The organism is Moorena sp. SIO3E8 (genome assembly GCF_010692445.1).
Classification (GTDB): Bacteria; Cyanobacteriota; Cyanobacteriia; order Cyanobacteriales; family Coleofasciculaceae; genus Moorena; species Moorena bouillonii.
The window spans coordinates 57,672-110,772 of record NZ_JAAHHM010000015.1; the positions used below are offsets into that span (position 1 = coordinate 57,672).

The 53,101-nt window shown below is 43.2% G+C and carries 46 protein-coding genes and 2 pseudogenes (1 of these 48 running past the window's edge); 24 read left to right on the forward strand and 24 right to left on the reverse strand.

Translation table 11 applies throughout. From position 1 onward, the window contains the following. From F6K46_RS08810 to F6K46_RS08830, 5 genes are all read left to right on the forward strand, one after another. Positions 1–1,638, forward strand: the 3' portion of a protein-coding gene (locus F6K46_RS08810) for a tetratricopeptide repeat protein (RefSeq protein ID WP_293051354.1). Its footprint begins 4,170 nt before the window's first position; 1,638 of the gene's 5,808 nt are visible here — the last part of the coding sequence; its start codon lies off the left edge, out of view; its stop codon occupies positions 1,636–1,638. 307 nt (positions 1,639–1,945) lie between these two features. After that, complete coding sequence (locus tag F6K46_RS08815; RefSeq protein ID WP_293051357.1) at positions 1,946–2,740, forward strand: sulfotransferase domain-containing protein; 795 nt, start codon at positions 1,946–1,948, stop codon at positions 2,738–2,740. A 766-nt stretch (positions 2,741–3,506) separates the two neighbouring features. Further along, positions 3,507–4,922, forward strand: coding sequence for a zinc ribbon domain-containing protein (locus F6K46_RS08820; RefSeq protein WP_293051360.1), 1,416 nt, complete (start codon positions 3,507–3,509; stop codon positions 4,920–4,922). 320 nt (positions 4,923–5,242) lie between these two features. After that, positions 5,243–5,581 (forward strand): DUF6209 family protein, encoded by a 339-nt coding sequence (locus F6K46_RS40095; protein WP_366664689.1) that lies wholly within the window; start codon positions 5,243–5,245, stop codon positions 5,579–5,581. A gap of 90 nt (positions 5,582–5,671) precedes the next feature. Next, positions 5,672–5,833, forward strand: coding sequence for a hypothetical protein (locus F6K46_RS08830; protein WP_293051366.1), 162 nt, complete (start codon positions 5,672–5,674; stop codon positions 5,831–5,833). Here F6K46_RS08830 and F6K46_RS08835 read toward each other — a convergent pair. Continuing rightward, a complete protein-coding gene (locus F6K46_RS08835) occupies positions 5,803–7,509 on the reverse strand; it encodes a glycosyltransferase family 2 protein (protein WP_293051369.1) in 1,707 nt (568 codons plus the stop codon). The two genes, F6K46_RS08830 and F6K46_RS08835, sit on opposite strands and share 31 nt — an antisense overlap. 368 nt (positions 7,510–7,877) lie before the next feature. Between F6K46_RS08835 and F6K46_RS08840 the strand changes: the two genes are divergently transcribed. Next, positions 7,878–9,935 (forward strand): tetratricopeptide repeat protein, encoded by a 2,058-nt coding sequence (locus F6K46_RS08840; RefSeq protein WP_293051372.1) that lies wholly within the window; start codon positions 7,878–7,880, stop codon positions 9,933–9,935. Positions 9,936–10,198: 263 nt separating this feature from the next. After that, the gene (locus tag F6K46_RS08845) at positions 10,199–11,041 is read left to right on the forward strand and encodes a class I SAM-dependent methyltransferase (protein WP_293051375.1); all 843 of its coding nucleotides are present in this window, start codon (positions 10,199–10,201) and stop codon (positions 11,039–11,041) included. 3 nt (positions 11,042–11,044) lie between these two features. On the opposite strand, the gene F6K46_RS08850 is transcribed toward F6K46_RS08845, so the two are convergent. Beyond that, the gene (locus F6K46_RS08850; RefSeq protein ID WP_293051378.1) at positions 11,045–11,173 is read right to left on the reverse strand and encodes a hypothetical protein; all 129 of its coding nucleotides are present in this window, start codon (positions 11,171–11,173) and stop codon (positions 11,045–11,047) included. Positions 11,174–11,185: 12 nt separating this feature from the next. On the opposite strand from F6K46_RS08850, the gene F6K46_RS08855 reads away from it, so the two are divergent. Then, the gene (locus F6K46_RS08855; protein WP_293051381.1) at positions 11,186–11,368 is read left to right on the forward strand and encodes a hypothetical protein; all 183 of its coding nucleotides are present in this window, start codon (positions 11,186–11,188) and stop codon (positions 11,366–11,368) included. Between the two features lie 2 nt (positions 11,369–11,370). After that, a complete protein-coding gene (locus F6K46_RS08860; protein WP_293051384.1) occupies positions 11,371–13,167 on the forward strand; it encodes an FkbM family methyltransferase in 1,797 nt (598 codons plus the stop codon). Positions 13,168–13,461: 294 nt separating this feature from the next. Here F6K46_RS08860 and F6K46_RS08865 read toward each other — a convergent pair whose 3' ends face one another. From F6K46_RS08865 to F6K46_RS08885, 5 genes are all read right to left on the reverse strand, one after another. Then, positions 13,462–14,805: a tetratricopeptide repeat protein gene (locus F6K46_RS08865; protein WP_293051387.1), complete on the reverse strand. Its 1,344-nt coding sequence runs from the start codon at positions 14,803–14,805 to the stop codon at positions 13,462–13,464. 530 nt (positions 14,806–15,335) lie between these two features. Next, a complete protein-coding gene (locus F6K46_RS08870; protein ID WP_293051390.1) occupies positions 15,336–15,977 on the reverse strand; it encodes a sulfotransferase family 2 domain-containing protein in 642 nt (213 codons plus the stop codon). Positions 15,978–16,537: 560 nt separating this feature from the next. Then, positions 16,538–17,209 (reverse strand): sulfotransferase family 2 domain-containing protein, encoded by a 672-nt coding sequence (locus tag F6K46_RS08875; protein ID WP_293051393.1) that lies wholly within the window; start codon positions 17,207–17,209, stop codon positions 16,538–16,540. Continuing rightward, entirely contained in the window at positions 17,206–20,097 is a 2,892-nt protein-coding gene (locus F6K46_RS08880) for a glycosyltransferase (RefSeq protein ID WP_293051395.1), read from the reverse strand. The genes F6K46_RS08875 and F6K46_RS08880 overlap by 4 nt, the downstream gene beginning before the upstream one ends. Next, positions 20,087–20,365 carry a hypothetical protein gene (locus F6K46_RS08885; protein ID WP_293051397.1) on the reverse strand — a complete coding sequence of 93 codons (279 nt, stop codon included), beginning with the start codon at positions 20,363–20,365 and terminating at the stop codon, positions 20,087–20,089. The genes F6K46_RS08880 and F6K46_RS08885 overlap by 11 nt, the downstream gene beginning before the upstream one ends. A 112-nt stretch (positions 20,366–20,477) precedes the next feature. Between F6K46_RS08885 and F6K46_RS08890 the strand changes: the two genes are divergently transcribed. After that, a complete protein-coding gene (locus tag F6K46_RS08890; protein ID WP_293051400.1) occupies positions 20,478–20,627 on the forward strand; it encodes a hypothetical protein in 150 nt (49 codons plus the stop codon). A gap of 75 nt (positions 20,628–20,702) precedes the next feature. Here the strand turns inward: F6K46_RS08890 and psbA are convergent, their stop codons facing one another. Both psbA and F6K46_RS08900 read right to left on the reverse strand, forming a co-directional pair. Continuing rightward, complete coding sequence (psbA, locus tag F6K46_RS08895) at positions 20,703–21,782, reverse strand: photosystem II q(b) protein (RefSeq protein ID WP_070393396.1); 1,080 nt, start codon at positions 21,780–21,782, stop codon at positions 20,703–20,705. A gap of 347 nt (positions 21,783–22,129) precedes the next feature. Then, on the reverse strand, positions 22,130–23,518 hold the full coding sequence (locus F6K46_RS08900) for a GH1 family beta-glucosidase (protein WP_293051404.1): 1,389 nt from the start codon (positions 23,516–23,518) through the stop codon (positions 22,130–22,132). A 487-nt stretch (positions 23,519–24,005) separates the two neighbouring features. Between F6K46_RS08900 and F6K46_RS08905 the strand changes: the two genes are divergently transcribed. Then, on the forward strand, positions 24,006–24,242 hold the full coding sequence (locus tag F6K46_RS08905) for a hypothetical protein (protein WP_293051407.1): 237 nt from the start codon (positions 24,006–24,008) through the stop codon (positions 24,240–24,242). A gap of 590 nt (positions 24,243–24,832) precedes the next feature. Here F6K46_RS08905 and F6K46_RS08910 read toward each other — a convergent pair. Then, a complete protein-coding gene (locus tag F6K46_RS08910; protein WP_293051410.1) occupies positions 24,833–26,488 on the reverse strand; it encodes a Ppx/GppA phosphatase family protein in 1,656 nt (551 codons plus the stop codon). Between the two features lie 177 nt (positions 26,489–26,665). On the opposite strand from F6K46_RS08910, the gene F6K46_RS08915 reads away from it, so the two are divergent. Together F6K46_RS08915 and F6K46_RS08920 are read left to right on the forward strand one after the other, a co-directional pair. Continuing rightward, positions 26,666–27,547, forward strand: coding sequence for a 4-hydroxybenzoate solanesyltransferase (locus F6K46_RS08915; protein WP_293051413.1), 882 nt, complete (start codon positions 26,666–26,668; stop codon positions 27,545–27,547). A 476-nt stretch (positions 27,548–28,023) separates the two neighbouring features. Beyond that, complete coding sequence (locus tag F6K46_RS08920; RefSeq protein WP_293051416.1) at positions 28,024–28,455, forward strand: hypothetical protein; 432 nt, start codon at positions 28,024–28,026, stop codon at positions 28,453–28,455. A gap of 801 nt (positions 28,456–29,256) precedes the next feature. On the opposite strand, the gene F6K46_RS08925 is transcribed toward F6K46_RS08920, so the two are convergent. After that, the gene (locus F6K46_RS08925) at positions 29,257–29,448 is read right to left on the reverse strand and encodes a hypothetical protein (protein ID WP_293051419.1); all 192 of its coding nucleotides are present in this window, start codon (positions 29,446–29,448) and stop codon (positions 29,257–29,259) included. A gap of 387 nt (positions 29,449–29,835) precedes the next feature. Between F6K46_RS08925 and F6K46_RS08930 the strand changes: the two genes are divergently transcribed. Both F6K46_RS08930 and F6K46_RS08935 read left to right on the forward strand, forming a co-directional pair. Next, positions 29,836–30,399: a DUF6232 family protein gene (locus F6K46_RS08930; RefSeq protein ID WP_293051422.1), complete on the forward strand. Its 564-nt coding sequence runs from the start codon at positions 29,836–29,838 to the stop codon at positions 30,397–30,399. Between the two features lie 55 nt (positions 30,400–30,454). Beyond that, positions 30,455–30,847: a hypothetical protein gene (locus tag F6K46_RS08935; protein ID WP_293051424.1), complete on the forward strand. Its 393-nt coding sequence runs from the start codon at positions 30,455–30,457 to the stop codon at positions 30,845–30,847. A 334-nt stretch (positions 30,848–31,181) separates the two neighbouring features. On the opposite strand, the gene F6K46_RS08940 is transcribed toward F6K46_RS08935, so the two are convergent. The 3 genes from F6K46_RS08940 to F6K46_RS08950 form a co-directional block, all read right to left on the reverse strand. Beyond that, on the reverse strand, positions 31,182–31,532 hold the full coding sequence (locus F6K46_RS08940) for a ribulose bisphosphate carboxylase small subunit (protein WP_293051426.1): 351 nt from the start codon (positions 31,530–31,532) through the stop codon (positions 31,182–31,184). Positions 31,533–31,616: 84 nt separating this feature from the next. Further along, positions 31,617–32,006 (reverse strand): chaperonin family protein RbcX, encoded by a 390-nt coding sequence (locus tag F6K46_RS08945; RefSeq protein ID WP_293051483.1) that lies wholly within the window; start codon positions 32,004–32,006, stop codon positions 31,617–31,619. An 81-nt stretch (positions 32,007–32,087) separates the two neighbouring features. Beyond that, positions 32,088–33,518, reverse strand: a complete 1,431-nt coding sequence (locus tag F6K46_RS08950) for a form I ribulose bisphosphate carboxylase large subunit (RefSeq protein ID WP_075902873.1) — start codon at positions 33,516–33,518, stop codon at positions 32,088–32,090. Between the two features lie 480 nt (positions 33,519–33,998). On the opposite strand from F6K46_RS08950, the gene F6K46_RS08955 reads away from it, so the two are divergent. Next, a complete protein-coding gene (locus F6K46_RS08955) occupies positions 33,999–35,144 on the forward strand; it encodes a two-component regulator propeller domain-containing protein (protein WP_293116950.1) in 1,146 nt (381 codons plus the stop codon). On the opposite strand, the gene F6K46_RS08960 is transcribed toward F6K46_RS08955, so the two are convergent. Together F6K46_RS08960 and F6K46_RS08965 are read right to left on the reverse strand one after the other, a co-directional pair. After that, positions 35,134–35,295, reverse strand: coding sequence for a hypothetical protein (locus tag F6K46_RS08960; RefSeq protein WP_158069761.1), 162 nt, complete (start codon positions 35,293–35,295; stop codon positions 35,134–35,136). The two genes, F6K46_RS08955 and F6K46_RS08960, sit on opposite strands and share 11 nt — an antisense overlap. Before the next feature lie 12 nt (positions 35,296–35,307). Next, the gene (locus F6K46_RS08965; protein ID WP_293051430.1) at positions 35,308–36,033 is read right to left on the reverse strand and encodes a hypothetical protein; all 726 of its coding nucleotides are present in this window, start codon (positions 36,031–36,033) and stop codon (positions 35,308–35,310) included. 110 nt (positions 36,034–36,143) lie between these two features. On the opposite strand from F6K46_RS08965, the gene cobU reads away from it, so the two are divergent. Continuing rightward, positions 36,144–36,749: a bifunctional adenosylcobinamide kinase/adenosylcobinamide-phosphate guanylyltransferase gene (gene cobU / locus F6K46_RS08970; protein WP_293051433.1), complete on the forward strand. Its 606-nt coding sequence runs from the start codon at positions 36,144–36,146 to the stop codon at positions 36,747–36,749. 113 nt (positions 36,750–36,862) lie between these two features. After that, complete coding sequence (locus tag F6K46_RS08975; RefSeq protein ID WP_293051436.1) at positions 36,863–37,285, forward strand: hypothetical protein; 423 nt, start codon at positions 36,863–36,865, stop codon at positions 37,283–37,285. 205 nt (positions 37,286–37,490) lie between these two features. Here F6K46_RS08975 and F6K46_RS08980 read toward each other — a convergent pair whose 3' ends face one another. The 4 genes from F6K46_RS08980 to F6K46_RS08995 form a co-directional block, all read right to left on the reverse strand. Then, complete coding sequence (locus tag F6K46_RS08980) at positions 37,491–38,933, reverse strand: c-type cytochrome (protein ID WP_293116953.1); 1,443 nt, start codon at positions 38,931–38,933, stop codon at positions 37,491–37,493. An 81-nt stretch (positions 38,934–39,014) separates the two neighbouring features. Further along, positions 39,015–39,443: a hypothetical protein gene (locus F6K46_RS08985; RefSeq protein ID WP_293051442.1), complete on the reverse strand. Its 429-nt coding sequence runs from the start codon at positions 39,441–39,443 to the stop codon at positions 39,015–39,017. A 71-nt stretch (positions 39,444–39,514) separates the two neighbouring features. Next, complete coding sequence (locus tag F6K46_RS08990; RefSeq protein WP_293051445.1) at positions 39,515–40,987, reverse strand: cytochrome c; 1,473 nt, start codon at positions 40,985–40,987, stop codon at positions 39,515–39,517. A 291-nt stretch (positions 40,988–41,278) separates the two neighbouring features. Further along, positions 41,279–42,703: an NADH:flavin oxidoreductase gene (locus F6K46_RS08995; RefSeq protein WP_293051448.1), complete on the reverse strand. Its 1,425-nt coding sequence runs from the start codon at positions 42,701–42,703 to the stop codon at positions 41,279–41,281. 1,059 nt (positions 42,704–43,762) lie between these two features. On the opposite strand from F6K46_RS08995, the gene F6K46_RS09000 reads away from it, so the two are divergent. The 3 genes from F6K46_RS09000 (at position 43,763) to F6K46_RS09010 (ending at position 48,099) form a co-directional block, all read left to right on the forward strand. After that, positions 43,763–44,572, forward strand: coding sequence for an SDR family oxidoreductase (locus tag F6K46_RS09000; RefSeq protein ID WP_293051450.1), 810 nt, complete (start codon positions 43,763–43,765; stop codon positions 44,570–44,572). A gap of 171 nt (positions 44,573–44,743) precedes the next feature. Beyond that, positions 44,744–46,036, forward strand: coding sequence for a cytochrome P450 (locus F6K46_RS09005; RefSeq protein ID WP_293051452.1), 1,293 nt, complete (start codon positions 44,744–44,746; stop codon positions 46,034–46,036). A 305-nt stretch (positions 46,037–46,341) separates the two neighbouring features. Beyond that, positions 46,342–48,099 (forward strand): peroxidase family protein, encoded by a 1,758-nt coding sequence (locus tag F6K46_RS09010; RefSeq protein ID WP_293051455.1) that lies wholly within the window; start codon positions 46,342–46,344, stop codon positions 48,097–48,099. A gap of 119 nt (positions 48,100–48,218) precedes the next feature. Here the strand turns inward: F6K46_RS09010 and F6K46_RS09015 are convergent, their stop codons facing one another. Both F6K46_RS09015 and F6K46_RS09020 read right to left on the reverse strand, forming a co-directional pair. Continuing rightward, complete coding sequence (locus F6K46_RS09015; RefSeq protein WP_293051458.1) at positions 48,219–48,917, reverse strand: YdcF family protein; 699 nt, start codon at positions 48,915–48,917, stop codon at positions 48,219–48,221. 20 nt (positions 48,918–48,937) lie between these two features. Then, positions 48,938–49,411 (reverse strand): EVE domain-containing protein, encoded by a 474-nt coding sequence (locus F6K46_RS09020; protein ID WP_293051461.1) that lies wholly within the window; start codon positions 49,409–49,411, stop codon positions 48,938–48,940. 270 nt (positions 49,412–49,681) lie between these two features. Between F6K46_RS09020 and F6K46_RS09025 the strand changes: the two genes are divergently transcribed. Then, the gene (locus tag F6K46_RS09025; protein ID WP_293051464.1) at positions 49,682–50,302 is read left to right on the forward strand and encodes a heme-binding protein; all 621 of its coding nucleotides are present in this window, start codon (positions 49,682–49,684) and stop codon (positions 50,300–50,302) included. Between the two features lie 214 nt (positions 50,303–50,516). Continuing rightward, a complete protein-coding gene (locus tag F6K46_RS09030; RefSeq protein WP_293051467.1) occupies positions 50,517–50,930 on the forward strand; it encodes a hypothetical protein in 414 nt (137 codons plus the stop codon). Positions 50,931–51,104: 174 nt separating this feature from the next. Here the strand turns inward: F6K46_RS09030 and F6K46_RS09035 are convergent. Next, a pseudogene (locus F6K46_RS09035) lies at positions 51,105–52,145 on the reverse strand (transposase); the annotation flags it as partial. A gap of 99 nt (positions 52,146–52,244) precedes the next feature. On the opposite strand from F6K46_RS09035, the gene tnpA reads away from it, so the two are divergent. Then, the gene (gene tnpA / locus F6K46_RS09040) at positions 52,245–52,622 is read left to right on the forward strand and encodes an IS200/IS605 family transposase (RefSeq protein WP_293051470.1); all 378 of its coding nucleotides are present in this window, start codon (positions 52,245–52,247) and stop codon (positions 52,620–52,622) included. Between the two features lie 315 nt (positions 52,623–52,937). On the opposite strand, the pseudogene F6K46_RS09045 reads toward tnpA, so the two are convergent. Further along, positions 52,938–53,101, reverse strand: a pseudogene (locus F6K46_RS09045) (IS4 family transposase); the annotation flags it as partial.

The window sequence follows — 53,101 nt, forward strand, 5'->3', positions numbered from 1 at the left end:
GTGCTAGGAGATAGTCACTGGACCACTAATTGGGCTCGTTATGCCTTTGACTATCACCAGCCTCGACGGAATTTCCAAGAATGCGAAAGTAAATTTCAGAGCATTTACTATGGCATCGATTTAGATATCTTTAGGCCCTTAGACCAGGCTGAATGTCGGAGCCAGCTAAATTTACCTCTCGATAAATTTATTATACTCACTGGTAGTCAATCTGTAAACGATCAGCGCAAAGGATTTAAGTATTTACTCAAAGCCCTAGACATCGCCAATCTCGATAATATCCTACTGGTGAGTTTTGGTCATGGCTCTGCGATCGCAGAAAACCTTAATGTTTGGAGTACAGGATATATTTACCACCCCTCTATTCTAGCATGTTACTACAGCGCTGCCGATGTATTTATTGGGCCATCCCTTCAAGAAGCATTTGGTCAAACCTTTATAGAAGCAGCAGCCTGTGGCACACCAGCCATTGGCTATGGAGTAGGTGGTGTCAAAGAAGCCATCTTGAATCGAGTGTCAGGACGAGTAGTGACCCAAAAAACCCCAGAAGCCTTAGCTAAGGTAATCAAAGAATTGTACTATGACCCCGACAAATTAGACCTGTTGGGGAAAACCGCAGCTATGTATATTGCCAACCACTTCTCCTTACAGTCGAGCTATCACAGTTTTATGGTGGCCTTAGACCAAAGCGGTTGGGTCGATCAGATCCAAATTCCCAGGGCAAGTAAATTTTTAGTAGACTCTCCCAAACTTACTCAACCCCTAGGGATTAAAAGCGGCATTCCCAAAAACAACAGTAGTATTATCTCTGGGGTTGGTATTCAAGGTTATACCCGTCAGGGTTTTGGAGCATTAGAACAACCCTTGCCAGAAAATGGTCTTTTTCGTCCCAGCCAGTGGTTACTGTGGCCAGAGGGGGAGTTTGCCATCATTGCCGATAATCCCAGGAAAGGTCAGCTAGTCATTGCCTGCCGTAACGTCTCCCAGGGTCAGTTCCTTGAAGTTTGGCAACAGGGTAAGTTACTATTGCGGGTAGCAGTGCATCACTCTGGGATCGATCAAGTTAATGTATTTACCCTACCCATTTCGTTACTTGAAGGCTTCAATTTATTTTCCCTGAAGACCGAGACCTATCATGTTGATCAGTCCAATCGTCATTTAGGGGTACTGATTGAGAGAATTACATTTACAGAGCAACTCGATTGGGAACCGTTGCGGGAACGCAATCAATTATCCATCCTCATGGATGACCATCTCAATGGTATCGGTTGGTTATCACCTGATACATTAAATGGCACACCAGTTCGCTGGATGGAGAAGGTAGGTAGTGTGATTATTGACGGTATTAATACTATCAAGCCGTTGCAAGTGCGAGTTTCAGGAATGATGGCGGTGGAGAAACGGTTTATTAGCGATATGGTAGTTAAGGTAAATGGCAACGCTATTGATGGAGAGGTTCAGGAACAATCCGATAAATCTTGGGTGTTTGAAGGAATTATTCCCTCTGGCAGCCTAACCTTAAACGCTCCATTTGTGCTATCGATTGAATCACCAGGGGTGGGTCAGTTATCATCTATTGATTCGAGATTAGCTAGCCTATTAGTGAAATCGGTGATCATTGGAGCAGTTGAAGGCTAATGGGAGATTATTCAGTAGCTAGTATAATAATTTAGTAAGCTATCAGCTAATGCGCTACGCGCACGCTACGCGAACAGCTATCAGCTATCAGCTATCAGCTATCAGCCAATGGCCTTTGGCCACGCTGCGCGAACAGCTTATGAGCACGCTACGGAACTTTTGAATAAAACAAGAGGTAAGCATTCGTTTTATCTGAGTGAATTCACAGGCTAGAAGCCTGTGCCACAAAGCTGACGGCTGAATGCTTATCTAAGTTAAATCTTGGAATAGGGAGTAGGGACCAGGGAGTAGTTTTTAAAGAGGATTAATGGAAAAAATTATATATACACGAGACAATCAGAAAGTTTCTCTTGAGGTACCTCCCCCTGGTGATCTTCCTAGTTTCTTCGTCTTCGCGCTCCACAAATCAGGGAGTGTGATGCAGGACAAAATTATTGAAGATATCGGTTTTAACCTAAATATACCACTGATTAGTGTTGCCAAGACTTCCTTTAATCAAGGGGTAGAAGAAAGTGCCTTTGGTAAGGATATCTGTGACCTTTTTGTCAAAACCGGATATGGCTTTTACGGCTCTCGATATCTCCCTGCCTATCTTAATGATTTCGATTTGAGTGGCTTTAAAAAGATATTACTAATTCGCGATCCCAGGGATATTGTAGTATCCCATTATTTTTCCATGAAGAACAGTCATGTTATTCCCCCAGGTAAGGTAGGTGATGCTATTTGGAAAAATCGCCAGCGACTACAAGATATTGATATAGATGAGTACGCGATTCAACAAGCACCGATATTTCGCAAAATAATTCAAAGGTACAGCAAGATTGAAGATCAGTTATTCAAACTGTTTAGGTATGAAGATATCGTTTTCCATAAGCGTCAGTGGGTTGGGGATATTATAACTTTTTTGGAAGTAGAGCTTGAAGAGAATAAAATAGAGGAAATAGCTAAGAAGCACGATATTTTTCCAACTAAAGAAAATCCCGCATTACACATCCGTAAAGTTACCCCAGGAGATTACAAAGAAAAGTTGCAACCTGCCACTATTGATCAGCTTAATGAATGTTTTAAACCTATCTTGATTAAGTATGGGTATGAGAATTAAGAATGTAGAATGTAGAATGTAGAATTAAGAATGTAGAATGTAGAATGTAGAATGTAGAATTTATAATTTATAATTTATAATTTAGAGGGAGCATTTCCCCTTTGTAATTATGTATATAGATCCCCCCTAACCCCCCTTAAAAAGGGGGGAATTAGATTCAAAAGTCCCCCTTACTAAGGGGGATTTAGGGGGATCTGAATCAGGGATTAACAAAACTGACATGCTCCCGAATGTAGAATTCATAATTCTTAATTCATAATTCTTAATTCATAATTCTTAAATGTTAAGCATTATTTAAGGTTTTTCCCACTCCCTATCGGGTAAATTTTACTGTCTTTATGCAAAGCCCCAGTGGGGGAAACCCCCTTTTGCCGCTGGCAAAAATTCCAGAGAAAATTCCCACACTCCCCACCCGCCGCTGATTTCCTGTCTTTCCTCTTGACAAGTGTTTTTCCTTTAATCTAGTATATCGGAGGTTGCTTGAGTCCCTAGCAGCAAAAAGCTGGGGCAGTAACTTCTGTAGTGGTACAGAAAAAATAGTTACGAGGGTGCTTAACCTTTCGGTTAATTACTTTTTAACCCAATCATTACGATAAGGAAAGAAAATTAATTATGCAAAAACTACGCAATGCGCTATTGGCATTAGTTATTGCCTCGCAATCAAACCCCTAAAAATAGGGATAAATCGGTATTTAATATCACAAAATGGACATTGACATTTAACTAGCGCTATAGTATTATTGAAGTGTAGGACACAGATCTAACAATGTCTAAGAAAGTAGACGAAGCAAAGAAAAGATCAACTCAAATCGTCCCCGTCATAGGGATGACTGAGTCGGTTGGTGCTGAGCTGTTGTCTACTATGAAAAAGTTGGGGATCGTTCGTTCCGAGTCTTATAACAAGCTGGGCAGTATCAATCATTGGAGTCTTGACTGGAAAAAGGCGTACCCAGAAGTCAGGAGCTTTAGGACCCCCGAATCATTGGGACTGCCTTCCAAGCTAATGGAATGGACTGTCAGTGATGTGGCAAAAGCCATTACAGCTCAACAAGCTGCTTGCACTGAAGCAGTCATCAAGAAGATTTACAAAAGATTTTCCGGGAAAGACAACCAAAAAAGAAGAAAAGAGCTTTGCAAACAACTAAAGACTTTAGCTTTCCTGGACAACCCTCTTCTCCACAGGCTTGTAAGAAAAGAGTTTCAAAGAGGACATTCTTGGGTAAAAAATCAGATAGTTTACCAGCAAGGAGGATATAGCTGTAAGCGACTTTCCCGCAATACTTACCAACTAGAACTAGCTGGGTTGAGAAGAGGTAAAATAAATAGAATAATAGTCAAGTCTAATCGTAAAATAAAAGGACAGATTAGGCTGATTTATAATAAATTGCTGCAAAGGTTTGAGATTCACTTCTTAGTGAATCATGGAACTGCGGAAATTCCATCTGAACGTCGGAGTATCGGAGTAGACAAGGGATACACTGAAGCTTTCTATGACTCTGATGGTCAGGCACACGGGAAAGGATTAGGGTACGCTACTACTGCAAAATCTGATCGCATATGTAGTAAAAATCGAAAAAGAGGAAAACTTTGGGCATTACACAAAAAGTTAGAGAAATTAGACCCGGCTAAATCGACTCGTATCCTTAAAAACAATCTGACCCGAAAGACAGAAAACAAGCGTTACAAACAAGATCAATCGAAGTTGGCGGCTATTATAGGAGCCGCATCTAAATCGCTGTTTAACGGAGAATCATTAAAAGTTTTTTCTGTTCGCGAAGCGTGGCCTACGGCCTCAGATTTAACACGACAATTTACGAATAAACGCCAGTCCAAAGCTGCATCCCGCAAACTCAATAGTTGGATTAAAGGAAAAATGCGGGATTCCTTGCAGAAATGGGCTAATTGGACTGGTTCAGTCGTGACAGAAGTTCAACCTAGTTACACGTCGCAAGTTGACTCCAGAAATGGAACCCTATTAGGGAAAAGGACTGGGGACAATTTTACCGGATTTGATGGGGTCGTGTTGCAGGCTGACCATAACGCTGCCAAAAATGTCCTTGATAGAGGTACGGACAAGGACATCACCCGGTACATGAGTAAAGCCGAGGTGCAGGCAGTATTATTGCGCCGTACTGCGCGTTTCTTGTGCATGAATGGGACTGAGTCTGCTAGATGCAGTTGAGCTTGGCTGGCTTGACTCCAAACATGAGCTTTGCTCAGGCTTTCAAGCAACTCCTGGTCGGGATGCCAAGAACGTCTAAATAGATGAATGGCAGGCTTAACTCCAATTGCTGTATGACCAATCCTCACTTAGACCACAATAAATTGCACCTTGACCGTCTTATCCGGGTTTATCCCGATTAATTACGGTTTAAGAGTATCCCATAGCTCTGACTTGGATGCCTTCTTTTACGGTACCTTCTGCACAGGCTGCTGAATATACTCCTGGACTCCAGTTTTCAATCGAGCCCGGAACAGGGGATTTTGTTCAATTCCAAAGCGGTGCGATATTTTCGCCGGGCCAGAAAGTTAATTAATGTTTTTTATGACTCCCTCAGGTTAGCTTCGCCTGCAAATCGAAGTTGTCCTAAGTTTGATGATTCAACTACTGTAACAGGCCACGTGATGTCTGATAACAGCGGCAAGATTACTAAATTCCGCCTTAAGTCCCTTAACCCCCCTGCGGTGGATTACGTCAAGGTTGGAACGTTTACTACCCCTGATTGCTATTGGGGTAGTGATGAGATCCAGATCTGGTTCACTGGCATCGACGACTATGGCAATATTTGTTACGATAGTAAATTCGGCCAAAATTACTCTTTTCCAGTGATTTGCGAATAATAAGTTGTTGAGTCTGGAGACAATTCTCAGCAGTTAAGTAACTTAGCCTTTGCTACTGGAATTCTCCCCAACGAAGCAACTGAAAAAGCGATGCAGCGATGCATTGCTTTTTCAATAAGGTTGTTAAAGGTTGAATATTTTTTGTTACTCTCGATTCCCTACTCCCGATTCCCGATTCCCGATTCCCGATTCCCGATTCCCGATTCCCTACTCCCTACTCCCTACTCCCTACTCCCTACTCCCTTAGGATAGGCTCTAGCTTTTAATTTTTGCATCCATCCCTTGACTGTTGGTTGCTTAAAGATACTATCAATCACCTCTTTCATATCTTCAGCAACTGGAATAAATTGTTCCGGAATAGTATTACGTTGCCCAAAATAGCTACAGGTTGCTTCTGGCAACCAGAGGGCTCGGCTTCCTCTCAAAAATACTAGATTCAATATTACTTCTACCATCGCAGCGTCTTGATTTAATTCCGTATTGAAGCCCCCTACTAGTTCTAAACGACTGCGACGAAACATAATATTACTTTGACGCAACGGTTGCCACAGTTTCTCTAACTTCCAGATGTGTAAGTCTTCTAAATCCGGTAAGTCTTGCCATGGCGTCACCTGGGTTATTTTTTCTCCCTCAACCAGTTGCCAGCCACTCAATAGTAAATCTAGGGTAGAGGATTCCCGATCAAATGCTGCTACTTGTTTCTCTAGGGCATCTGGTAGTAAAACACTGTCACTATCTAGAAAGATCACAAATTCTCCTTGGGCCATCTCAAGACCGCGATCGCACAACGCCCCCCATTTGCGATTGGCCGTAGGCCACGCTACGCGAACGCATCCCCCTTTAATAACAATTCCCCCCTTACTAAGGTTCCTACTTCCTGTTCCCCCCTTATTAATCCCTGTTCCCCCCTTATTAAGGGGGGCTAGGGGGGATCCCTGCCTACTCCCTACTCCCTGCTTCCTACTCCCTACTCCCTGCTCCCTACTCCCTGTTCCCTGATTCCCTGCCCCATCCACCACAATAATTTCATAGTCGGAATAGTTTTGAGCCAGCACACTCTCCACTGCTCGCTCAACTATCGCGCTATTGTTTTTAACAATAATAATCACACTCACTCGTGGTGAATCCTGATCATCCCAGGGTTTTAGCTGCCTGGTGCTGTCAGCAATGGTGCCTTGTGCTTGGACATTGCCAATGGTTTTATTCTGTTGCGCTTCTTTGCCCATATGGGCCTCATTTTTGCCCCCCATCAGATGACCGTAGCTATGATTTTGATGCACTGCCATCACCACTTCGCTGGCATCGACTATGGGATAACCCTTCATAGCAGCAGTAGTTACCATCCAGGTATCCCAATATCCCCGTCCTACCGCAAACTTAGGGATAGTAGGGAATAAATATTTAGGAAAGATAAAGTAATCCTTAGCATCATGAGCACCTAAACAACCGCTTTGATAGACTTGTTGAAACAGGCTTTCTTCCCAGGTGGGAGACTGAAATTCTATGGGATTGGACAAGTCAAGATTCCAGCGTCTTCCAGTGATTAAAAATGTCTCTAAGTGTTGGTAGACCTGTTGAATAGCTTGGGAAAAATCCTTCAGTAAAATAATATCAGCGTTGATGTAAGTGATGATATCGTAAGTTGCTTGTTCCTGGACTTGGGCAAATACACTATCCAGTAGAGGAGTGCCATAGCTATTGCACTCGATATCAGGAATATGATTAAGTCCTAACTCCTGAGCAATGGCAGCTGTACCAATTTCATCACCAAATAAAATGATTTCTGGCTTGGGTTTGAGCAAAGTCCAGCTGGTAATGGCGTTGTGCTGGATGATACCAATCTTACCTAGGAAAGGCTTAGGCACCGTGAAAATGCTGATGCCTAGGGTTGCTGGAATCTCGGGCTTGATATACAACGGTTCGGCCATTGTGCTGATTGCTAATCCTTGATATTGATGGTATTGTTATAGAGTTTGTATCTGAGTTGTAAACACACGTATTGCCGAAAAAGGCACAAGGCAAGAGCCAAAAGGCAACAGGGGAAAGCTATCCTCAGTTTTATTGTCCAAGAAAAAAAGACGATTAAGGTTTACATCTCAAATGCAAAGGCTATTTTATATAAGCAAATCGAATAGATTAGCTAGAATCGATTAGCTATAATCAAGTTTTGGCGAAATCCCTAAGATACCACAATCAATTCGATGAGAAACTGCTAGAACGAATACAATTTTTTAACCATCGTTCAATAACAGTATAAAGAAACAGTATTAGGATGCGCTCCCAACTAGAAATAGCTATGGTTGAAACTTCTGTAAGTATTGCCAATCAATTGAGACAGCAAGGACAACAGAGTGAAGCAATTGCAGCATACCAGGAAGCAATTGAGTTACAGCCAGATAATCCAGGGATTTATCACCTCTTGGGACAATCTCAGGCTCAGCAGGGGGATTTAGAAGGTGCGATCGCAAGCTACCAAAAATCAATTGCCCTCAATCCTCAACAGTCGTTTTGGGTATACAAACATCTCGGGGATGCTCTGACGGCTCAAGGAAAACTGGATCAGGCGATGGTGGCTTACCAGGAGGCGATGCAGTTTGAGCCAGACCATCCCGATTTTTATCACAATTTAGGACAAGCTCAAGCACGACAGGGCAATTTAAACGAGGCAATCGCATCCTACCAAAATGCGATCACACTCAATCCTAGCCATCCGTTTTGGATCTACAAAAATCTTGGGGATGCTCTGAGACAGACTAATCGATTTGATGAAGCGGTTTCCGCTTACCAGGAAGCAAGCCAGTGTGACCCTGAAAATCAGAGAACAGTATATCCTAACTTGGCACAATGTCAGCAGCAACAGGGAAATTTAGACGATGCCATCGCCTCTTACCAAAATGCGATCGCACTTAATCAACAGCAGCCAGCTTGGGTTTACCAAAATCTCGGGGATAGTCTGAGCTTACAAACTCGATGGTATGAAGCCATTACCGCTTACCGTAGCGCTATAGCCATTAACCCCACCATCAATGGGGTTAAAGAGAGCTTAGCCGATGCTCTGCGAGAAACCAAACAATTGGATTTAGCGATCGCAGCCTATGGCGATGCGATTGAAACCAATCCCGACCGCTTTGAGTCTCACCATTGGCTAGGGGATTTATATCGAGAAAACAAGAATTGGCATGAAGCAGCAGCCGCTTACCAATCCGCCATAGAACTCAATCCCTACAATCCTTGGACTCACAATAATTTAGGCTTAGCCTTAGCCCAACAAGGGAAGCTAGAAGAAGCCGTAGCCGCTTATCAACAAGCCATAGCCCTATCCCCCAATCAGTACTTTGAGTTTTACCAAAAATTAGGGGAAGCTCTCACCCAACTCCAGCACTGGGAGGAAGCAGTTACCGCTTATGGTCGTGCCATTGACCTCAGCCCAGAAAATCCAGATTTATACTACCCCTTGCGCAAAGCATTGGAAGCATTGGGACAGTGGCAAGAACCAGACTATGAACCCCCATCAGAAGACCCTTGGCTAGCCGCTCACCAATGGGCAGATAGTTTGCGAGAACAAGGGAAAATAGCAGAAGCGATCGCAGCCTATCGCTATGCTCTCGATATCAATCCCAACTGTTGTGAATCTTACCATTGGTTAGGGGATTTACTCTTAACCCAACAGACTTGGGATGAAGCAGCAACAGCTTACCAGCGAGCCATAGAACTAAATCCTTACAATCCCTGGTCTCACCATAATTTAGGGCTAGCCTTAACCGAATACGGCAAATTAGACGAAGCAGTAGCAGCCTTAAACCAAGCCATAGCCCTATGCCCCAACCAGTACTTTGAATTTTACCAAAACTTAGGAAACGCCCTCAGCAAACTCCAGCGTTGGGATGAATCCCTTACCGCCTATGGCGATGCTATTAAATTAAATCCAGGCCATCCTCAGTTACACAGTAGTTTAGCAGGTGTATTGGTTCAATTGGGAAAGTCCGATGAGGCGGTAGCGTCCTACCGCCGCTCCATACAGTTAAACCCAGATGACCCCGAGATACAGGAAAAATTAGGAAATGTGCTTCGAGAAAGAGTCCAGGTCGATTTAGATCAAGCAATGAGCTGTTATCGTCGAGCCATTCGGACTAATCCAGATAATCTCGATAATTATCACAAAGCATTAGGGATACAATCCAACGATCCTGAACTCTATCTACAGTTAGGCAATACATTTGTTAAACAAAATCAGTTAGACCAAGCCATCATTTTCTACCAAATTGCCCTCCAGATCCAACCCGAAAATTATGAAGTAAACGCTCAGTTGACCAGTGTTTTGGAAAAACAAGGCAAACTAGGGAGTAGGGAGTAGGGAGTAGGGAGTAGGGAGTAGGGAGTAGGGAGTAGGCAAGAGGCAAGAGGCAAGAGGCAAGAGGCAAGAGGCAAGAGGCAAAAGGCAAGAGGCAACCTTAAACCTTTAACCTTCAACCTTCAACCTTCAACCTTCAACCTTCAACCTTAAACCTTAAACCTTCTAACCTACAACCTTAAACCTTCAACCTACCCTACTCCGACTCCCTACTCCCTATTCCCCAAGACGCAAGTACCTCACCCAATTGATAACTGCTATTAAAAATGAAAACTGAAAAATCCTATAACGGCACGTTCCTCTATTTCGATTATCCCATAAATCAAAAATCGAGATATGGCTATGGTAAGCCTCCTCATCCCAAACTGTATGAAATAATTAATCGAGGGAGAGAGACTTACAAAACCTATCTCAATAGCTTTTTGCAATACCAGGAAACCCTGCGAAAATTTGCCAATAAAGCCATAAAAGAGCACTCCCCCGAGCCATCACTATTCAATCCTTGGCTCCCTGGTCTTGATGCCGTCTCCCTTTATAGTCTTATTCGTTTGAATAAGCCTAAACTCTATTTGGAAGTTGGGTCAGGGAACTCTACAAAATTCGCTAGGCGAGCGATAAAAGATGGTGGGCTAAACACTAAGATTATATCTATCGATCCTCAACCGAGAGCAGAAGTTGATTTAATCTGTGATGAAGTAATTAGAAAACCTGTCGAAACTGTTGACATTAATATTTTTGATCAACTGGAATCTGGGGATATATTATTTGTCGATAATTCCCATCGGGTATTTATGAATTCCGATGCCACAGTAGTATTTTTAGATATTTTTTACAAGTTAAAGCCAGGGGTCATTGTCGAATTTCATGATATCTTTTTACCCTATGATTATCCTCAAAAATGGGACAAGCGCCATTATTCTGAACAGTATGTATTAGCCGCCTACATTTTGGCAGAAGGCAGTAAATTTGATATTATTTTGCCAAACGCTTTCATCGCTTACGATCCCTACTTAAAAGCTCTAATGTCACCCCTTTGGGAATTACCTGAAATGACTGGTGTTAATAAAGGAGGAGCTTCCTTTTGGCTTAAAATGAGAGAAGTCTCTTGAGGATTATAGGGAATAGGGAATAGGGAATAGGGAATAGGGAATAGGGAACAGGCAAGAGGCAAGAGGCAACAGGCAAGAGGCAACAGGCAACAGGCAAGAGGCAAGAGTTTGAAGGTAAGAGGCAAGAGGCATACATGCTAAAGTTTGAAGGCAAGAAGTCTGTTTACAACCCAGATAAAAACGCTATATCATAACTACTCTAGAAGAGCCCAGGATTTTTTCCCTACTCCCTGCTCCCTTTTCCCTACTCCCTACTCCCTACTCCCTACTCCCTACTCCCTACTCCCTATTCCCTATTCCCTGTTCCCTGTTCCCTTTAAAACCTAACTATGGCAATCAAATTTTGGAATGGTATTGCATTAATTGAAAATGATACCTATAGGACTCAATTAATCCCGAAAGTAGGACGCTTAGATCACGATCAATCACTGCTGAAGGAGATTTTACCCCATATACCAAGGGGTGGTGTGGCCATCGATGTTGGTGCCAACATTGGCGATCACACCATTGCTTACTTGAATAAAGTTGGGATAACTGGTCGAGTGTTAGGATTTGAACCCCTCCCAGAAGCTTATGAATGTCTTACGTTAAATGTACCAGGGGCAGAATCCTATAACTATGCTCTTTCAGACCAAGAAGAAACCCTGCATTTAGTGATTCGACCGAACACAGGAGAGAGTTTTTGCTCCTATTCAGAGAAATCACAAACCATTCGAGCTGTTCCATTAGATTCCTTTGAGTTTACCCAGCTAGACTTGATCAAGTTTGATGTAGAAGGTTGGGAGTTAAAAGCCCTCAAAGGAGCGGAAGAGACTATATATCAACATCAACCTCGGATGGTGATTGAGATTAACGAGAATGTATTTAAACGAACCCTCGGGAATCGACAAGAGATTTACGATTTTCTGAGGCGACATGATTACGAGTTACAACCAATACAACCAAAGACTAGCCTCAACACTAAGAGAATTGATGTACTGGCAATACCAGCAAAAGCACAATACTTCTGCGGCTTTCAGCATAAATTAGGGGAAGCTTACACAGCAAATAGTCAGCTTGATCAAGCTATCATCGCTTACCGTCGTGGGATTGGGCTTAACCCCACCATATCTTCCTCTCATCACAACTTGGGGGAAGTATTGGAGAAACAAGGTCATCTGGCATCTGCGATCGCATTTTACCGTAAAGCCATTGAACTCAACCGAGATCACCATCAGTATCATATCACCTTAGCCAAAGCCCTAGCTCGAAAAGGCATGGCCGCTGAAGCAGTAACTGAGTATCGCTTAGGGCTCTCCCTTAACCCTAACTTCCAGTGGTCAGAAGATAATTTTGGCGAAGCTTTATTAGAAGGTCTGTATAAACACCATAGTAAAAACCATAGTAAAGGTTTCCAAGGAAACCCTAGTCAAAATAATGACACAAGCCACGACTGTGGTGTCATTTATTTAGCCATTGGTGAAAAATTTAAACAAGAATTTATTAACGCTTATAAGTTTTTCAAGAAATCCAATCCTACCATCCCGATCTCCCTATTTACTGATTGCCCCATGGGAGAGTTAGATGGTTGTACAGTCTATCCCTTAAATGAGAAAAAAAATCCTCATAAGCTCAAAGTAGATATCTTGAAAAATAGCCCTTATCAAAAAACTCTATTTCTTGATACAGACACCTTAGTTGTTGGGGATATTTCTGAGATATTTTCCTTATTAGATGACTGTGATTTATGTATTGCAAAAACTCCTAATATTGACTATAGTAAGCCACCTTATAAATATCTTGGCTATGAATCTCATAACACCATGAATACAGGAGTATTCGCTTTTAAAAAATGCCAATTCATTACTAAAATGATAGATGGCTGGATTACACTGGCCTCAAAACAAGATGACTCAACTATGAGAGCAGGACATTTTGGTGACCAGTACTATTTTAACCAATTATTACAATCCGGTTTCTTCGAGCAAGAAGGAGGCAAAGTAAAAGTTATAGACAACAAGATTTACAATGTCAGACCTCAGCCTCTTCCTCACCTAATCAAAGATAGCTTATTTAATCAAGCGAAGATAATTCATCTACGACTCTCTGCTTTTGTCCCATCATTAATTTCTCTTAAAAAGAAATAGGGAGTAGGGAATCGGGAATCGGGAATCGGGAGTCGGGAGTCGGGTGGGGAGTGCGTAATAAAGTTGGGTAGGGTGCGTTAGGGGGGCATTCATGTTTCGCCTCGTAGTCAGGGTTAGGTTGCTACCCGTAACCCACCACTGCTGAATCAAACAACTAGACCTCTTGCAAAAGTATTTTTATGATACTGTTTCCCTGGCCGTAGGCCACGCTACGCGAACGATTCTTCTTCACTATTCCCCATTCCCTATTCCCTATTCCCGACAACTGCCGCGAAGTCTACTGTATCGCTTTTTTCAGATTGTCTTGCTTATAACTACGGATTCTGTCACTATAGGCAGACCAAGGTTGTTTTGAGGGTTGTTTTGAGTCATTGTCCAAGGGATGGGTAAGTCTTGTTTGGTGCGAACGGACGAAGCTTGTTGGAATGCTTCAATAGCAAGTTCTAGATTTTTAGCCCTGTCCCCACGGATTCTGTTTCTGTAAGCAATACCTAGCTTGGTTTGAGTCTGTGCCCACTCGATGGGGAAGTCTTCTTTGGTGTAAACTTCTAAAGCTAGTTGGTATTCTTCAATGGCAAATTCTAAATTCTCAGCCCTGTCGCCACAGATTCTGTCACTGTAGGCATTGCCCAGGTTGATTTGAGTCTGTGCCCACTCGATCGGGAAGTCTTCTTTGGTGTAAACTTCCAAAGCGAGTTGGTATGCGTCAATGGTAAGTTCGAGATTATAAGCCCTGCCCCCAAGCATTCTCTGACTGTAGGCTTGAGCCAGGTGGGTTTGAATCTCTGCCCAATAGTAGGGGAAGTCTGATTGAGTGTAAACTGACAAGGCTAGTAGGTATCGGGCAATCGCTTTTTCCAGATTCTCAGCCCTGGGGTGGCGGATTCTGTTTCTGTAGGCTTCCCCCAGGTTGATTTGAGTCATTGCCCAATAGATAGGGAAATCTGATTTGGTGTAAACCGACAATGCTCGTTGGTATTGGGTAATGGCAAGTTCTAGATTCAATCCCCTGTCGCCACGGATTCTGGTTCTGTAGGCTTGACCCAGGTTGCTTTGAATTGCTGCCCAACTTTCCCGCTTACTCTCACGGGTAAACACCGTTAGCACCTGTTTGTAACCAGCAATGGCGATTTCGATGTTATTGGCTTTATTGCCTAGAGGAAACTGCTGGATCAGGTTGCTGAATTCCCAAATAACTTTAGCAATGTATTCTGCTTGAGCTTCTGAGAGTTTAGCACTTGCCCAGGTTTCCAGGATGTCAATAAAGTTATCATCCAGTTTGTCTAGGTTGGCTCCCAGGAGTGGGTAAACTACTTTGGGGTTGCTATCGCTGTTGTCAGTTGCCAGCAATACCTCTATCAATAATTCCAGATAGTCTTCGGATGAGGGATTAGCTGAGGTAGGGGTTTCTGAGATTCCCAGCATGTCTAAAAGCTCACTCCTCAGACCCAGTAAAACCTCAGCGTTGTTTTGCTTGCCCTCTGCTGTCAGTTGTTCTGCTACTTGTGCCATTACCTGCAATAACTCTGAATCCACTAACTCACGGTTGCTCTCAAGAATTTTGAATTCTTCACCACTGGGACAAGTTAGCACTTGCTCGATCAGCTTGAGGTATGCTCGTAGTCTTGCTTCGTCCATTTTTACTGGTTTTTTCGGGTGCATCTGAGCTTTGGCAACAATACGACCATTGAAGGCTAAAACACTTATCCCGTTCCCTCAATTGTAGAGTTACAACATAGATTTACAACATTGAGATGCACCGGTTTTTTATTACCCCTACTCCCGACTCCCCACCCTTCTATATAATAAATGGGATAATGCGATCGCGCTGCTGATCAATCCCAACCAGAGAATTGTAGGGTGGGCAGTGCTCCCAAGGAATTTAAAACTTGGGATAGCTTTGATAGGCACTGCCCACCAACAGGAAATTAATAATATCAATCGTAGGGTGGGCAGTGCTGCCGAGAAATTTCCAAGGTTGGGATAGCTTTAATCGGCACTGCCCACCGACAGTAACTTAATTAAAAGAATCCTCAGGTGGGCAGTGCTTCATGCCAATTTAAACCCTGACAATCTCGAAAGTAAGCACTGCCCACCCTACGCCTATTACCTATTACCTATTACCTATTACTTATTACCTATTGCCTCTTGCCTCTTGCCTTACCCAACTACGCCATCCCAAACTTATAGTTTCCATACTTAATGTCATACCAAAATAAATTAGCGACTCTATCTATGGCTTCTTGATTATAATAATTAGCGTAATCATCCCGTTTGTTTTGCTCTACCTTAGGTAAATTCAGCTTCAGTCCTAGCATAGACTCCAAGAAAGTTAAATCTGATTCTAAATTTTCAAAACGGATAACATAATCCACAAGAAACGTGTTATCCTCATCAAGTGCCGAGTAAGACAGTGAGTAAGCCGACAAATCCGTTAAGTGTTTCCCTGCCTTGATATCCCAGGATTTACCCTTAGTGATCCACTCTGTAAAGGGCATTTTTTTGTTGGGATTGTACTGTTGTTTCTCCCAAAAGTAGAAGCCATTGTGATCAGGATTTCCAAAGGAGTACACAGAGACAAGCATATCCCAGGGATTTCTAACAGAGGTAAATTTAAAGTAGCTATTCCAGTCCCAACCCATGCGCTCAAAATGCTGTTTCACCATAGATGCTGGCACATGGGGATTGTTGTGTATTCCTTTATCTGTACTAACACTATCACTGTAAGGCTCTAGTGCTTGTCTAATCGTAGCATCACCAGACCTGGGCTTACCAATGAATACGAATTTATGCTTGTGTGATAGTCTCATTTTATAGCAGTTATTAATTGGGTGAATTACAAAGTCCTAGGTTTTAGGGAACAGGGAACAGGGAACAGGGAACAGGGAAGAGAGAAGAGGTAAAAAATCAGTGTACATCATTAATATAAAAACCGCTATAGGGTTTATTGCATTTATGAGGTAAACTTTTCAATCTCAAAGTCCCCCTTTTTAAGGGGGATTTAGGGGGAGCCCTTTGTTACTCATGGGGAAGAGAAATGCTATATATTAATTGGGTGAGGTAAAAAGTCCTAGGTTTTAGGGAACAGGGAACAGGGAACAGGGAACAGGGAACAGGGAGTAGGGAGTAGGGAGTAGGGAATAGGAGTAATAAAGTTGACTGTATCTTATAGGTCTTATCAACGCTATATTTGATAATTCAAAACTCAAAAATTAGCACTGATAACTGAACACTGATCACTCAAAAATTATCTAGCGTTTCCTAGTAAGCGTGAGGTACATCTAAATTTTATTCCCTGTTCCCTGTTCCCTGTTCCCTATTCCCTATTCCCTGTTCCCTACTCCCTACTCCCTATTCCCTATTCCCTATTCTAAAAAGAATACTTTCCGTAGTTGATATCATACTCAAACAGCTCGGAGACTATTGCTTTGGATTCGCTATCATAATACTGGCTGTAGTGGTCATGCTTGCTGGTATTGACCTTCAAAGAGTCTAGCTTGAATCCTAGTTTTGACGAAACAAAATCTAAGTCTTCCTCTAGGTGTTCAACACGGATAACATAATCCACTAGGAAATTATTCTGATCATCAAAAACATAGTAAGGAAGGGTATAGGTAGACAAATCATCAAGATATATTTGCTGCTTCAAGTCCCAGGATTTTCCAGTCTTAATCCACTCCTTGAATGGCATCCTAGTGTTTGGGTTATAGGGGTATTTTTCGACAATGTCTTCGGATACACGGATTGCTCTTGCTGTTTCCCACCAATAAATACCTCGGTGATCTGGCTTGGCATAGAAGTACAAAGAAACCAGCATATCCCAAGGGTTTCGGATACTAATAAACTTGAAATAGCTGTTCCAGTTCCAACCCATACGCTCAAAATGCTGCTTTAACAGAGATGCTGGCACATGGTGATGGTAATGTCGCTTCTTATCCGTACTGGCAATATCGGTGTAAGGATCCAATGCCTTGCGAATACTAGTACTAGCACACTTAGGTTTGCTGAGGAATACAAACTTATGCTTGTGGGATATTCTCATGATAACTGTTGATAGATGTCCGATTTAACAATTGATTTTAAAAAATAATCGTTGCTCAGCTTTTCTTTAATCGGGTGCTGCTGCAGGTAGTGGTGGGTTTCCTCAATTAAAGCAAAATCCTCAGCTTTGGCCGCTGCTTCTTGTCTAGACTGGAAGTAAAGGGGATAGTCTTCGCCCAAATACTCTTTTACAGCTGGCAGCGGATTGACTAAAACCGGGGTATTTCTTACGATGCACTCAATGATCGCGTTATTGGCACTGGTGTCATACAACTCCAAATAAGCAATATTCTTTGACAAGACTTCATCATACTCATCATTGGGCAAATAATCAACTATCTGCACATAACTGTAATTCGGCTGTAACTTAAATACTTGTTTTTCACTATGTAACATCTCCCCGGAATAGGGTTTACGTAACACCATCTTTTTATAATTTTTTACCGGTAAATAGTAGATAGAGTGCATCTTCCGCAACCAAATCCCAATTTGGATAATAGTTGGCTCAGGATTTGCCAAAAACTTATCCATCGAAAAGATAACATCTGGGGTTTCCGTAGGATGGATAACGCTAACAATTGGCACATCTAGCTGCTTTTGGAGCCATCGACGAGAGTCTTCAGATAAACAAAATAGACCTTGACAATACTTAATACTCTCTTGCCACAACTGACTTTCAAATATTCTCTGAGGTGACAGGTGTTCTTGAAACCATTTAGGAGCATAGGGAGGACAATGGATGAATCCAATCCAAGGCTCTGTATAAGCCGTTGGGCTGTTGTTACAATCTCCAGGATCCGATCCCCAGGCGAATTTCTTTTCTATGAAGCCATCCACCAAAATTCCAGCATCATTGTGTAAGGCTTTCAAGCTATTCATCGCATAAGACCATCCAGAGCGATGCTCCCCATAATGATACTGTAAAGCAGAGGCAAGATTGAGTTTTTTCGGATAATCCCCAGAGTCTTCAAACCCTGAATCCTGCTCTTCAGTTTGGGAGACATCAAGGCTTCCATTACCATTGGATTTCTCAGTTAGCGGTACATAATACTCCTGTAAAATTTTTTTCTCAAAATCAACCGTTGATTCAAACCGCCTGTTATAGGATTGAGGGTCTTCTAGGTAAATTCCTAACGGTTCCCTCAAGAGCATGAATTTAGACCCGTTAGTTGAACAACGTAACCAAAATTCCCAATCAGCACTCGCGCCATACTCAATTTCATCGAAATAGCCATTTTTTTCATGGACACTCTTCCGCCATACCGGCATACAATGGGGAAGATTTTGGGAGCCGATCTTACCTTTTTCCTCCCCTTCAGCCCACCACTTTTCCTGAAAAAAGTCTTCAGTTCCAAAATACTCCGGAAATCCCACATACCAGACAGCATGAGCGGTATTATTATCCCAGGTTTCATTGGGCTGCATCGTAACTTTCAGAGGAGCGCAAACCACGTCCACATCAGGATGCTCATCCAAAGCTCTCATATGTTCTTGAATATGTCTGGGAGCTCTGCGGTCATCGAGATTAGCGTTTGTAATATAGTGACCACGGGCTAATCTAATGCTCATGTTCCAAACTTCATATAGCCCTGGGTCTTCATCCAATTTTATATAGATAATATTGGGATACCTGGTCATATACTTTTTAATCACAGGCTCTTCATTTCCCGGAGAATTGGGATTAACCAATATTAATTCACATTCAGCAAAAACAGTCTGCTGGGTAATATCCTTGAGGAAGTGTTCAATATACTTATCCCCTTTAAAGACTGATGTGATGATGGATACTTTTGGTTGCCATTTATAGGTACTAAATGGTCGATTAAGCAGAGTAGAGCGTATTAGATTTTGCCATTCCGGTAGGTTACTGACTCCATAAGAATTGAATGGAGAACCATGAGCAGCTGAAAATGTTGTAAACTGCTCTATCCAATCAGAAATCGTTTCTGTTGCCTGGTAAGGGGTAATGCTTAAAGAGTTTTTTAACTCCTCAGCCATAGTGGTAAAATTACCAGCATGATAAGAGCTCCAGGCTGACCAGACCAAAGAATTATAATCGTGATTTTTAGTATTGGTATGGCTATAGACCGGATTCTGAGCATCAGGTAATCTGGGTTTATATATAATCGGTTGTTTACTGTTTTGATAAATTGTCAAGAATTGCTGAACGATATAGTTATCGATGTGACCAATTAAGTCATAATCAACAAAGTTGATATCAGCTTTTTCTTGATAATAATGATACCGAGCTGGAGCAAATATTTTGGTAAAATTAAGGGCTGATTTTTGCCAGATTTCGTAGCTATAGTTGGTGGAGTGCTTGACATGATAAGCAACGGGAGAAACTAAGTCTTTTATGGTTAACCCTTGTTGCCAAGCAATCACTGGTACCCAGAAATCCCAAAAGGGAATACCAAGACAAAAGTCAGAGGATGGGAATTTTTCCAGCAGTTCTTTTTCAAAAAAGAACACATCAACCCCAACATCGTAAATCTCACCGTTGATTGATTCAGCAGTATCAACATCGACTCGTGAAGCGAGCAGGATAGAGTTTTGAGTTTGCTCTCGAATAAATTCTGTAAAATCCTGCTCAGCTTTTAAGATAATATCTGCGTTAACAATTCCACAGATTTGGCTACCGTACTCACGCAAATAGGATAAGAGGTCATCAATGTAAACATAAGGCTTACCATAATGCTCTCGTCCATCCCGAAATACTCTGTGAAATTTAATGTCTTGATATAAAGGCTGGAGTTTCTCAATCTCTTCTAGAATATTTAATGAAACAACCTCAAATCCTAGATTAAGCCAACTATTAATAGCTGCTTGTTGCTTATTAATATTTCCTGGTGCAATACTGGTTACGATGACAAGGGTTTCAGTTGTCATTAGTCATTGGTCCTTGAGGAAAGGGAACAGGGAGTAGGGAGTAGGGAGTAGGGAGTAGGGAGTAGGGAGTAGGGAGTAGGGAGTAGGGAGTAGGGAGTAGGGAGTAGGGAGTAGGGAACAGGGAAAAAGTTGTGTGTACCTCAGGTGCGACCCGTGGCGAATTTAATTCGCCAAGGTCAAGGGCACCTAACTTGTGATCAGAAGTGCTATATATCGATGCTATCGCCCTTGATAGTATTTTTCTGTTGATAGTAAACCCAGTTACCACAGACAAATTTAAATTTTTTATAAAGTTATCGACAATTTTATATTAAGTTTTATTAAAGGCAACAGTAAAGACAAAAGGTAAAGGGGTATTGACAAAGAACCAATGACTACCAATGACTATCGCGTTTCCTAGTAAGCGTGAGCTACATCTAAATTTTATTCCCAGCTCCCAGCTCCCAGCTCCCGACTCCCGACTCCCGACTCCCGACTCCCGACTCCCTGCTCCCTACTCCCTACTCGCTAAAACCTCAGAACTCAAATAATGACAGACAAACAAAAAAGCGCTCCCCATCTGGAGAGCGCTTTGTTTTAATCAAGTAGATTAAGCCAAGTTAAAATTAACCGTTGATCGCTGGAGCAGTTAAAGCTACAGGAGTAGCTTCAGCCGCAGCTAGGTCTAGAGGGAAGTTGTGAGCGTTACGCTCGTGCATTACCTCGAAACCTAGGTTGGCACGGTTTAGTACGTCAGCCCAGGTGTTGATCACGTGACCTTGTGAGTCGATGATGCTCTGGTTGAAGTTGAAACCGTTGAGGTTAAATGCCATGGTGCTGATGCCCAGTGCAGTAAACCAGATGCCGATTACAGGCCATGCACCCAAGAAGAAGTGCAAGGAACGGCTATTGTTGAAGGAAGCGTATTGGAAGATTAAACGACCGAAGTAGCCGTGAGCTGCAACGATATTGTAAGTTTCTTCCTCTTGACCGAACTTGTAACCATAGTTCTGAGACTCAGTTTCAGTGGTCTCACGTACTAAGGAGGAGGTTACCAAAGAACCGTGCATTGCACTGAACAAGGAACCACCGAATACACCGGCTACACCTAGCATGTGGAAGGGGTGCATTAGGATGTTGTGCTCGGCTTGGAACACAAACATGAAGTTGAAGGTTCCGCTGATACCTAGAGGCATACCATCGGAGAAAGAACCTTGTCCAATTGGGTAGATCAAGAATACGGCGCTAGCAGCTGCAACGGGTGCGCTGTAAGCTACGCAGATCCAAGGACGCATACCTAAACGGTAGCTCAGTTCCCACTCACGACCCATGTAGGCAAATACACCAATCAGGAAGTGGAACACTACCAACTGGTAAGGACCACCGTTGTATAGCCACTCATCTAAAGAAGCAGCTTCCCAGATTGGGTAGAAGTGTAAGCCAATGGCGTTAGAAGAAGGAACAACAGCACCAGAGATGATGTTGTTTCCATACATCAGGGAGCCAGCAACAGGCTCGCGGATACCATCGATGTCCACAGGAGGAGCAGCGATGAAAGCAATGATGAAGCAGGTGGTAGCAGCTAGCAGGGTTGGGATCATTAAGACACCAAACCAACCTACATAGAGGCGGTTGTTGGTGGAGGTGACCCAATTGCAGAACTGAGACCACACAGAGGTGTTGCTCTGCTGTAATACAGTAGTCATGTTCTTATGATTGCGGGTATGAATATGAACTTTTCGAGGTTCGTCCGGCTTGTGTGCGCCTTCATATATTTATATTAAGCAATATATTTATTTTTGTAAAGGGTTTTGAGAGTAATTTCCCCTCAGGTTATTAAATAATGTAAATAAGTAATAATTATATTACTTAAGTATTGACAAAATGATAATAATAGGGTATTAGCCAACAAAAATAGGTAAACCAAAATAGCGATCGCATTTGATCTGGTAGCGATCGCTACTAGGACTTACTCCTTAACCCTCTCCCTAGGGTTACACTAACGGATTACCACTATACCGATAGGGTTTTATCGGATTTATCCGATTAATGATCAAACCACCCGATTATTTTGAATACACTGGGAATACCACTCAAAACTAGCTTTAGGAATACGCTGTTGGGTTGGATAATCAATATAAGTAATCCCAAAGCGCCGATCATATCCCCAATACCACTCAAAGTTATCGATCAGACTCCAGAGGAAATAACCATTAAGAGGATACCCTTCACTAACAGCGCGATGGGCTGCTTTGAGGTACTCTCGGAGGTACATAATCCTGTCCGTATCAATCACCTCACCCCGACCATTCAATTCATCCTGTGCCGCACAGCCATTCTCAGTGATAAACATAGGCAAATCCTGTCGCCCCAGGGTTTCACTGACGTGACGAATGCCCCAATAAATGGAATCTGGTAGGATATTCAGCCAAGGCAGATTCATGCGAGGGTAGCCTTTGGGCATACCAAGGAACTCGTACCCCTGTGGATTGTCAGCAGCCCGGACATAGGTACCAGTGTAAATATTAAGACAAATCCCATCCAGAGGCTGATGAATGATTTGTAGGTCACATGGTCCGATGTCTGGGGCATTGTCTCCTAACACCTCAAGTAATTCAGGACTATAAGCACCAGTCAGAGCAGGGATAATGATACCGCCATTTTGCCCACATAAAGGGAATGCCTTTTTTGCTGCTGCCACATGGATGGGTGACTCATTGATTGGCACCGTGACGGACAAGTTATCCACTAAGGCTATAGAACAGGGAACCCGGGAAGCACTACGGATGGCTTGACAGCCCAAACCATGAGCTAAAAGGGCATGATGGGAGGTTTGCCATACCTGTTTGATGGATGTAACACGCCTACCCGGAGCATGGATCGGGTCGTGCTCAAACCCATAGCCTAAGTGAGTAAAACACATGATCTCATTAATGGTCATCCAATTAGTAATGCGATCGCCTAATTGAGTGACCACAGCGGTAACATAATCCGCAAAGTCAAAGGCCATCTGGCGAGAAAGCCAAGACTTGTATTTGTCTTCTAGGGCTTGGGGAGAGTCCCAATGAAATAGAGTGGCATGGGGAGTAATGCCATGATCTAACAAGCAATCCACCAAGCGCTTATAGAAATCAACCCCTTCCTGATTGACTTTGCCACGCCCGTCAGGAATAATCCGAGGCCAAGCAATGCTAAAGCGATAATCCTTGATCCCTAGTTTGACCATCAGCTCTATATCTTCTTTGTAGCGATGGTAGTGGTCACAAGCGACAGCACCGGTATCATCGTTAAGTATTTTTCCAGGGGTACCACTGAAGGTATCCCACACACTAGGTTTGCGTCCTCCTTCACTTACTGCTCCTTCAATCTGATAGGAAGCGGTGGCTACTCCCCATAAGAAGTTGTCTGGGAATTGGTAACTGATTCGATCGCCGTTAGTCATTAGTGCTTTGTTATTAAGACAGGGAGTTACGTACTAGATCATCCCACCTACTTTAGTGGTGGGACGAGTTAACCTATCCGCAATCAACGAAGAATCTTAACAGGAATGATAACTTTTGATCCACAGCTTCTCAGGAATTGGGTAGGGTCTTTTAGGGTTGGAAGTCCCCTGCCACTGAGCCGAAATCACTGATATATCAAGGCAGGGACCTTGAGGCCGATCAATTTAACCGACTACCGGTAGCCCAAAAGAGAAGCCACCAACAACCCGGCTTTATGATCCAGATTCACAGACCTTTACCAAGATTTTTAATGAAAATTTAAGATTTTTGACATTTTCGGTTATCGACAGGGATTTCGCCTATGGTAGAAAGTGCCAAGTCATACTTTGGCTCTGGCTTTTAACTCACCTGCTTATGCGGTTAAATTTTATGAGCATTTTGCCAAACTTTCTCCGTTCTTTGGTAATAACAATCCTTCTGAGCTTTATGGCTCCAGTGGCACTAGTTATTGGTTTACTGGCAGTTTTTGGTATAATAGGATACATTCCGGGCTTGACAGGGTTTGGTCTTACTGCCACAACTGAGCTATTGAAATTTCTGACTATTTTTGGTAACGGATCCCCAATTCAGGGAGTATTAGTGATTGCCTTTACCTGTAGCCTAGTCGGAGCATTATTTGACCTCTACGCCTGCGCCCGCTACCAAAATCTGAATGATAACTAAGTAGAATAGTAATCAAATTCGTGAAAACTCCCCTGAGGTATTGGGGATATGGTTGAAATTGAAATTATCTATTATTTATATCTGTTCTGTACGGAAATTATCCTAATGGTTTAGGAAGGGGAGCGAACTCAAAGACCTTTTCGGAATTGGTAGATTGATAACAGTTAGCCGATAAATTGCGGGTTTTATCAGCAGATTGTTCTGGATAACGATTAGGTAACGCCAAAATCGTGTAACTAAAATTGATAAAGATTGACAGGAAACTTTTTACTGGAAGACTTGATCTGTCAATCTTTTTTTGATCCTTCAGCTATATCAATAGCTCAGAGCCCAGAGCTGAAGTAAGTATTCAGCTATCAGCCGTTGGCCGTAGGCCACGCTACGCGAACAGCAGTCAGCTAATCAAAGGGAGGTAGAAAATAAGCTTACTAAGTGGTTCTGTTGCTTGAAAATCCCTGCTCATTTTACTCATCTGACCCCCAGCAGTTAAAGTGCCTGCTAGCTGTTGGCGTAGCGTGCGTGTAGCGCATTGGCTGATAGCTGATAGCTGATAGCTGACGGCTGAATGCTTACGAGCTGAAGGCTTAGCCTTAATAAGCGGCGAGACTACTCTTGGATGCCAAACTCGCCACCACTTTAACTCCAAATTCCTCTTCAAATACCGATTTTTTATAATCCAAATTCCACAGTTCCAAAGCACAATCATCATTAGCAAAAGCTGGCACTAGATCTAGATGAAGTGCTTTATCATCGGATCGATAATCCGACTTAACTTGCCGAATTGCACCAATATGTCTACGGTCTAAAGCAATAGCTAACCGTAACAAAGCACTAAGCTGACTCACCAACAGGCGATGCTCTTGATTGGCCAGATTGTTGTAATTCTCATGCTTTTTCTTGGGAGGACTCTTGCGATGGTAACGAGCCAGATTAGCAATGATTTCAATTTCGGGCTCCAGAAAGCCCAACAGTTCAGCATTGCGAATTAAGTAATAAGAATGCTTGTGGTGGGCCGAATGACTAATATACACCCCACAGTTGTGTAAAATTGCTGCTGCCCAAAGTAATTCCCGTGCCTGTGTTCCCCAATTGTGCAGTTTTCCTTGGGTTTGGTCAAATAAGCTCAGGGCAAAGTCAGCCACCCGCTGACTATAGTCCAGGTTGACCTGATATTTCCCAGCAACTGCGAGCACACTCCTTTCCCTGACCTCATCTTGGTAGCGTAGTCGGTCTTCAATCAAGCCATGGGTGAGCATCCAGTCAACGATTAAGCCTTCCCGGAGTGATCGTCCACAAATTATGATCGACTCCATTCCCAGAAGCTTCATAGCTTCTAATAAAATGATTGCCCCAGCAACAATAATTTCTGAACGCCTCTCGGACATCTCTGGCAGGGTTGAGCGTTCAGCCAAACTCATAGCAGCTAAGCGCTTGAGCATTTTTTCCAAATCTTCACGACTGAGCTCATACCCCGTTAGGGGATTAGGTAAAATACCCAGATGCTCATAGGCGTGCATCTTGGCTAGGGTCTCAATAGTGCCAGATGTCCCCACTAAACGAGGCTGTTCACTCAGTTTCAAGTTACCCTGGATGTCGTCAACAGCTCGCTCTAACATTCCCCTGACATAAGCTTGCAAATAGAGAAACTCACTTTGGCTGATCGGGTCTGTAGTTACAAACTCCTTTGTAAGACGAACGGCTCCTATTTTTGTGCTACTTAGGGAACGGGGGTTGTGACGATCCCCGAGGATCAATTCCGTTGAACCACCACCAATATCAATAATGATATGGGGATGGTTGTTGAATTCCATAGCTGACAACACACCTAGGTAGATGCGTCGTGCTTCCTCCTGACCAGAAATGAGGTTTACCAATAAACCCAATTCTGTATATACCTGATTTAAAAAAGCCTGGCCATTTGGAGCTTCCCGCACAGCACTGGTTGCTACCGCAACTATGTTTTCAGCATTGAGGCTGGCTGCCAGTTCCTTGCAGCGTTGTAGAGTTGCGATCGCTCTTTTCATGGCTTCGGGGGTCAACTCACCGGTCCGGGGGTTGCAATTTCCTAACCTGACCGTGTCCTTTTCTTTACCAATAATCGTGAATGCCGGGAGTTTGGGGTCAATTCGCACCACCACCATGTGAATGGAATTGGTACCAATATCGATGGCAGCAATAATGCGCTCTTGCTCTTTGTCAGGAGTGGAAACATGTAGGAAAATGTCTTGGGTCAGTGAGTTAACCATAGTGATATAATATCCTGCTTACAGATATCAGCCCGAAACCTATGAATAACGATATCTTTAAGGAGACTAACAAAAAATAGGCACTATCTCCTATAGTGAAATTCCTCTGATTCGAGGGAACAATGCGGAAAATTACCAACAAACAAAATTACTAACAAATAAGTCACCATTCCTGCTATGATTACCCAGCCAAACCCCAATCCCATACCCACCTGGCTAGCCATTATGCGACTGTTGCGATGGGATAAGCCAACTGGACGATTGATTTTAATGGTGCCAGCACTGTGGGCAGTTTTTTTAGCAGCCCAAGGGAAACCACCCATTCCCCTGGTTGCGGTGATTATTCTTGGAAGCTTAGCCACCAGTGCTGCTGGCTGTGTAATTAATGACGTTTGGGATCACAATATTGATTCCCAAGTGGCGCGAACTCGCTCACGCCCTTTGGCATCCAAAGCCCTATCGGTCAAAGTTGGCGTAGTAGTTGCCTTAGTTGCTATGGTCTGCGCTGGGGTGATTGCTCTGTATCTCAATCCTTTCACCTTCTGGCTTTGCGTGGCCGCTGTACCAGTAATTGTGTTTTACCCATCTGCCAAGCGAGTGTTTCCTGTACCGCAACTGGTTATGGCAATTGCTTGGGGTTTTGCTGTACTGATTAGTTGGAGTGCCATTACTACAACTCTAGAACCAGCGACCTGGTTACTCTGGGGAGCAACGGTACTGTGGGCATTGGGATTTGACACAGTCTATGCCATGCCAGACCGGGAGGATGACCAGAGGATTGGGGTGCGCTCTAGTGCCTTGTTTTTCGGTAAGTATGCTGCTGATGCCGTAGGTGTGTTCTTTGCTGGTACTGCTAGCTTGCTTGCTGGCCTCGGGGTTGTGATGGATCTCCAACTGGGCTTTTGGTTAACCCTAGTGATAGCGACAGTAGTCTGGATTTGGCACTATACTAGACTACGAAAGCCCAATCATCCCACATCTGTCTATGGAGAGATTTTTCGCCAAAATGTCTGGATTGGCTTTGTGCTACTGGCCGGGATGATTATTGGTAGTCATTAGGCACTTGCATCTAAAAAAAATACCAATTAAAGTGGGGTGGGCGAAGTAATCTCAGGAAAGTTGCTAGTTATTCTTATAAAGATTAGCTCTTGATAGCAATAATCGAGAATTGAGTATCTAGTGATACTAAGCTTTGGTGTGTGGAAGGGATTTTGAGGTATTTTTTTAACTAGCTACTGATAACTAGCCACTTAAGTTAATCTAATCTAGAATACTCAACAAAACCAAACTTTTTTGGCCTACCCTACAAGCTAAAAGCTGGTATTGTGTTTCTTGGCTAGTCTCTTAGTATTTTAAAAATTGCTAACAGTTAATTGTTAATTAAAAACAGTTAATTGTTAATTGTTAATGAGCTGTTTTGCCTTTTGCATGCAATATTTTTGCCTAATGTTTCTTTCAGGGAAAAGATGGGAAACCTAATAGTGTGCAATTGTTAAAATAGTCCGAATGGGCTAATTTCTGTAGAGGTTAAAAGCATGAACATCAAACGATACCAGCTATCAATTATCAGTGCCTGTTTGTTTGCTCTCATCAGCCCAACGGTGGGTTATTCCCAAGAAACTGAAACTATTCCTGAAGAGGCTGAGACTATTCCTCAAAAACCATTGACTATTCCTGAAGAGGCTGAGACTATTCCTCAAAAACCATTGACTATCCCTGAAGAAGCTGAGACTATCCTCCAAAACGCTGAGATTGGCTATACACCAGAGTTTGTAAATTTTTACATGGGGCAATGTGTTGGCACTAAGGGCTCAGAGGCTCAGGCTTTTTGTCAGTGTACCATTGATAAAATTCAAGAAAAATACCCCTATGAAGAGTTTCTAAGTATTGGTCTAGAAATTACTGGTGGTGCAGAACCTCCTGAAGATTTCAATAAACTGATTAAGTCCTGTGAAGCTGATAATTAGTAATTAGGTAAGCTATCAGCGATTAGCGGGGAGCATGTCAACTTTGTAATTAGGTAGATAGATCCCCCCTAACCCCCCTTAAAAAAGGGGGGAATTAGATTGAAAAGTCCCCCTTATTAAGGGGGATAATGGGGGATCTGAATCAGGGATTAACAAAACTGACATGCACCCGATTAGCGCTAATCGGGTGCGCTTAATTTGACCGTTTGCGCGATGGGCACGCTACGCTGGGTTTATTTTAAGCTGTTCGCGTAGCGTGAGCCTTTGGCTGACGGCTGACGGCTGTTCGCGCAGCGTGCGCGTAGCGCATATGCTTACGTTATTACTCACTACAAAACGGGCAATTTTTGATTATTAATTGCCATTGTTATTATGCCACCACCCTCAGGGCTGTTTCATTTTGGTCGGTTCAGCGAATCGAACAATCGAGAATGAAACAGCCCTGGGTTTATTTTGGGGGTAATCCATTGGCTCCGTTGAGTATACAGTTGACTATCGAGTACGGGGTTGACGGGAAATTTGAGTCGTACCATGTCACCCCCCTGCTTGTCAGCTCTATTTTACTGAGATGTCTTTCTTAGTAATACTTTCAGGAGTTTTATGCATCAGTATGAAAAATATTTAATTATATCATAGGATCAGCTCAGAAAAAGTACCCTTAAGGGTACTGCCAAGCTAAGGTGAGATCTCATATTCTATAAAAGGTCTTGATTGAAATTTATTACCGCCAAAGTTAAAACCTATGGTTTCTAAATACTAGAATCCTTGTGTTTTTCAAGTTCCGATCAAGTTGCGAGCATCTCAAAGTTCCAGAAGCGATGCAGCGTGGTCTTGGGGAGGCAGCGCGGTCTTGGGGAGGCAGTGCGGTCTTGGGGGTTCCCCCCATGAGCAACTGCCGTGGTCTCCCCCATGAGCGACTGCCGTGGTTTCCACGGGGCTTACAAGGTGCGGACGCAGGTTCCGCACACAGCCCCTCCCCATGAGCGACTGCATCAAGACAGGGTAAATGCATCTACATTAGAAAACCCTTACTCAGAAATAAATTCCAATTCATAACCTAAACCAAAAATCAGATTAATGCCAGCTCTAGTAGGCATTTAAAACTTGGTGCATCTCACATTTGTAATGGTGCGCTTGACCCATTAATAATTAAATTCTCCACGGGTCGCACCTAAATGTTGCTAGTGGTGCGTGATAAGACGAGTTCGCCCTCATTTTCTCGGTAGCCAGTGTTAGGACAGTGCGTCCGATTGTAACCGGCAAGATGCCGGTTCCACCGACCGGGTCAAACAGCAAAAATGAGATGCACCTTTTAAAACTTAAATCTAGCAACACCAGTAATCTTTATCAAGGCATAATTTGGAGTTAACTTAAAAAAGTATGCTGAGTAAAAATCTGCCAGATAACGTTAGTGAGCCAACGGAAATTGAAACATCTTTTTTAAAGATTAGAGGTAAAACGTTAATCTTTGGAAATGTTGTTTACAAAATTGATAATATTGCAAGTATCGGATTAGTTGATTTGAGCTATACTGCTACATATAAACAGCCAATGCACAAGAATTCTATTGTTTTATTTATTATAATGATAATAGCTTTGGCTACTGTATTGTATGGATTTTCTTCAAACATAATTGTAGTTATAGCTATTGGAGCTTGGTTAATTTATGACTCTAATAAAACTATAAATAAAAAAATAAAAAAATATGGAATGACTATTTATACAAATAATGGCCTGAAGAAAATTTTAGTAAGTAGGGATAAGGAATTTCTTGAAAAAGTTATTTGGACTTTGTCTGATGTGATGAATAGCAATGAACCAAAAGATATTACTTTTAACTTTGAAACTTTGGACATGTCTGATAAATCTATAGAAATTCAAGGAGATATTGGTGCTCCTGTAGTCTCAGGTAATTTTGATGCGGATATTGTGAACAGGTTTTAAAAATTATTACACTCTGATTATTGTCAATATATTCAATGGATTAAGGAGATCAAAGGTGGCAGATAAATCGATTAAAATTACTGGTAATAATAATTTTAATGAGCCTATAGTATCAGGTGAATTCAAAGTAAATGTATCAGGTAATGTCAAAAGCAATGTTTCTAATAATACATATAATAATTCAGAACAGAAAAGGAATCTTGCTGAAGCTGCAAGCGAGATTCAACAACTTCTAGAGCAGCTAGAAAAGTCATATTCCACCGAGACAATTAGTGGAAAGTTGAAAATTACAACTAAAGCCATAGAACATATTGAAAGCAACCCAAAACTGTCCCAGAAGATACTTAGTGCCTTAAAAGCAGGAAGCCTTCAAGCTTTGGCACAACTCCTCAATCATCCCACATCTAGTTTTTTTATTGCTGCTTTGGAAGAATGGGATAAAAACTAGGGCAAATGCATCTAAATTATAGAAGCATTACTTAGAAAAGATTATGAAATTGATGATATAATTATTTTTGCTTATATCATCAATTTCATAATCTAATATTTAGTTCTCAACTCAACCAGGATTGCTATCGAGTGTAGATTACCTCCTGCCCTTTTTTAACTCTGTCGAAATCACGTTTTTAAAATCAAACCCTGTAAAAAAAACGGCAATTTCCTAACCAGAACGGGATTTGGCTCCCTCACCCCTGAATTTTAGGGTCAAGAATGAAACAGCCCCCCGATCAAGCTCGGGGGGCTAATAATAATATTTCAGGCAAGCATCAATGCCTTAGCCTTTAGTAGTAACGGCTGCGGCTAACACCGTCATTGGGCTTGTGAATGATGAAGCTGAGAACTTGGCACTGCTTAACGTTATCAAAACCTACAACTCGGATATAGCACTCGCGGTATTCAGAGCGACACTCATCCACTTCCGCTAGCACATCTTTAGGTGAGGTAGCCTTGAACAAAGGCAGTTTCCATAATGTCCAGTAGTAAGTCTCTGGTTCAGAGCTTTCGTTGAACTCAATCGCAGGGATGTAACCTTCCGCTAAGATGTACTCCACTTGCCGCATAATCTGAGCGTCACTCAGGGGGGGTAAGTAGGAAAGGGTTTCGTAACGACGCTCTTTTGGTAATGTTTTCATAGATTTTGATTCTTTGTTTGATTCTCTGTTGAAGTATAGGTATGAAATTTGGGGGATAGTAGATCACTTCATCGGTTGAACCAATTAGGTGTCCGAATCAGTTTTCTGCTCAGAATTAGTTGGGTTATCTGGAATAGTGAATTGCGTGATGCGTTCAAGATGCTGACGCCGATGTTCTATATTCGACTGCTGGATACTGGTGCAAACCATTTCAGGTAAGAACTCGGCCACTTCGTCTGCGATATGTTGCCGCACAGTCATAATCCGCAACGCTAATTCAGGTTTAGCCCGCAGTAATTCCTCAAGATAAGCGTCTCCATCTTGGATACTTTGTTGTGAGGAAAAAGACTGTAGCCAAAGCGCTCGGGGAGGGTCGGTTTCTCTTAACTGGTTTACCACTGTCCGCAGTGCTTGATAGGTCATATAGCTAGCCAGCACCTTGGCTGTATCTTTCGCAACTCGTTTTAAATCCATGGTTGAACCCAGTCTTTTAGAAAAAGTTATGAAGTCTAAAGTATGACGTTTCATACTTCAAACTTCACACCTCAAACTGCATCAGACGGTATCCATTGCCTCGAACTCGAACTTGATTTCCTTCCACAGTTCGCAAGCAACTGCCAACTCAGGACTCCACTTAGCAGCTTCCCGGATAATGTCACCACCTTCACGCATCAGGTTACGACCTTCGTTACGAGCTTGGATACAAGCTTCTAGAGCTACCCGGTTTGCAGTAGCACCAGGAGCATTACCCCATGGGTGACCTAGAGTACCACCACCGAATTGTAGGCAGGAATCATCACCAAAGATTTCCACTAGCGCAGGCATGTGCCAAACGTGAATACCACCAGAAGCTACTGGCATTACACCAGGCATGGAAGCCCAGTCTTGAGTGAAGTAAATACCCCGTTCGCGGTCTTGCTCAATGTGGTCTTCCCGCATCAGGTCAACGAAGCCCATGGTGATACCTTTCTCACCTTCAAGCTTACCGACTACAGTACCGGAGTGGAGGTGGTCACCACCGGACATGCGTAAGCACTTAGCCAAGACGCGGAAGTGCATACCGTGGTGTTTCTGACGGTCAATCACAGCGTGCATAGCGCGGTGGATGTGCAGCAGAACCCCATTATCACGGCACCAACGAGCCAGAGTGGTGTTGGCGGTAAAGCCACCAGTGAGGTAGTCGTGCATGATGATGGGCATGTCCAGGGACTTAGCAAACTCAGCCCGCTTCATCATCTCCTCACAGGTGGGAGCAGTGACGTTGAGGTAGTGACCTTTGATTTCGCCAGTTTCAGCTTGGGATTTGTGGATTGCTTCTGCTACGAACAGGAAGCGATCGCGCCAGCGCATGAAGGGCTGGGAGTTAATGTTTTCGTCGTCTTTGGTGAAGTCCAGACCACCGCGCAAGCACTCATATACTGCACGACCGTAGTTCTTAGCGGATAGACCTAGCTTGGGCTTAATGGTACAACCAAGCAAAGGACGACCATACTTATTCAGCTTGTCCCGCTCTACAACAATTCCGTGGGGAGGTCCTTGGAAGGTCTTGAGGTAAGCAATGGGAATCCGCAAGTCTTCTAAGCGCAGTGCTCGCAGAGCTTTGAAACCAAATACGTTACCCACGATGGAGGTCAGCATGTTGGTGACTGAGCCTTCTTCAAACAGATCCAGTGGGTAGGCAATAAAGCAGATGAACTGGTTGTCTTCCCCACGTACTGGTTCGATGTCGTAGCAACGACCTTTGTAACGGTCTAGGTCAGTCAGCAAGTCAGTCCAAACTGTTGTCCAGGTACCCGTAGAAGACTCAGCTGCAACCGCTGCACCGGCTTCTTCCGGAGGTACACCAGGCTGCGGTGTTACGCGAAACGCTGCCAAAATATCCGTATCTTTTGGAGTATAATCTGGCGTATAATAGGTTAATTTATAGTCTTTTACACCGGCATCGTAGCCAGCTTTTGTCTGAGTACTGGTTGATGAGTAAGACATGCGTTGCTTCCTTAGGAACTACTGAATGTTGCTATCGCTAGAATAGATTTTCTTTTCTTAGTGTTGTGTGTTGCTCCTAGCTAAGAGAACAAACAACCCATCTAGGCTTGTTGTCTAAGCCTGAAGAAGGGCACAACACCGATTCCACAATCACCTGTTTGTGGCTAATGTTGGGGATTACCTGTAGCTTTACTTACTAACCCGACCGCTCCGCTGATTGGTAAACGGTTGCTAGTCAGTCAAGTCGCTAAGGTAATTCAGAATTTCTTAATCATTTTGAAATATAGCAGGTAATGGGATCACTTAAACCTCAAATATTCTTTAGGAATGTATCAGCTCCTCTTATAAGGTGACGAAATGTAAATATTTATCACAGTCTTGTCACAAAACCGAGCAAATTGACTTATTATTAAGGGCTTGACTAGGTTTGGCAGCGGGGCTTGTGACAGTAATTCCTGATCAACAAAAGACTTAATCAAGATGCTGAAAATAATGGCATGCTTAACTAACCGTATCGCTCTGGTAGTCAGTGCTACACTGCTGGGGCAAATCTTACCTCTCTCAATCCCAGACAGTGAGCCAAACAACTATTTATCATATTTTTCAACAGCTTACGCTCAGACACAGTTATCCACTAACTCGGTAAATCAAGAGGTATCCCCCCCCACCTCCGGGGGAAACCCTCCGCCGCCAACTAGACCTTTACCTGATCAACGCCTCAGGCAAGAAACCCAGCCCCTGCCAGCAGATTTTCGGGTGTCTGCTTTGCAACCAGATTTTACGGGTGAGCTTTGGGTGGGCTCTTGGCTAGGATTAACTAGAATTGACCCCAATAGTGGAAAAATCCGCACTCGTCTAAGTCTCCCCAATTACACTGTTGGTGCTATAACTCAAGACCGGGTAGGGCGGATTTGGGTAGGAACCTATGAAGGACTATTGCGTATAGACCCCCGTAATAATGAAATTAATGCCCAAAACTATACCTTACCTTCTAATAATGTGTTGTCCTTGTTGATTGACACTCGTGGCTATCTTTGGGTAGGAAGCGATCGCGGTCTGGCTCTGATTAGCCCTGACCAGGGATTGTTGATGACAACATTACAAAAATTACCCGGTGTCAGTGCCAATGCTCTGACTCTAGATGAAGAGGGTCAGCTGTGGGTGGGCACTCTAGAAGGGCTAGTGCGAGTGGATACTGCTAGTGCTTTTGTGATTGCTCGCATCAAGGATTTACCAGGAAACACCGTGCAAACCTTGACCCGAGGACCGGAGGGAATGCTATGGGCTGGCACTCCTAATAGTTTACTGGTGATTAACCCAGACACTTACGAAGTGTTCAGGTCTGTAACTCCCCTAAGAGGACGTAATGTCACTGCTGTGCAGTTTGATTTAGATGGTAATGTTTGGGTTGGTACGGATAATGGCTTATTTAAAATTAAACGAGACAGTGGAGAAGTGTTGGCTAAACTAGGCGAGCTACCCTCTAGTCGTATTTTGGCATTAGCTCCTAATACTGGTAACAAGTTGTGGATCGGAACTTCCGAAGGACTAGCTTGGGTGAGCATGACTACAGGCCGCATCGAACCTCATTTGGGCTTTGTTAGAGAGATTCCACCTAGCTTTTAGCTCCCAAACTATTGGCTCTAAGTGAGTGCGATCGCGTAGCGTGACCTACGGTCAATCGCACCTCAAGCAGCGTCGGGCTTTGCCTAAAGCGTGACCATTCGCGTAACGTGACCTTTTGGCCAAGGTCAATCGCAAAAATTGAGACTCCCATCAGCAGCTTTGATTAAGGTCTATTCAGCTGAGAGTGCATCACAGTTAATGTTTCTGCTAGTTGGCTAAGGCGATCTTCGAGGTATTTTTTCCGAATCAATAGTTGTCGCAATTTTTGATAACGAGCGATTGCCATGCTCACACTGGGAACCTGATCCGCTGGACAAGACCTTGACCAAGATTGACCCTGCTCATCCAAGCCACAAAGACGGTAACCAGTACGAGGAGATTGATACGTAACATTAGTATTCGATACCTCAACCCCTTCATCCACATAGTCCATCATCCGGTCACCATTGGCTAGTCTTACGGTCCCCATAGCATCTTGGGGTTGACTCGCTTGAGACTCTAACCAGCCATCAACAATTGGTCCTTCTAGGTATAGGTCTTGAATTTGCCGGAGGATTTTGTGCAGTTCCTGCTGCCAACCCAGAACAATTCCCTCAATGTCTTGCAACAGATTCATGGCCAAAGCTGGGTTAGCACCATGGCGATGGTTTCCCAGTTTAGGGTATTTTAATCTAGGCAGAGTCGGTATCTTCTGTTCATCCTGGCGAGTCGGAAACGGTTGTACTGCCATCGAGAAAGAAGGTTCCTTTTTAGTTCTACGACTGACTACACCTGCTTGTTGCTGATTAGTTTGATCAGCCACAGCTGGGGATGGTTGTGATGAATCAGTGGCACTAGCTTTTGCTAACTGATTTAGTGTTGTCTCGATCCGTCGCAATTTTGATTTCATGAAGACTGATGTGAGGAAATATAGTTGATCTCAAGGGCTAAGATGGCCATTATTCTCAACAATAAGCTCTGTTAATTTAGGCGCAAGCGCGAAGATAACTCCCAATAGCCTTGAATACTACTAAATTTACCAGTATCAAATTTACCAGTAATTTAATTTTAGTCACCGGACCATCCAGGTCTGGCAAAAGCGAGTGGGCAGAAACCCTGGCGATGCAGACTGGGAAATCGGTAATATACGTTGCTACTGCCACAACCAACCCGGATGATCCAGAGTGGCTGGCCCGGATTGAAAAACATCAGCAGCGACGCCCCAGTTCCTGGACAACCCTTTTGGTACCACTGGACTTGGCAGGAACAATTACCAACTATTCTGACATCAATCACTGCCTGTTAGTAGATTCTCTAGGAACCTGGGTTGCCAATTGCTTAGAACAGAATGATACCGTTTGGCAGCAAACGTTACAAAACTTATGGAATAGTTTGACCAAGGTTAAAGGTTCTGTAATTTTTGTTGCAGAAGAGGCTGGCTGGGGAGTAGTTCCAGCATATCCTATGGGTAGGGCGTTTCGCGATCGCCTCGGAAATGTGGTGCGTTATTTGGGGCACTTGGCTAACCCAGTCTACTTAGTCACCGGCGGTCATGTGCTTAATCTCAGTACTCTGGGTCAACCATTACCGGATAATGGTAATGTTGGCGAATCACCTCAAACCTAATCCAATCCATGGCAAGAGGGGAAAGATACCGGCAGTGGGGAAGAAGCTTCCTAGCTCAGTTGTTTATTCAACGGGTTAAAACTAACTAATAACAACTAATTACCAACAAAGCCATGGCATCTGAATCACAAGTCAAACGTTATCTCACCTACTGGTTCCAGTTAGGCAAAAAAGTTGTGATGCGCAATGGTTTTTTAGCTATGCAGCCACAATCACTTACAAATGGCAAGCACTACAGCCAAGAATTTGAAACGATTTGGCAGCTAGCTATTTCACCAGAGACTGGTGATTGTTACCTGGAAGGAACTGATGAAACAATTGCGGAGTTATTAACACCCAAGTGGGATATACTTCCTTGTTCCCGTTGTGATATGCCTGTACCCATTAAAAGTGCTGGGATACCACCAAACTGTTGTCCCTGTTTTGATTTACCCACATGGCCCAATACAGAATTGCCAGCACCACGAGATCCAGTGTGTAGTCAAACCGAACTAAGAGGGATTTGCGATCGCTTAAATCAAATTACTGAGAATTGAATTATTTAAGAGAGTATAAAAAAATAAAATACCAGTTTTTAGCTTGTAGGGTTAGCCAAAAAAAGTTTGGTTATTTTGATAATTGCTAAAAAGCTACTCTCGTTTAACTGAAAGTCAAAGATTTCACTAAAAGCGATTAGTTGAATTGCAGCATATGGGGCAGATAAACTCCCCCATATGCTAGTGATCTAGAAAGTCAAGGATATCACAGAGTTTTGAGATACTCAATCAAGGCTTTCTTATCCTGTTCAGGTAAATCAGTGCCATAGAGATGTCCTTGGTTACCGTTAGCTATAAGGCTAGTATCGTATCTGAAACCCTGCTTCTCAGCTTTTTCTCCCTCCGAGACAAAGCCAACTTTTTCGGGATCATAGACATCGTAGCCCCGGTAAAATACCTTCGTCCGGTTCTCAGGAGTTTCCAGTAAGTTTGTTAGGTTAGGAACCGAACCATTATGGAGATAAGGAGCTCTTAGCCAAAGTCCATCAAGGGCTACTGCCACATAACCATTAGTCTTACGCAGGTAGTCAAAGTCCCATTCATAGCCTTCAGCGTATTCATTATAAGCATCAGCTGCTTCCTGAGTCCACATATCTAAGCGGTTGCGGTCAGTACCAATCTCATCGATAGGAATAACAGTTCCTATCCGTTCTCCACCAAAAGCATGGCAGGATGCACAGGTATTGGTAAAAATCTCACTACCTTTTGCTGCCAATGTCTGATTAATCTCAAAAGGATATAGGGGAGGAGGTAATTCAGTAATATAATCTTCCACCCGCTTTAAACCTTCGATATTAATCGATTTCCTAGTAGCACCATCACCGATTGCCCCAGTCTGGATGGTTTCCGTCAGTGACGTTTCTAAGCCATCCCAATGATAGGCAAAGCCTTCATGCATCTTTTGATTCCAAATCGACATCATGTCGGAGTTGTCAACAGAATCATCTAGAGGTTGCTCTAAGTATCGAAACTTGCCAGGGTTGAACGGAGAGATCCGACCAGGTCCCCAGTCAGGACGGGAATCCATCCAAGCATATCCTTCGAGAAGTTTCGGAATTGATTTCCTGGTCTGAGGAATAATTACATAGCGATAAAGTAGTTTATCAAACCAAGAAAGTTCATAATTGTATCCGATTTCTCCAAGAATATAGTCCGCTGTAAATCGTGGATCATTGGCACAAGCTTGCAGAAATCGGAGGTAGCCTTGAGAATCAAACTTACTTGAAGGTCCTCCTAAAATAATGGTAGGTTTATCTTTAGGATTTTCGCGAAATGTAGCCGTATGACAGGAAGCACAAGTTATGCCCTGACGGGGAAAACCAATAGTTTTTTTAGAAAAGCCAATGGGCAATTCTTTCCCCTCTTCCCAGGTAATTCCCAAAGACGTATAACCCCCCGGTCCTGGGAGTTTGTCAGGAAATATCCTGGGAAGCACCAGCCAAATTAAATACGGTACACCTTCAGCCTTTTCTGTGCCAATGGAACCATACTTGAAGTGTTCTTCTGGCGACTCATAATCGTAATAGGTGGGAGGATTGGGGTCTTCTCGAAATAGGTTGTACCATCCCACATAGGCTACAACTCCAGCCAGCAAAAAAATACTAATAACAATGATTGTTATTAATTTACCTAATTTCGTTTTCACCATTTCCATAACGTTATTTTTCTCCCTACTGCTAGATAGTGGTGAGTGCAGTGCTAGGTGATAAGTATTACTATTCCCGAAAAGTTAGGAGAATCCCTTGGCTATTTTTGAAATAAGGGGTTGTCCAGTTTGCAGGGCAAGGAATAATATAATTCCTTGGATAACTGCGAAGAAAAGGTCAACCAAAGCGATACTCAGAAATCCTAGATCTTGACCAAATAACAAGACAGCGGTTATAAAAAACGTAGCTCCACCACCTCGTGTGACCAATATCGACATCCAAGCTGTTGCTTTATAGCGATAGGGATCAATGCCACCAGGAATGTATAAAATACTGATTTCCAGCAACAGCAATCCTGCAGCACGTACCCAGATAATCGGCACTGGGATTTGCATTTTTAATAACGAAAGCATGACTTCTGGGAAGAACAATAATGGAATGACAAAAAACACCACATTGATAATGATGCCAAGCCATACCACACGACCAAACCATTTAGCGTAAGCGTTCATTGAACCTCTTTGTTGAATCTATTTGTTGTCAAAAATTTTGTTTGTCAAAACTTGTGTCCAGTTATCCCTTATTAAAGGGTCTTCATGTACTCCACTAAGGCATCTTTTGCTTCTGGAGATAGGTCAGTTCCATACAGGTGACCACTCTTGAAATTGCCAGGAATTTCTGTATCAATCTTAAAGAATTCCTTGGTATTATCCTCGGCTACATCGGAAACAAAACCAACTTTTTCCTGATCGAAAACATCATCACCGCGATAGAATTCTTTGGGTCGGTTTTCGGGGGTTTCCAACAAATCTCTGAGAGTTGGTACTGAACCATTGTGTAAATAGGGAGCTCGTAGCCAAATTCCATCTAGGGGCACATTGGCATAGCCATTGGTCTTGCGGAAATGTTTGAAACGCCTTGGTGTGCCAACAAAGAGGGTATTTTGATTAGAAAGCAGTTCATAGGTGTAGGAATCCAGGCGATATCGGTCTGTACCAATTTCTTCAATAGGTGTTACCTTGCCAACCTTTGAACCACCAAAAGCATGGCAGCTGGCGCAGTTGTTTTCATAAATTGGCTTACCCACTGCTGCCAAATTCTGGTTAATCTCATAGGGATAGGGCGGGGCTGGTAATTCCCACAGCCAATCAGCAACCCGTTGAATCCCATCCAAATCTACGGTGGTTGGTGTCACCCCTGCACCTAAAGCAGCGCTCAGGTTCCGCTCATCCACCGAATCGTTATCACCATCCCAGTGCAACTGCAAACCCTCACGAGGCTTCTGATTCCAGATGGAGGGAAAATCTGCACCACCAATCAGTTCATCAGGGTCTAACTGATCCATCGGGAAGCGAAATTGCAGGGATTTATAGGGATTAAAAGTATCCACCCGCCCAGGACCGCGATCAGCAGCTGTTTGGTTATTTAAAAAGGCGAGTAGGCTACCCTGAGCGATTAAAGCATCCCGAGTCTGGGGAATAACCAGGTAGCGATAAATCAATTTCTGGATCGGGTTGAACTTTTCCCCTTGGGCTGCAATCTCTGCCAAAATCCGGTCAGCGTTGAATCGTGGATCAAATGCTACTTCGGAGATTAACTTGATGTAGCCCGATAGATCGACCGTATTGGAAGGCATGGTGGTGATTACCCGGGGTGTACTATCGCGGGTATCTCGCACTGTACCAGCATGGCAGACTGCACAATTTAAACCAACACGGTCAACGAACATCCGACGCTTTGAAAAGCCGATGGGTCTGTCTTGTCCTGGTTCATAGATAAAGCCTAATGAAGCATAACCCTCTCCGGGTAGCTTATCTGGGAAAATTGCTGGCAGTACTTTCCAGATCCAGTAGGGAACTCCATTCACTGGCTCGCTGCCGATGGAACCATACTTAAAGTGGTCGTTAATATCTGCATATCTAACTGGGGAGTTGGATATCAACGGCCAAGCTATCACTAGGGTGATGACCAGTACAACTCCGATAATAAGAAGCCAAAACCGCTTTAAGCTTTTTAAAGCACCCTTGATTAGGGTTGGGTTTTCTGATTCACTCATCAATTTCTTACCTGTAATCTATAAAATAGTGCGTTAGTGTTCAGTGCTAAGTATTTAGTAGATCACGAATTACCCTTGTATCCAAAAATAAACGCCATTTGTAGGGGTACACAGCCGTGCCCCCTCAACCTATTTACCGTAACATACTAACTCCTATAGAAAAAAGCGTTCGAGGAAAGCGATCGCATTCTCTATCCCATTCTCTATCGCTTTCTCTATAAGATGTAAAGAAACATTTCTATTTCTTATAAGAGGTTTTTATTCTTCATTATTAATAAAAATAATCAAGAATTACGAGAATGGCGGTGGATCAAATACAGTCATGACCTGTTTAATCATTTTGTCGTGGTCGTCATTGTATCGGCGCACATCGTAGCAGCCTAGAGGGTTTTGTAGGGCATTGAACAAGCACCTGTTGCAGTAGGTGCAGGGTCGGTCTGGCAGGTCTTTTCCTTGCTGAAACTGCTGGACTAGGTCATTATTAGCAACCAGAGGACGGGCGATACTAACTGCATCACAGAATCCTTCACTAATCGCCTCACGGATGTAGGATGCTTGCTGAAAACCTCCCGTGCAGATGACTGGGATATTCACATGCTTTTTGATTTCCCTAGCATCACTGATGCTAATACCTTGGTATTTATCTAGGAGTTCTTGCATGGTTTGACTTGATACAAACTCCCGGAAGGAGTCGTCCAAGGCTTTATCCTGTACATCTTTGCCGATAATCGGCTGAGTCGAACCCTTTCTGTAAACTCGGTTCCACAAGAACAAGAAGATGGGAAATAAGAATCGATACCGGAACAGTAAGTAATTGCGGAAGGTATAGATACCGCTTCCGAGCATGATCTCGTACCATCGAAATGCTTCGTCCTGGGGAAACTCACCGGGTGGGTTCAAGGGGTGGGGAAATAAGCTTCCAGTGGATATATGAAGCGCATCTGCTCCAGCTTCCTCCACCCACTTGCAGATTTGGATAGAGTCTTCCAGGGTATTCCCAGGCTTGTCCCAAGGAATCACAGCATCGTTGTATTCCACTGCACTGATTTTTGCCTGGAGGTGAAAATCGTTTCCTACCTCTTTGCGTATTGCCTGGATAATCTCCAGCAAGAAACGAGCTCGATTTTCCAGAGAACCGCCATACTCATCCTTGCGGTCGTTGATGCCTGAACTCAGAAATTGGGTAATCAGATAGCCATTGGCACTGTGCAGTTCTACGCCATCAAGTCCTGCCTCACGAGCTCGTCTGGCACCATCAGCGAACGCCTGAATCATTTCCTTGATTTCCTTGCGTGTCATTGCCTGACACTCCAGCCCATGAAATGACTCAGTTTCACTGGTTGAACTCAGACCCTTATTATACAAATTCTCCACACCACCAACATCCCGCTGGCGACCAGAGTGGCTCAGTTGCATCAAAAACTTACAGTCATATTCATGAACTTTCTCGCCCACCTTGCGCCAGAAAGGAATTCGATCATCCCGGTCAATCGTGGCATAGTTAGGTAAAATTCGTCCTCGGATTTGGACGGGTGTAAAGGAAGAGACGATTGCACCGACGCCGCCTCGGGCAAATTTCTCTTCCCAATTAATCCGTGCCTGGTTACCGGAACCATCATAGTTGTCAAATCGACCAGAGATATTAGAACGAAATATCCGATTCTTTAGGGTCAAGTTTCGGAACTCCAAAGGTTCAAAAATTATATCCTTTTCCATTTGATGCGGGTTGAATCTTGGCTTTTGTCGGAATAAAGCAAGCTACAAGCTCAATGCCTAGCATTCCAGATGTTGGCCGAATATTTTTTTACGAAAACTATTTAATGCTCTTATTGAGAGTCACTAACAATAAGGGTGTCATTTTCCATTTGATGCGGGTTGAATCTTGGCTTTGTCGGAATAAAGCAAGCTACAAGCTCAATGCCTAGCATTCCAGATGCTGGCCGAATATTTTTTTAGGAGAACTTTTTAAGGCTCTTATTGAGATTAACTAACAATAAGGGTGTCATTTGTCTTTTTTCCTTTCTATGTTGTGACGCTTATTTGGTCTGATGCCCGATTCTCTGCTATACGCTGTCGCTAGGTTAGGAATAAATTACTGTCAGTGACTATCCCCTGTGACCCCATCCCCTTGCTTTGGGTTCGGGGAGGAGTCATTGAACTATCACAAATTTGTATAAGGGCGTTTGTTGGCCAATCTTGGGTAAGTCCTGACAAAATCTTGCTCCCCAGTTGGATGTTGTTAAGTCTCTCCTCGAAAAACTATAATGTCCAACACTTTCCATTATGACTTAACGACCATTGATATTTCATGATTATTAAGTTTTTTAACAACAATCTGGTTTTGGAAAAGCTCCCTGTGAGGATAACTATCAAGGCAATAGAGATATTTTTGGCAACTGAACCACCTACTTCAGCTAGGGTCTCCATTCTCCCTAAATTTCTCAAAAGTATGCTATACCTCAACTATAGTCCCTTTGCTTGGTTCATTGGTTTGATTTTTCATTGCCCTAGGATCTGGTGATCTGCTTAAAATGTAATTTAAGTTACAATTACTAGTGGATAACTATAACCTACATAGCATTTACATTTGAGTTGTAAACATAATCCCTTAGGGAAAGGCAAAATGCAAGATTCAAAAAGCAAGGGCTAATCAAGGATATAGGGATTTTTGGGAATGACAAAAAACTATCATCCTTGTTTCCAACTCCTTTGGAAAAGCTATTGAAATAATTTTTCCAAATTTTCTGGGTTAATTTTTGTAAAAATACACCTCAAATGAATCTAAAAAATCAGGGAAATGATCGTCCCAAAACGGCTCTGATTACTGGGGCATCCAGTGGAATTGGTTATGAATTTACCAAGTTATTTGCTCGCGATGGCTACAAGTTAGTGTTAGTCGCCAGAAGTGAGTCGAAACTATCTCAACTGGCCGAGGATTTTAGGGAAAAATTTGGGACATTTGTCAGGGTTATTCCGAAGGATTTGTCAGTACCAGGAGCTGCAACGGAGATCTTTGAGCAGCTGCAAGAGGAAAGTACCAAGGTTGATGCACTAGTCAACAACGCTGGATTTGCTACCTATGGAGCTTTTGCTGAAACAGACCTGGCTACTGAACTAGCCATGATGCAGCTAAACATCATAGCCCTGACCCATTTGACCAAATTATTTCTGCCAGCTATGGTGCAACAACAGTATGGAAAAATTTTAAATATCGCCTCCACAGCAGCGTTTCAGCCTGGTCCGTTGATGGCAGTATATTATGCGACGAAATCCTATGTCTTATCCTTTTCTGAGGCAATTGCCAATGAATTAAAGGGTTCAGGGGTGACGGTAACTACTCTGTGTCCAGGACCAACAGAATCGGGTTTTCAAGCTCGGGCAAACATGGAAGATTCTAAGCTGGTTAGTGGACAAAAGATTATGAATGCTGAAACTGTTGCTAGGATTGGCTATCTTGGTCTGATGAAAAATAGAACTGTTGTTGTCCCTGGTCTCAAAAATCAGTTGCTTGCCCTGAGTATAAGATTTATGCCCCGAAATCTAGTAACCCAAGTGGTCAGAAACATGCAAGAAAGCAGCCACTAGTTGTGATCAGGCAGTGGATTGATAAATTCTAGCTTAATAGGTGCGCTTGACCCGTAATTAAATTCGCCACGGGTCGCACCTGCTGATAGCCTTAAGGAAAATAGAAGCAATGGATAAGTCTACTGGAAAGCCTCAAGTAAGATTTGTCAACAAAACAATGAGCAATGAATAATGAAAACCTACCCTTCTACCAATGTAATCGACTTGTTACGGCTTCTGGGTAATCTAGCCAGTGGCTTTATCCGTAACCCCCGTGGTTTCGACCTTGAAAAAGTATTAGGGGCTTGGATTGATGATGTAATCAAACGCTATGGTAGTAAAAATGTCATTCTAAACTTTCTTCTCAAGAAAGTCTTGCTAGTATCTGGGCGTGACTTATCAGACCACATTTTACAAGACCCACCGGACAACCAAGGCTATATCGAAGGGAATCTCAAGAAGGATGGTATGTCTTTCCTTGCCCCCAACGCCCTCACTATCAGCCATGATCAGCAGTGGCAGCGCCTGAGACCTTATAACGAGGGAGTGCTTGGCACAGGTTGCCAGCACCAGTATCAACAGGCTTTCCTCCAACAGGTACATCGTGCTTTTTCAAAGCCAGTATCCAAGATTGAGGATATCCGGGAATGTATGGGTCAGGCAATGCTTGGCATTGTGTTTGGGGAAAATGTTGCTCCTGACCGGTTGATCAAGGATATACAGGTGTTATTCTCAATGGTCGGAAATCCGATTAAGCGGATTCTATTGGGAAGGTTTGAAACTAAGCGTTTAGAAAAATTTTATGAAACTCTTGAGCAGCTTTGGGAAGGCAGCGAAGCGTCTGAAAAGCCATGCCTGTTGTCTATGGCTCATGGCATAAAGCCCTACACAACGGAAGAAGAACTCCTGCAACAAATCCCCCACTGGATGTTTACTTTTACTGGTTCAGGGACTGACTTGCTGGCGAGAACCCTGACTATGATTACTTCTAGACCAGAGGTGCTTGAAGGGGTCCGACAGGAAATCAAGGAAGCGGGTTCCTTGGAGCAAGCCTCAACCATTGCTAAACTCAGCTATTTAGAAGCTTGTTTATTGGAAACTGGTCGTTTGTTCCCTCCAGTGACCAGAACCTTTCACATTACAACAGCTGGCGACAAGTATAATAACACCCGTATTCCGCCAGACATGGAAATTCTGCACTTTTTCCCAATCATGCAACGGGAAAAATCTTTAGACCCATCCACGGATTCGTTTGTACCTCAACGGTGGCTAGACCTGAGCAATCAGGAGAATTCGACTTACTCCAATTTGTTTCTGAGAGGGTCTCGTACTTGCCCCGGAAGGGATTTGATCCTGTTTGTGTGTAAGAGTGCGATCGCAATTCTCCTAGACCAGCAGCAGCTTACATCCAAAACCAATGCACTCTCCCGAGACCCTCTACCAGCGTACTTCCAAGAACAGGATATCCAATTTGTTAACCCTTGACGGCTTGTGAAATTAATTGACAGTGAACTGAGCAGCAAAGAGTACCCGAGATGGGTACTGTCAATCCCATACAATTATACAACACTAGATTTATTAGTCAATCCTCTTTAATTTATAAATTAATGAGTTATGATGAACATAAAAAAACTGAGAAATAGAAAGAGCTAGACAACGGTGAATTAAGATCATTCCCAGTCTGATTCACCTAGGCTTAGGAGTGATTAGTAATCTCTGACGATCATTCCTGACACTCCCAATCTAAAACACTAAATCCCTCGGTAATAAAAACTAAAGGAATTAGCACAATGACAAAGAAACCTTGGCATAAGTTTCCTACTCCTCTAGCCCTGTTCAAATTAAATAAATTCCGCGATAATATGCGGGAAGAAAACCTCCACGATACCTCCCAATTACCCACAAAAGGGGAGCCCCCTGAACCGACTCCTAGTCCTGATGGTCGCCATCTTAAAATTCGTACAGCGGATGGTTCATTTAATGACCCCAATGATCCCAAAATGGGGATGGCTGGCACCCGCTTTGGACGCAATGTACCCCTGAAACACGCCTACCCGGACGAAAAGAATTTACTCAATCCCAATCCTCGTACGATCAGTCGGAAGTTATTGACGCGGGATGAATTTGTACCAGCTTCTACCTTAAACCTAACAGCTGCAGCCTGGATTCAATTCCAGACCCACGATTGGTTTTCTCATGGTTATAATGAGTCCCAGGAAAAAATCGAGATTCCTCTGGAACAGGATGACCCCTGGCCCGAAGAGCATCGACCTCTGGAAATCGAAAAAACCCCAAAAGACCCTACTCGTTCTGAAGACGATACCAACAATCCCCCAACCTTTATCAACAGAGAAACTCACTGGTGGGATGCTTCCCAAATCTATGGCAGTTATCAGGAAACTATCGATAAGGTGCGTAGCCATGTCGATGGTAAGATGATTATTGGTGATGACGGTTTGTTACCTGTCAACCCAGAGAACGGAATCGATATTGTGGGCTTTGACGATAACTGGTGGATAGGACTAAGCATGTTGCATATCCTGTTCGTCAAAGAGCACAACACTATCTGTGATCATCTGAAAAAACAATACCCTGACTGGACAGATGATGACCTGTTCGACCACGCTCGACTGATTAATGCTGCCTTGCTAGCTAAAATTCATACTGTGGAATGGACTCCGGGCATCCTGGGACATCCCGCCTTGCAAGTTGCCATGAGAGCGAATTGGTGGGGGATGTTGGGTCAGGAATTCAAAAATCGCTTTGGGCGTATTGGGGACAATGAAGTAGTCAGCGGCATTGTTGGCTCATCTACTGACCACCATACTGCTCCCTACTACCTCACCGAAGAATTCGTTTCTGTGTATCGGATGCATCCCCTCATCCCCGATGAATTCCAGTTTTACTCGGTTAAAGACGGTAAAGAGCTGCTGACAAAAGACTTTTTTGAAGTGTCTGGCAAGCGCTCACGTGCCATTCTAGAACAGGTAGATATAGCTGATTTATTCTACTCCTTTGGAATCACCCACCCAGGTGCTGTCACCCTTTACAATTATCCAAAGAAATTGCAGCAGCTAGTGAGGGACAACGGTGAAGTATTTGACTTAGCTGCTGTAGATATCCTGCGAGATCGGGAGCGAGGGGTTCCCCGCTACAACCAGTTCCGGGAACTAATTGGTCGCGATCGAGTTAAATCCTTCGAGGAAATCACTGAGAAGCCAGAATGGGCGAAAGAATTGCGGGAGGTTTACAACAATGATATCGATAGTGTAGACCTAATGATAGGTATGTTCGCAGAAAATCCTCCCAAGGGATTTGGTTTCAGCGATACCGCCTTTCGGATATTCATTCTGATGGCATCCCGACGACTGAAAAGCGATCGCTTTTTTACCAAGGATTACACTGCCGAAATCTATACTCAATTTGGTCTCGACTGGATTGACAAGAACACTTTCATAAGTGTTCTGCTCCGACATTACCCCAGCTTAGCTGCTAGTCTTAAGGGTGTTGAAAATGGCTTTGCTCCCTGGAAGCGCATAGTCAAATAATGGCTCAGTTGAACCTTTGGGTTAATTGACACTCCCCGCTCGCTCAGAGACGGGGATTGTTGCTTTTGGTTTGCACCCCTGACAGTAGAGGTCAAATCGCCCTAGATGCGCTCTTACCATTAAGGATTAAATTCGCCACGGGTCGCACCTGAGGAAATTCCCCCCTGACGCTCACACTTGAAACCCGACTCACGCCAAGCATTCATGTCTACATCCGTGAGCTGGATTAGATCAGAGCATCGGGGTTGGATGACTTGAGACAGCAGCGCCCAAACCAAGCTGCGAGCAATGTCTAGCCCAGTTTTGAGAGGGGATTCTAAATTACCAGGAATACCTTTCTCTGGCACCAAATCTGTCTCTACCCAAATCCCATGAGCTCCCAGAAGAATTTGCGCCATCCACTGAGCCCGTGATAGATGGGTGCCAGAGGTAATTAACTTAACCCTACGAACACCCCACCGCCGGAAAATTGGGATACTAAAGAAAAAGTTACCAAAGGTAGAATTGGCACACTTTTCTAACCAAACCTGTTCTGAAGATGCCATCTCCCGCTGAAAAATTAGCCAAATGCAGGGATCTGGGGATCCATGAGAAATCAGAATTCGCTTGTCTGGGTACTGTTTGGCTAATTCAGCAACATGGATTTCTCGACGAATACTCCCCCCTAGGACAAAGAACGTATCCACGGGTGCTGATGCGGCTGCGTTCAATCTTAGAGTATTAATTAGCAGCCAGCCACACAAGAACAGTGCTAGAGTTAATAACCCCCAAAGTCGTAGACGTCGTCGCCATTTTACTGCTCGTGACAACTTGCTCATGCATTCATCGGCCTGAAATATTACCTTTGACTTGGGTTTGTAGCTTTAGTGATACCTATAATTTTATGAGCTACTGCCTGAGAAACTGGCATGACCGAGAGGCGATTTCCACGTCTAGTAACCCATAGCTCTTGGTCGCTAAATTCCTGTTTAAGGGTTGAAAGCTCTAGAAAATGGGTAAAAACCTCGACAAATTGCACTAGCACAGTATGCCAGCGCGGAGATTCAACACTTGATTTTGGATCATAGTAACGGCTAGTTTGGTCAAATTGAGTCGGGTCAACTACTTCACTTTTAATAATTTCCATTAAGCCCACAATTCCAGGGGGTTTTGTATTGGAATGGTAAAAAAAAGCCAAGTCTCCCTCCTTCATTTCACGCAGAAAGTTTCGAGCTTGGTAATTACGAACCCCATCCCAAATTGTTTTCCCTTCTTTTTCCAGATCAGTGATGCTATAGACTTGTGGTTCCGACTTCATCAACCAGTAATTCATTAGTTATAGGCTTTTAAAAGGAGATGTGAAACTAGTATTGATCAAAAAAGCGACTGCATCAAGACAATCCGATGATTTTTTGGTGTTATCCGAAATCAGGATTTGGTTTCCTTATCTATTTGGAAATGCTGATCAAGTCCGGTTAGTTAGTTGGTTTATGCTCAAGTCGCTTTTTGTTATTCGTAATTTTTCCTTCTTCTTATAACTATAATGATCTTGAACTTGCTAAACAAGGCGTAGTCTTCCACTGTTAGTTAATTTCGCTCCCTGATGAAGCTATCCAAATTTTTGTTGCCTGTAGGCTTACTGGCAATTGTCTTACTGGGATGGAGAGTGTTCAGTGCTGCCTCTGCTCCCCTACCGGAAGGGTTTCCACCTCCTACCCCAGCTGGCAAAATCGAAATCAAACACTACCCTGCCTATCGCGCTGCCACAGTACCCTACTCTGGGGAACTGTCTGAGGCAGCTAATCGTGCTTTTAGCTCCCTGTACCGCCATATTAGCTCTAACGATATTTCCATGACTGCTCCGGTAGAGACTCGTTATCCGATCAGTACCCTAGAAACTAGTCAGGAAAGTTCCCTTGCTCAGCTTGGTGTTGCCTATGTATCATTTCTATACCACCGCCGTAATATAACTCCTGAGCAGATTGAAGGGAATATTCAGGTAGAAGACATACCACCGATGACAGTAGTCAGCCTTGGGATGAAAGGTAGTTATAGTTATGTCAGCTACCAACAAAGTATTGAACAGTTAAAGGAATGGTTAGCCCAACACTCTGAGTATACCGTCGCTGGTACACCCCGTCGCTTTTTCTATGATTCTCCCTTTGTCCCGGAAGCCCTAAAGCGCAGTGAAGTTCAAGTTCCGATTCGACCGGTAAATGACTAATATCAATTGTAAGCATATGCGCTACGCGCACGCTACGCGCACAGGGGTCAGCGGTCAGCCGTCAGTAGACTTAACACAGATTAAACGAATGCTTACCTGTTTTATTAAAAAGCTGATAGCTGATAGCTGAATGCTGATAGCTGAATGCTTACTATCAATTTACTTGATTTATGCTACCAATAATGATAATTAGAGTGATCAGGATTTTTTAAAAATGGAAAGACAAGAATTATTTGAATCCAAGGGTGCAAAGATTTATGGAACACTTACCCTACCAGAAGGAGTGGAAAACCCCTCCGCTTGCCTATTTATTGGAGGGTCTTTTCCTCAGACAAGAGAAGGAAATCTAGATAATTCAAAAACCGATTGGTTTCCTACACCATTACCAGAGCGAAACCTGTTCCGGGATGAAGCTAGAATTTTGGAGGAAATCGGGATAGCGACATTTAGATATGATAAGCGAGGATGTGGTCAAAGCGAAGGAAATTTTAATACTACTCGACTATTTGACTTGGTAGATGATGCTCGGATGGCATTGGAATGGATGCGGAGTATTCCTGAGATTGACAGCAGTAGAATCGGAGTTCTTGGTCAAATTGACATACTCACCGCCCTTGAAGAGCGGTGATTCTTGACAGATCATCGGGTTGTGCTGTCGAACGCGCCCCGCGTGACCTACGGTCTCAACAGTCTTACCATCCCTCCTTGCCCATTTACGGTCGTGCCGATGCCCCATGCCGACCTTTTCTATGTTTTTTGCAGCGTTAATATCTCTGTCTTGTTCTGTACCGCAGTTCAAACAAAGTACCGAACGCACAGACAAGTCGAGTTTTCCCCATTTGAACCCACAATCAGAACAAACTTGGCTAGTGGGTTCCCAGCGACTGATGACCCTGAAGTCCCTTCCATATTTGTCTGATTTAGCCTCGCAAAGAGTTCTAAACTCAGCCCATCCCTGCTGGCTTATAGCTCTAGCTAACTTTCGATTCTTGATCATCCCTGATACGTTTAGGTCTTCCAGGACTATTGCTTGGTTCTCGACAACAGTCTTGGTTGATAGCTTGTGCAGGAAATCTTTTCTTTTGTTAGCTATTTCGTTGTTTATCTTAGCTATTCTTAACCGAGTTACTTCTCTGCGATTTGACCCCTTGGGCTGTTTAGCAAACTTCTTTTGAGCTTTTATTAATTTGCGATCGCGTAGCGTGAGCTTTGCTCAATCAAGCTTTGAGTAGTCAGGGCTATGGACTTCTCTCCCGTCGCTCATTACAGCAAATGTCTTGATACCTAGATCGATTCCAATACTGGGATTCTTGGCTTCAACCTGAACAGGCTCAATATCCACAACAAAACTCAAAAAATAATTATTCGCACAATCCTTGATAATGGTGACCGAACTTGGATCTGATGGCAACGCTCTAGACCATATAGGCTTAACTATTCCAATCTTCGCCAAGTACACACCGTCACCCTGGATAGAAAAACCTCTGCGAGTTAATCTAGCTGATTGTTTATTCGTTCTTTTTTTAAACCTTGGAGGTCTAACTTTACGACCTTTTCGCTTCCCCTTACAAGAATCAAAAAAGTTTTTATAAGCAGTTCCCAGGTCAGCAACGGACTGCTGCAAGGGTACAACAGAAACCTCAGACAACCATTTTCTTTCTTCGGTTTTCTTTGCCTGAGTAATCACCAACTTCTGCAACTCCCCTGATTTAGGAGTTTTCTCGGACTGTTTACAAATAGCCAGAGCATCGTTCCACACAATACGAACACATCCGAACAACCTAGCGAGGTTGCTCTTCTGTTGGTTGGTTGGATAAAAACAATACTGGTACCTGGCTTTCACTTGCCTCTCCTGTATTGGTCTGTACTATGATTATAGTGTAGTCTACAAGATTTGACAATGGGGTTTCGGAATATTGGCACAGTATTATAAAGCAAGCAGATGCACTTAATATGCGTAATTAAATACCGCAAAAAAATACTGACATCGGCAAGCCTTGAGGCTATTGAAAAATCATTCAAAGAAGTAGCAAAAAAAATGAATTTTGAAGTTAGGGAATTTAACGGAGAATCTGATCATGTACACGTGTTGATTGAGCAAAGCTCACGCTACGCGAACGAATACCCTCCTAAGATTTCAATTTCTCAAATAGTTAACAGCCTAAAAGGTTTATCCAGTCGTAGGTACGGACAAAAAGGATATCCTAAACCCAATGGCAAAGCTGCACTGTGGAGTCCTAGCTACTTTGCCGCTTCTGTTGGGGGAGCTTCAATAGAAGTCCTCAAAGAATATATTAATAATCAGCAGATACCGTCCTAGAAGGATGGGGCTTCGGCAAAGCCGACGCTACGCGAACAGACCCAAAATTTTTGGTGATCAGATCAGGTCATGGGGAGATAGGGAGATAAGCTACAGAACAGGAAAGAATAACAGACTATGATATTCCCTTAATCTAGCTAACAAATCCAGTTTATTTTAGGCTAATTATTGGCAATCGATATATACACAATTCGTCAAGTCCGGAATCTATGCTCTCAGGCTAAAGCTTTGGGCTAAAGGAACTAATTCTACCGAAGTGGACTAAATTTTTTTTCTAGACTACGGCTACTAACACTGAGGGGGCGACGAAATAAGCTAAAATGCAGATTCTATAAGCAACCTAGCCCTTATACCTCGTTGATAATACTTTCGTTTATTAGGATTGAGTCTCATTAATTCGGTTACTAATTCTAGACAACAATCCTTAAACTTTACCCAGGTTTGACCATATAAACCAATGTAAAAACTGCTATGTCTCC

Bases quoted from the DNA above. Each gene is read 5' to 3' on its own strand.
- F6K46_RS08815 (WP_293051357.1), top strand. From the start codon at position 1,946: ATGGAAAAAATTATATATACACGAGACAATCAGAAAGTTTCTCTTGAG.
- F6K46_RS08820 (WP_293051360.1), top strand. From the start codon at position 3,507: ATGTCTAAGAAAGTAGACGAAGCAAAGAAAAGATCAACTCAAATCGTC.
- F6K46_RS08830 (WP_293051366.1), top strand. From the start codon at position 5,672: ATGCAGCGATGCATTGCTTTTTCAATAAGGTTGTTAAAGGTTGAATAT.
- F6K46_RS08835 (WP_293051369.1), bottom strand. From the start codon at position 7,509: ATGGCCGAACCGTTGTATATCAAGCCCGAGATTCCAGCAACCCTAGGC.
- F6K46_RS08840 (WP_293051372.1), top strand. From the start codon at position 7,878: ATGGTTGAAACTTCTGTAAGTATTGCCAATCAATTGAGACAGCAAGGA.
- F6K46_RS08845 (WP_293051375.1), top strand. From the start codon at position 10,199: ATGAAAACTGAAAAATCCTATAACGGCACGTTCCTCTATTTCGATTAT.
- F6K46_RS08850 (WP_293051378.1), bottom strand. From the start codon at position 11,173: ATGCCTCTTGCCTCTTACCTTCAAACTCTTGCCTCTTGCCTGTTGCCT.
- F6K46_RS08860 (WP_293051384.1), top strand. From the start codon at position 11,371: ATGGCAATCAAATTTTGGAATGGTATTGCATTAATTGAAAATGATACC.
- F6K46_RS08865 (WP_293051387.1), bottom strand. From the start codon at position 14,805: ATGGACGAAGCAAGACTACGAGCATACCTCAAGCTGATCGAGCAAGTG.
- F6K46_RS08870 (WP_293051390.1), bottom strand. From the start codon at position 15,977: ATGAGACTATCACACAAGCATAAATTCGTATTCATTGGTAAGCCCAGG.
- F6K46_RS08875 (WP_293051393.1), bottom strand. From the start codon at position 17,209: ATGAGAATATCCCACAAGCATAAGTTTGTATTCCTCAGCAAACCTAAG.
- F6K46_RS08880 (WP_293051395.1), bottom strand. From the start codon at position 20,097: ATGACAACTGAAACCCTTGTCATCGTAACCAGTATTGCACCAGGAAAT.
- F6K46_RS08890 (WP_293051400.1), top strand. From the start codon at position 20,478: ATGACTATCGCGTTTCCTAGTAAGCGTGAGCTACATCTAAATTTTATT.
- psbA (WP_070393396.1), bottom strand. From the start codon at position 21,782: ATGACTACTGTATTACAGCAGAGCAACACCTCTGTGTGGTCTCAGTTC.
- F6K46_RS08900 (WP_293051404.1), bottom strand. From the start codon at position 23,518: ATGACTAACGGCGATCGAATCAGTTACCAATTCCCAGACAACTTCTTA.
- F6K46_RS08905 (WP_293051407.1), top strand. From the start codon at position 24,006: ATGGCTCCAGTGGCACTAGTTATTGGTTTACTGGCAGTTTTTGGTATA.
- F6K46_RS08910 (WP_293051410.1), bottom strand. From the start codon at position 26,488: ATGGTTAACTCACTGACCCAAGACATTTTCCTACATGTTTCCACTCCT.
- F6K46_RS08915 (WP_293051413.1), top strand. From the start codon at position 26,666: ATGATTACCCAGCCAAACCCCAATCCCATACCCACCTGGCTAGCCATT.
- F6K46_RS08920 (WP_293051416.1), top strand. From the start codon at position 28,024: ATGAACATCAAACGATACCAGCTATCAATTATCAGTGCCTGTTTGTTT.
- F6K46_RS08925 (WP_293051419.1), bottom strand. From the start codon at position 29,448: ATGCAGTCGCTCATGGGGAGGGGCTGTGTGCGGAACCTGCGTCCGCAC.
- F6K46_RS08930 (WP_293051422.1), top strand. From the start codon at position 29,836: ATGCTGAGTAAAAATCTGCCAGATAACGTTAGTGAGCCAACGGAAATT.
- F6K46_RS08940 (WP_293051426.1), bottom strand. From the start codon at position 31,532: ATGAAAACATTACCAAAAGAGCGTCGTTACGAAACCCTTTCCTACTTA.
- F6K46_RS08945 (WP_293051483.1), bottom strand. From the start codon at position 32,006: ATGGATTTAAAACGAGTTGCGAAAGATACAGCCAAGGTGCTGGCTAGC.
- F6K46_RS08950 (WP_075902873.1), bottom strand. From the start codon at position 33,518: ATGTCTTACTCATCAACCAGTACTCAGACAAAAGCTGGCTACGATGCC.
- F6K46_RS08955 (WP_293116950.1), top strand. From the start codon at position 33,999: ATGCTGAAAATAATGGCATGCTTAACTAACCGTATCGCTCTGGTAGTC.
- F6K46_RS08960 (WP_158069761.1), bottom strand. From the start codon at position 35,295: ATGGGAGTCTCAATTTTTGCGATTGACCTTGGCCAAAAGGTCACGTTA.
- F6K46_RS08965 (WP_293051430.1), bottom strand. From the start codon at position 36,033: ATGAAATCAAAATTGCGACGGATCGAGACAACACTAAATCAGTTAGCA.
- F6K46_RS08975 (WP_293051436.1), top strand. From the start codon at position 36,863: ATGGCATCTGAATCACAAGTCAAACGTTATCTCACCTACTGGTTCCAG.
- F6K46_RS08980 (WP_293116953.1), bottom strand. From the start codon at position 38,933: ATGGTGAAAACGAAATTAGGTAAATTAATAACAATCATTGTTATTAGT.
- F6K46_RS08985 (WP_293051442.1), bottom strand. From the start codon at position 39,443: ATGAACGCTTACGCTAAATGGTTTGGTCGTGTGGTATGGCTTGGCATC.
- F6K46_RS08990 (WP_293051445.1), bottom strand. From the start codon at position 40,987: ATGAGTGAATCAGAAAACCCAACCCTAATCAAGGGTGCTTTAAAAAGC.
- F6K46_RS08995 (WP_293051448.1), bottom strand. From the start codon at position 42,703: ATGGAAAAGGATATAATTTTTGAACCTTTGGAGTTCCGAAACTTGACC.
- F6K46_RS09000 (WP_293051450.1), top strand. From the start codon at position 43,763: ATGAATCTAAAAAATCAGGGAAATGATCGTCCCAAAACGGCTCTGATT.
- F6K46_RS09005 (WP_293051452.1), top strand. From the start codon at position 44,744: ATGAAAACCTACCCTTCTACCAATGTAATCGACTTGTTACGGCTTCTG.
- F6K46_RS09010 (WP_293051455.1), top strand. From the start codon at position 46,342: ATGACAAAGAAACCTTGGCATAAGTTTCCTACTCCTCTAGCCCTGTTC.
- F6K46_RS09015 (WP_293051458.1), bottom strand. From the start codon at position 48,917: ATGAGCAAGTTGTCACGAGCAGTAAAATGGCGACGACGTCTACGACTT.
- F6K46_RS09020 (WP_293051461.1), bottom strand. From the start codon at position 49,411: ATGAATTACTGGTTGATGAAGTCGGAACCACAAGTCTATAGCATCACT.
- F6K46_RS09025 (WP_293051464.1), top strand. From the start codon at position 49,682: ATGAAGCTATCCAAATTTTTGTTGCCTGTAGGCTTACTGGCAATTGTC.
- F6K46_RS09030 (WP_293051467.1), top strand. From the start codon at position 50,517: ATGGAAAGACAAGAATTATTTGAATCCAAGGGTGCAAAGATTTATGGA.
- tnpA (WP_293051470.1), top strand. From the start codon at position 52,245: ATGCACTTAATATGCGTAATTAAATACCGCAAAAAAATACTGACATCG.